This is a genomic window from Tautonia sociabilis, from assembly GCF_003977685.1.
Lineage (GTDB): Bacteria > Planctomycetota > Planctomycetia > Isosphaerales > Isosphaeraceae > Tautonia > Tautonia sociabilis.
Genome location: NZ_RYZH01000051.1, coordinates 1 through 45,671, shown reverse-complemented (window position 1 = coordinate 45,671; position 45,671 = coordinate 1). Strand labels below are relative to the sequence as shown.

Genomic DNA, 45,671 nt, shown 5'->3' with positions numbered 1-45,671 from the left:
GGCAAGAAGGCGATCGTGGCGGTGGCGCGTCGGCTGCTGGGGGTGATGGTCGCCCTGCTGCGGACGATGACGCCGTACCGCCTGGCCGCGACCTGAGCCGAAGCCGAAGCCGAAGCCGAAGCCGAAGGGACGATCCATCACCAAGAGCCGGAGACCTGTCGAGCCACCGCCCGGTGGGCGTGACGACCTGAGGGATGACCCCGGAGCGAACCCCGGCGGCGGCCCCGCCGCTGACCGCCGAGACATTGAGTGGCGGCGTCCCTCGGAATCCTCTTTCCTGGCGACGTCCGGCCTGGCCGGACGATCCCGCATAGATGGTTGAGCGTCCACGTCACGTCGGCCGAGCCTCGTGGAGAAGGATGCGGGCCGGGGCCTCCCCTCGGCCTGTGGCTCAGGGGAGGTGTGCCGGGGTGCACCGCCGCATCGCTGGTGGGCGTGGTCTGGGACGGGCAGGCCGACCGACGCCGACGGCGAGGGGGAGGTGCCGGGGCCCCGAGCCCACCGAACCTGCACCGGCAGCTTGACAGTCCCCCTCTCATAGATGGTGGGCGTGGTCTGGGACGGGCAGGCCGACCGACGCCGACGGCGAGGGGGAGGTGCCGGGGCCCCGAGCCCACCGAACCTGCACCGGCAGCTTGACAGTCCCCCTCTCATAGATGGGTTCGCTCCCCAAGACGAGGACGGAGGCGCGGACAGGATCCTGCGTGAATGCGTGAGTCGCGGATTGGTGTTTGCGTGGGCGCGTTTGTGGGTGGGTTGATTTTGGCCGTCTGGTCTTGCGTCCCGGGAGGTTGGATTCCGCTGCCGGCCCGGCTCCGAACCCGCTCGGGAGCGAGCGGGGAGGGACCCCGAGGGGAGGGACCGAGCGGCGCGACTCGCGGTTGCGGCCCGGACCGAGGTGGTCGGGTGGGTCGCTCCCCTCGGTTCCTGAGGTTGGGGACGGCGGGCTTCCAGACCACCGGGCGACGGGCCCCGACCGGGAGGCGATGCGATACGGGGGGGCTGCTCGAACCATCCTGATCGGATTCGGATGCCAAAGAGGAGGATGGGGCCCCTGGAGGACCGGCGAGGCGATCGGCAAGGGGGCTGGAGGGGACGACGGAAGCGATCTCCTCCTTCTGTAATGGTCGGGAGGAAGGCGATCGGCGGTGATGGGATCGGGGAACGAGGCATCCGGGGGTCGGACCGAGCGGAGATGGGCGGTCGGGAGCGAACCGAGGGGGGGCGCTCCGAGATCCGAGCGTTCCCGATGGGGGGGCGACCTCGACTCGGCCGCGGTCACCCCGATCACCGGTTGTCCGCCTTCCGAAGACGCCGGGACCATGCCACGATGTCTCATCCAGGTCCCAATCGGATCGTTACGGAAGGGGTTGGAGGGCGGATCGGGGGGGCGGGGCCGTGCCGAGGTCGATCATCCCACCGAGACGTTGGTTCGACCTTGGTCTCTGGGATCAGTCCCTGGCGCCGGGGGAGGGGTTCGGATCGACCAGGGCGCGGAGGTCGTCGCGGTCGAAGAGGGGGCCGAACTGGTCGTGATCCTAAAACGAGAACGAGGGGAGGAAATTGAGCGGGGGCAAGGCGGACGGTGCGAGCCGTCTCGCACGGTGGAGGAGTTCCGAGGGGTCACCTCGGATGGTGTCGATCTGGATTTCGAGTTCGATCTCGATTGCCGAGCGATGGCCCAGGTCCGGCAGGCTGAGGTCTAAGGCAGGGAAAACGCTTGCCCCGCATCCGGACGCCTCGCCGAGCAGTTCGCCCGGGAGGCCGGGGTCGCGTCGACCCCGGCCTCCCGGGCCGGAGGGCCCGTCCTCCAGGGAATCCGGCATTGGGCGTCCGGGATCGTCGGGGGACGGCGAAGGGAGCCGGCCAGGGCGGGGAGGCGCCCCGAGCGAGGCAGGATCACTCGATGGGCTTGATGCGGAGGTTGCGGAATCGGATCGGGCGGCCCTCAGACTGGAAGCCGATCGGACCGGATTGCGGATCGGCGCCGGCACCCTCGTCGATGAGGATGTCGTTGAGCACCGCCGTGACCCGGCCTCCTTGGCAGGTCACCTCCATCCGATTCCACTGCCCGACCGGCTGGATCGCCTCGGCCCGAGACTGGGAGATGGCCTGGCCCGGCCGCTCGCTCTGGATCGTGCCGCCAGCGACGCCCAGCAGGCGGCCGACGTCGGAGTTCTTCAGCTGCACCTCGACGCACTTCGGCCAGACCTTCGGCTCGCCCTGGATGTGGATCAGCAGACCGCTGTTGCCGGGGAACAAGGCGTCGTTCCGCAAGTCGTCGGGCCGCTCGTACATGAACTCGAACTGGAGCACGTAGTCCTCGAAGCTTTCCTTGGTGGCGAAGTAGCCGTGGGGATTGCCTGAGAGGGCGATCTCGCCATCCTCGGAGATGGTGATCGTCTCGGTGTTGATCCCGACAAGGTCGAACTGCGACGGGTCGGTTCCCTCGACCAGCGGCGTGAAGCCGTCGTCGTCCTGGGCGGGCTCGCTCGCGATCGCGGCCGGGGCGGGCGGCATGGGGAGCAGCAGGGCGGTCAGTACGGCGAGTCGTCTCATGATGAGTCTCCCTGGGGTGTCGTCGTGTCGGATTGGAGGGGATTGGGGGGGATCGGATTGGATCAGAAGGAATCGGATCAGAGGGGATCAGATCAGAGGGGATCAGATCAGAGCAGGTCAGAAGAAATCGGATCAGAGGGGATCAGATCAGAGCAGGTCAGAAGAAATCGGATCAGAGGGGATCAGATCAGAACAGGTCAGAAGGAATCGGATCAGAGGGGATCAGATCAGAGCAGGTCAGAAGGAATCGGATCAGAGGGGATCAGATCAGAACAGGTCAGAAGGAATCGGATCAGAGGGGATCAGATCAGAACAGGTCAGAAGGAATCGGATCAGAGGGGATCAGATCAGAGCAGGTCAGAAGAAATCGGATCAGAGGGGATCAGATCAGAACAGATAAGAGAAAATCAGATCAAAACAGGTCAGATCGGATCAGAACGGATCGGAACGGTCAGGGGGCGGGCGCAGGCTTCTGGGCGAGCAGGCCGACTCCCGACCGGGAGTCTACCCGCACCGGGGGGGCCGATCCAGGAGACGCCATCTGGGGAGGGGGGGTCCTGGCCGGAGGAACGGAGGGGCCGGTTCGGATTGAGGAGAGGGAGGAGGGAGCCGGGGCGAGTGCGCTACGGGGGAGGGACGCGGGAGTCTTCCTTGGGGGATCGGCCGATCGTCCCGGATCGGGAGGCCGCCGGGGTTGCCGACCGCCGGCCGAGTCGACTAACGTGGAGAGGTCAGACCTGTCGATCCACTCCCGACTCCTCGGTGCGCCCGTCTTGGGCCATCGGTCGTCCCCCGCGAATCCGAGGGAGCGATCGCCCATGGCCGAGTTCAGTTCGTCCGAATACGAGCTTGCCACCCCCTCTTCGGAGCAGGCCGGCCCAGGGCGCCCGCCGCTGCCGATTGATGACGAGGAGGCTCCGCCGCCGGTTCGCCGGCCCGGGCCTCCTTCGCCGCCGAAGCCGTTGCCGAGGATCTCCCGGTCGGCCCCCCTGACGACCGAGGAGGCGGAGGAGAACGCCAGGGCGGAGGCGGCTCCCTCCCGTCCGTCGCGCCGGGGACGCCGGCGGGGCCGGGGAGAGGATCGCCCCGAGTCGAAGGAGGGCGAGGGCGACGAAGGCCGGCTGCTCGTCGCCCCGACGCCGACGCTCGACACCGTGGAGACGCGCCACCGGATCCGGCTGGCGCTGGGGATCGCCGCGGGGCTGTCGGTGGTGCTGGCGATCATGATGATCGTGCGGGCCGTCGGCGGTGGTGGCGGCGGGGACGAGGAGGGGGTCTACGTCATCGACGCCTCCCAGATGTTCCCCCCGACCGCCCCGGTCGACGGCCGGGCCTTGGGGAACGCGGAGCAGGAACGCCTGGCGCAGGACCTTCTGGTCCGCTCCCGATCGGCCCTGACCCTGGACGTGGCCCGCTCCCAGCTCCAGCGGATCGTCGATCGCTACCCGAACTCGCGGACCGCCGTCGAGGCCCGAGCCGCGTTGGATCGGATCGCCCAGGGGCTCCCCCCCTTCCCCGACGTGCCGACGCTCGCCCCGTCCGGCCTGGTCGCCTCGGTCGAGGCGCCCTCTGCCGCCCCGGTCGGCGTCGGGGCGTCCGCCCCGGCCGACGCCGCCCGGCTCTCCCCTGCCGTGTCGGCGGCGGAGGCGGCGCCCGAGCCGGCGCCGCCTTCTGAGCCGGTGCTGCGGGTGCTCCCCCCGGGGTTCTCGCCGGCGGAGGACGCCGAGCAGCACGCCTCGGGCTGGCCAACCCGGATCGTCTGCGAGCGGGACGGCTCCACGATGGTCCTGGTGCCGGCCGGCTCCTACCTGATGGGGAGGGATGACGGCCTCCCGACCGAGCGCCCGGCTCACCGGGTCGGGCTGCCGTCGTTCTACATCGACGAGCACGAGGTGACGGTCGGGCAGTACCTCCGGTACCGGGAGGCGATGGCCCGACGCGGCGAGAGCCCGCTGCCGGCCCCCGAGGAGCTCTCCCGGCTCAGCCTGGGGGAAGCGCACCCGGTGGTGATGATCTCGGCCAGAGAGGCGCTTCGCTACGCCGAGTGGACGGGCAAGTCCCTCCCCACCGAAGCCCAGTGGGAGGCGGCGGCCCGGGGGCCCGAGGGCCTGATTCGCCCCTGGGGACCATCCGCCGCGCCCTGGGGAGACCGCCGCCCCAGGAGGTCGGTCGACCCGGTGGCGAGCTATCCCGAGGACCGCTCCCCCGTCGGCGCCTTCGACCTGGCCGCCAACGCCTGGGAATGGACCGCCGATTGGTTCGACGGCGACGTCTACGCCCCCCGGGCCGGCCGGGTGCTTTTCAACCCCGGCGGTCCCGCCCGGCCCACCTCCACTCCCGCTCGCCAGACCGTCCGAGGCTCGTCGGAGGATCACGATGTCACCCACCGAATCGGCCAGCGCACCGACACCCGCCTCCCGTATCTCGGGTTCCGCTGCGCGCTGAATGTGGACGGCATTCCCCTGCTCGGCGATCCCTCGCCCCCCGCCGCGGGCTCCCCCCCCGCGGCGAGGCCCGCCATCCCTCCCGCGAACCCGAACGCCCCGCCGCCGACCCGATCGAACGCGCTGGTGCCGTTCTGATCGCGGAGGGTTCAGATCACCCTCCCTCCAGAAGATCGCGGTGGGGGCGGTGTCGGGATCGGGAGGGAGGGGCGTTCTCAGTGAACTTCGTCGCGCCATTCGCCATTCCTGGGCGATTGCGTACGAACACCATTCACCGGCCCAGCACAAGGGCCCCGATTCAAAGCATGCAAGCGCCGACGATGGCGATGTCTTGAGGAACCATCGCCACCGTCGGGGAGAAACCCGGCCCCGGGCTCGGAGGGCCGAGGCCCCGGTTGACGCGGGCGAGCGGGGTCAGTGCTGGCCGGCCCGGGCCGGGGCCATCCGGCCGGAGGAGGGGGTGGGGAGGACGGCCCGGAGGTAGGTCAGGCCGACGACGCCCGCCACCATCGAAGCGGCCAGGATGCCGATCTTCGAGGCGTCGGTTCGCACCGGATCGTTGAAGGCCAGGTCGGTGATGAACAGCGCCACGGTGAACCCGATCGCTCCGAGCAGGCCGATCCCGAAGATCTGGCGGAAGTCGGTTCCCTCGGGCAGGGTCACCAGGCCGAGCCTCACGGCGATCCAGGCCATCAGCGTGGTCCCGATCGGCTTGCCGAGTATCAGGCCCAGGGCGACCCCCCAGAGGATCGGACTGCTGGCCGCGGCGGCCAGACTCTCGGCCGTCAGCGCCACACCGGCGTTGGCCAGGGCGAAGATCGGCAGCACCACGAAGGCCGACCACGGGTGGATCAGCCGGATCAGCCGGTCGAGGATCGACTCGGTCCCCTGGGTGAGCTTCTCGATCTTGCCCAGGGCGTAGCTGGCCGCCTCCTCGTCCCCCTGTCGCATGGCCTCGTTGAACTCGGCCTGCAAGTTGTCCAGGGCGATGGAGTACCGCTTCATGTCGAACCAGGGGGCGGACGGGGTCATCAGCCCAAGGACCACCCCGGCGATCGTCGCGTGCACCCCGGAGACGAGCAAGCAGGCCCAGACCAGGGCGCCAACGAAGATGTACGGCCCGACGTCGAGCACCCCGATCCGACGCATGCCGTACACCACGCCGACCAGCACCCCCGCCAGCCCCAGAGCCAGCAGAGAGAGCTGCTCGGTGTAGAACAGGGCGATGACGAGAATGGCGCCAATGTCGTCGACGATGGCGAAGGCCAGCAGCAGCACGCGAACCGAGTTCGGCACCCGGTCTCCCAGCAGGGCCAGCACGCCGACGGCGAAGGCGATGTCGGTCGCCATCGGCACTCCCCAGCCGTGGATCACCCCCCCGGGAGCGATGGCGTTGATCACGGTGTAGATGGCCGCCGGTAGGATCATCCCTCCCAGCGCGATCGCCGCCGGCAGCGCCGCTCGGCTGATGCCGGCCAGCTCGCCGAGGACCAGCTCGCGCTTGATCTCCAGGCCGACGACGAAGAAGAACAGGACCATCAGCGCGTCGTTGATCCAGTGGTGCAGCGTCATGCCGCGCTGGTGGCCGCCAGCATCGGGCGGATGCTCCTCGCCAGGAGCGACCCCGGCGTGCTCGGCCTCACCGGCGGGGGCCGGGGCCGAGGCGGCCGTCTCCTCGTCGGGGGGGGACTCCCCGGCGGCCATCTCGCCCGGCTCGGCGGTCTGCTCCGAGGGGGGGGCCAGTTCGAGGGGGCCGATGCGGATCTTGATCGGGGTGTGGAAGAGGCTGAAGTACGAGTCCCCCCAGGGCGAATTGGCCCAGATCAGGGCGAGCATGGCCGCGAGGAAGAGCACGGCGCCACCGGCCTCGGCGGTGTGGATGAACCGCAGGGCGCGAGTGCCCACCGAGCGTGCCAGCGGCGAATGCTCCGAATGAACGTCGATTTTGCCCAAGCTGCGCGGAGGTAAATGCATGCGACTGTCTCGATCGCTCCCCGGGCCGGCGCGGCGGGCAACGCCTCCGCATCGCGCCAGGGAGGGATGGCGACAGCGGCGGGCGGCCGCGCGGGCTCCCCTGTAGGGAAGGCTCCGAAGGACCAGGCGTCCCCCCGGGAGGCCCTCGTCCTCCAGGGGCGGGGCGCGGCCGCCCGGCCTCGCCCCGATCACCTCGCGATTATTTCAATTCCTCCCCGGATCGCCAAGGGGGACCGCGATCCCTCCCCGATCATTGTTGACACGACCTTTTCCCCGGTCGTACAATCCCCGGCCTGACACCGAGAGGCTCGGAGGGGACCGCATGGCCCGCGCCGGGTTGCAGCACGAGTTGAAGAAGCGAGAGCCGTTCGCCGTCCCCGAGCAGGAGGCGATGCTCAACCTGATGCGGACGGCCGACGTGTTGCAGTTGGAGTTCGTCCGCCTCTTCCGTCGCCACGGGCTGAGCCCGGCCCAATACAACATCCTTCGGATCCTTCGGGGGGAAGGGGGCGAGGGGCTGCCGAGCCTGGAGATCGCCTCCCGGATGATTACCTCGGTGCCCGACATCACCCGGCTGGTCGACCGCCTGGAGGCGGCCGGCCTGGTGACTCGGGATCGCTCGGCCCGGGATCGCCGGGTGGTGCGGGTCCGCGTCACCTCCTGCGGCCTGGAGCGCCTCCGGACGCTCGACGAGCCGGTGCTGACGCTGCACCGCCGGCTGCTCGGCCACCTGGAATCCGGTGAGCTGCGCAGCCTGAACGAGCTGCTGGTCAAGGCCCGCCATCCCCCCGAGAGGGACACTCCCGCTCCCTCCTCTTCCGGGCCGACCGGATCCAGGCACGCCGCCCGGGTCGGGATCGGGCCCGAGATCGTGTCCGAGTCCGAGTCCGAGTCCGCTACCCTCACCCGTCCCGATCCTCCCCTGGGAGCTCAATCCCCATGAACGTGATCGCCCGATGGTCCGCGATGCTCGCCCTGGCCGTCCTGATGATCGCCGGCTGCTCCGACCCGACCGCCGACGTCACCGCCGCCAAGGTCGGCGAGGCCCAGCCCGTTGCCGACTCCGACCCCGTGGCGGCCTTGAGCGTGACCGAGTTCGAGGCCGATGCCGACGCCAACGCCAACGCCGAGCCCGATCTCCAGGGAGCCGCCGAGCCGGAGTCGGAGCCGGCCGTCGCTGCCGAGGGCGGCGAGTCGGTTCTCTTCGACGGCTCGAACTCGTCGATCGGCTTCTTCGGCTCGAAGCTCGTCGGCGGCGGGCACGACGGCGGCTTCAAGACCTTTTCCGGGCGGTTCGTGCTGAACCCCGAGGGGGAGGTGGTCTCGGTGTCGGCGACCATCGATATGAACTCCCTCTGGTCGGACAACGACCAGCTGACCGGGCACCTCAAGAATGAGGATTTCTTCGAGGTGAACACCTATCCCGAGTCCGAGTTCGTCTCCACGTCCATCACCCCGGCCTCGGCCGGCGCCGAGGGGGCGACGCACGAGGTGACCGGGAACCTGACAATGCATGGCGTCACCAAGTCGGTCACCTTCCCGGCGACGGTGGCCGTGACCGACTCGGCCGTGACGCTCGACTCCGAGTTCAAGATCGACCGCACGATCTGGGGCATCGTCTACGGCGCCGACTCGGATGTCCGCGACCGGATCATCAACAAGGACGTCGTCATCCGCCTCGACATCGACGCCCCTCGCGGCTCCTCGGCCGCCGAGTGACCCCTCCTCCCGACGATCGGGGAGATGAGCCGGACGCCGCTCCGGATCCCGATCCCGATTCGGGAGGGGACTGGATGACTCGGCTTGCATGACGCTCGGAGCGAGAGGGTTCCAGGTCGCCGGGGTCGAGGAGACCCCGGCACCGGGAGTCTGACCTCCCGAGGTCGAATTGTCCTGGCGCGGGGGCTCGAGGGCTCGTCGAGCCCTTCCGCCTCCGTCGTCCGGCCGACGGTGAGTTCCCTCGCGGTCGGGAGGCCTCCGATCAGGGAGGCCAGGCGGATCGAGGTCTGCGACGGCCCCAAGCCGATCGCTGGGGGCGGCATCGCCCCGAGATCGGTCAAGGGACGTGGTGGGGGGCCGATCGGCGGGTGGCCTGGCGGACCTCGTCACCGGGGCTGACACTCCTCCCTGGGGAGAGGGAGCATGGTGGGGTCGGGCTCCGTCCCGACCGTGTTCTGAATTCCGGGGCGGTCAGGATGCCGGCCCGGACGTAAGCAGCGAATCCTGCCGGATCGTCCACCGACGGGGGGGCTCGCCCTCCTCGCCGGGGGCGATCACCGAGGCGGTGTAGCCGTCGCCGGTTGTCTCGAGCTGAGGGGAGGTCCACCCGGCCGGGTCGATCCCCAGCTCCTCGAACGACTCGGCGAATCGGCCATGCTCCCGGTGATACGACTTCTGGGCCTCATACACCCGGTGCAGGAAGTCTCGGGCCGGCCGGGCGGGGTCGGGCTGGAAGGCGACGGTGCCGGGAGGGGCGGTCGAGAACTGGACGTCTCCCCAGCGCTCGGGGCGATGCATGTCGATCACCCCCTGCGGCGACCAGACCCAGTTGTCTTCCCTTCGGTCCGGCACCTTCTGGTAGGTTCCATCGACGACCCGGTGCAGCCATTCCACCCGGGAGAAGTTCACCCGCCAGCGGTCGCCGTCCCGGGGGGGGCAGGGCATCGCGGTGAACTCGGAGAGCACGGACCAGGGCATGGCGATCTCGACCGACCAGCCGTCGTCCTCGTCCGAGGAGTCGTTGAGCGTCCCCCGGACGTGCACGGCGGTCTTCAGGCCGGGGATCTCCCACTCATTCAGCGCCGGGCCGCCGTCGCGGTAGGGCTTCACCAGGCGGAGATCCCAGCCGGTGTTCAGGGCGTTGATCTCGAACTCGTAGTACTGGTGGTTGTCGCCGTCGGGGTCGATGAAGACCTCGAAGTCGTTGTCCCGGAAGATGACCGAGTCGTGCTCGGTGAGCGTGCCCCAGACGTGGGGCTCCTCCAGGTCGGCGGCGATGTAGAAGAAGCGGTCGTCCCAGGCCATCTTCGCCCGGGTCTGGAACCGGGGGAGGGGCTTCACGTCCCCCTCGATATCGACGAACGTCTCGGTCCAGGGGATGCCCTCCCAGCCGGGATCGTCCAGGAGGCCGTCGATCGTGATTGGCCCCGGCGCCCGGGAGGCGACGTATCCCCGGGGCTCGGGAACGGGGGGCGGGTCGTCGGCCGGCGAGGCCGGCAAGAGCAGAGCCAGCATCGGCAAGGTCAGCATGGCGGTCGAACCTCCGAAATCGGGACGGATCCGGGGCGGGAGGGCTTCGGACGACTAGATTATCCGTCTCCTCCCGGGCGGACGACGCCCCACCGCCCGGGACCACCCGCTCGGCCCGCCACCCGGAGGCCGAGGCCTGCTCGGTGGCGATCGACTCCAGCGATCTCGAAGTCCTTCCCCTGCCCGACCGGCACCGGAGCCGAGTCAGGGGGACGCTCCGGCGGGGGCCGAATCGGGGTTGGCCGCTTCGATCGCGTCGCGGAGCCGGTTGATTTCCGCTCGGAGCCTGGCGTTTTCCTGTTGGAGCGCCTCGATGGAGTCGGGGAGGGCCGCTTCGTTGCCAGCCTGCTCGCCGCGTTCGGCGGCCCTCGGTCGGTCGTCCGCGCTGGCCAGGGCGGAGGCCCGTCTCGCCTCTTCCAGCGCTTGCTGCGCCCGGACGTGTTTGGCCAGCGCCTGCTGTCGCTCCAGGACGACCAGACGCCGTTGTTGCACGGCGAGGAGGATGCTCCCGCCCGAGAGGCCGGCCAGAAGCAGCAGGAGCAGCGACCACCCGATGCCGGAGCCATCCGATCCGCCCGGCCGGTTCGCGGGGTCGTAACGCGACGACATGGATCGATCCTCCAGGGGAGCGACGGGGTTCGAGGTCTCGGGTCGATCCTCTCCGATCGGGGGGGAGGTCGCCAGTGAAAATGAGAGAAAAGGTTCGCGCGTCGTGCTCGGAGTCGCAGGCGGCGAGGGGAGCGGACCGCGAAGCTCGAGACTCCCGAGTGAGCGCTCCCCTCCCCCTCTGCCGGGCCGACGGCTATGCTGGCAGCGGACGATCGCCCGAGTCCAAGTCCGAGCCCGAGCCTCTCTCACCGAAGACGAAGACGACATGCCGATGGACGCGACCACCCCCGCCCGATCGAAGCCCGAGTACCGCCTGGACCGCAGCCACGCCGAGTTTGTCCGGGCGGGGAAGGTGATTCCCGGCGGCGTGAACAGCCCGGCCCGGGCGTTTGGCGCCGTGGGAGGCGAGCCGCCGTTCCTGGATCGGGCCGAGGGGGCGTACCTCTACGACATCGACGGCCACCAGTACATCGACTACATCGGCTCCTGGGGCCCGATGATCCTGGGCCACTGCCGCCCCGAGGTGAATGCGGCGGTGGCCGAGGCGCTGGCGAAGTCGCCCAGCTTCGGCGCTCCGACGGTGCGAGAGGCGGAGATCGCCGAGGAGGTGGCCGCCGCGGTGCCGTCGATCGAGATGGTGCGCTTCGTCTCGTCGGGGACCGAGGCGGCGATGTCGGCCGTCCGGCTGGCGAGAGGGGTCACCGGGAGAGACAAGATCATCAAGATGATCGGCCATTACCATGGGCACGTGGACGCGCTGCTCGTCTCGGCCGGCTCAGCGGTGGCGACCCTCGGCCACCCGAACAGCCCCGGCGTGACGCCGGGGGCGGCGGCCGACACGATCCTCGTGCCGTTCAACGACGCCTCGGCCGTCGCCTCCGCGTTCGAGCGCTACCCGGGACAAGTCGCCGCCGTCTTGCTGGAGCCGGTCGCCGGCAACATGGGCTGCGTTCCCCCGAGGCCGGGCTATCTGGAACGGCTCCGAGAGCTGACCACCAAGCACGGCGCCCTGCTCTTCTTCGACGAGGTGATGACCGGCTTCCGCCTCTCCTACGGCGGCGCGCAGGAGTACTTCGGCGTCACCCCCGACGTGACCTGCCTAGGCAAGATCATCGGCGGCGGCCTGCCGGCGGCGGCCTACGGAGCGTCGAAGGAGATCATGAGCCGGATCTCCCCGGTCGGTCCGATCTTCCAGGCCGGCACCCTGTCGGGAAATCCGCTGGCGATGGCGGCGGGCCTGACCACGCTCCGCTTGCTCAAGCGAGAAAACCCGTATCCCGCGCTCGATCGGCTCGCCGAGCGGCTGGAGGACGGCCTCCGCCGGGCCGCCACCGACGCCAGAGTGCCGCACTGCGTCCAGCGCGTGGGCAGCATGATCACGATCTTCTTCGCCGAGGGGCCCATCCACGACTTCGACGACGCCAAGCGATCCGACACCGCCCTCTTCGGCCGGTTCTTCTGGGAGCTGCTCGCCCGGGGCGTCTACTTCCCGTGCAGCCAGTTTGAAGCCGCCTTCCTCTCCTCGGCGCACACCGAGGCCGACATCGACCACACCGTTCAGGCCGCCCGAGAGGCCCTCCTCGCCGCTCGGGGATGACCCAGGCCCAGGGATCGGAGCCGACCTCGGTGGACGCGGGGCGGTCTGGTTGACCGCCCGACGCGACGCGGCGTACACTGGAGACGCTTGCTGGCGAATAAATGTCGTAAGTGCGTTAAAGGATGTGAGATCGATGCTGACAGCGACCCTCGTTTCGCTCGTGGTCGCGTCCTCGGCGACCGTCCAAGACTCCTCCGCTCGGGAACAGGTCCTGCGGGAGTATCGCGACATCGCGACGCTCATTTCGATGGACCACGCCCAGGGCGAGTCGGTTCGGCTCCTGCTAAAGCGAGTGGCCGGCAAACGAGCCGGACAACTGATCGACCTGGACCCGAAGCACCCCTACATCCGATCAACCGCCCAGGCGGCGGTCGCGGTCTGCGAGGTCTACGGCGTGGCCTGGCACAGCATGAACGACTCGACCCAGGCCCTGATGGGGGAGGGAATGCTGCTGGGTATGAAGGCGATGCTGGGTAGCCAGGACTCGATTGATCGCGGACTGGATGACTTCAGTACCGCCTTCCGGACCCACCGGCGGATCGCCAACGCTTCGGTCAAGCTGTTCTGGGAGGCGAAGGTTCAGCACAACGAGGCCTGGGAGCTCCTCCAGCCGATCGCCGATCGCCTCGCGGGCCCGGAGGTTGACGGTATGCCGATCGCCCCGGGCTTGCTGTATTTGAGCCGGAAGATCAACGGTGCGATCACCAAACAGCTCGGGGAGCTGCGGCTCACCAACCAGACGAACCACACGCTTACCAATGTGACGGTTTGCTTCGATAGCAGCCAGAACGCCTTCCGGGAGAACGAGGCCGAGCCTCACTGGTTCTTCGTCGACCAATGGTCGCCGGGAGAGTCGATCCGGCTGCCGCTGCTGCTGGTCTCCAACCTGACCTCGGTGGCCGTTCCCGAGCCCATTCCCGCGGCCGCCAATCTCCAGGTTTGGTGCGACCAGTTTCGGTGGCAGGGGAGGAACCTTCGCCTGTTCGAGACCGTCCCCAAGATGCTCCGCAAGTCGCCCCGGGTGATGCTCTATCGATATTCCACCGCCGAGGGCGAGTCCGACGCCCCGGAGTTGCCCGGCGCCCCGGAACTGGTGCCCGGGGAGCTGCGCCGGGAGGTCGATCGGCTGATCGCCCTGACCTCCAAGGGGAAGCGCTACGAGGGCCTCGTCACCGAACCCGACGGTCGCGAGATGAAGCTCGCGATTGATTTCATCTCCTTCGACGACCAGCCCAACCACCGAGCGGCCCGGATCACCTTTTTCGTTCGCCACGACCGGAAGCAGATCAAGGTGCTCAACGGCCGCCTCTCGGTCTCTCGGAACGAGGACGGCTCCGAGGTGGACTCCCTCCGACTGGTCGAGGCCAAGCGAGGAGGTCTCCAGGCGGAGCTCGAGCTGGTCTTCTCCGAAGACGGCGCCATTAGCGGCTTCGGGACCGTGCTGGGCTACGGACCTCGCGAATGCGAGGTGGAGCTCGAGCCCGCGAGCCGCTGAGCGACCGATCCGAGGTCGCGTCCGGGCCCGGCTCCTCCGGCGTTTGAACCGCGAGGGAGCCGGGCCGCGCCCCGCCCGCTCGGCTCCTCGCGACCATGCCTCCCGTCCCGATGCCGGAAGGCCCGGTCGGGGCGATCTCGGCGTTCGGGTTGCCCCCCGGACGATCGGGATCAGGTTTCGTCCCGGCCGATCCACCGGGGCACTTCGGGGGCCTGGTACGCGTCCATCGCGTCGATCAGCGCTCCGGGATCCCGGCCGACGAGCAGCATGGCGCGGTGGTGCTCCCGGAGGAACCCCTGCTCCAGCAGGCGGTCGAGGAACGCCAGCAGCGCAGCGTAGAAGCCAGCCACATCGAGCAGGCCGAAGGGCTTGCCGTGCAGGCCGAGCACGGCCCAGGTCCAGGTCTCGAAGAACTCCTCCATCGTGCCGACTCCACCGGGCAAGGCGAGGAAGCCGTCGGAGAGGTCGGCCATGAGTGCCTTGCGCTCGTGCATCGACTCCACGACGTGCAGCTCGGTCAAGGCCCCGTGGCCGACTTCTCGCTCCATCAGGGTCCTGGGGATCACTCCCACGACCCGGCCTCCCGCGGCCAGGGCGGAGTCGGCGACCACTCCCATCAATCCCACGTGGCCGCCGCCGTAGACGAGCGTCCGGCCGGACTCGGCGATCAGGAGGCCGACGGCCCGGGCGGCGTCGGCGAAGGCGGGGTCGGCCCCGTGACTGGAGCCGCAATAGACGCAGACGGACTGCACGGGATCCTCCGATCCGACGAAGCGGGCGCGATCGCGATGCGAACCGATCGATCCTACGGCCACCCCCCTCGGGAATGCCACCCCGCTAGGCATGCCCGTCTGACGGGGATAGGATCGGGGGGCGTCTCCGAGTCGAGCGATCGGTCGATCGCAGCGATCCCCCCCGCCGGAGGTCCGATCATGAGCACGCTCGCATCCGTCGCCCTCGTCGCCTCGGCGCTGGTCGTCGCCGGGCCGCAGCAGGTCGCCGAGACGATCCCGGCCGTCGGCCCGACCGGCCCGATGACTCACGTGGCCACCGGTCTTGTCTTCACCGAGGGCCCCGCGTCCGACGCGGACGGCAACCTCTACTTCTCCGACGTCCGCGGCAACACCATTTACAAGATCGCCCTCGACGGCACCCTCTCGAAGTTCCTGGAGGACTCCCAGGGCTGCAACGGCCTGATGGTCGACCCCGCCGGGAAGATCATCGCCTGCCAGGGGGGAGCGAAGCGGGTCATCGCGATCGACCCGGACAGCAAGGAGATCACCGTGCTGGCCGACTCCTTCGAGGGCCAGCCCTTCGACCGCCCGAATGACCTCGTCCTTGACCGAGCCGGCGGCGTCTACTTCACCGACCCCGGCCCGGGGGCGGTCTACTACATCGACGCCGAGCGGAACGTCTCCCGTATCCTCTCCGACCTGCCCCGGCCCAACGGCGTGCTCCTTTCCCCCAGCGGCAAGACGCTCTACGTCCTGCCCTCGGGCGCTCCCGACGTGCTGTCGTACCCGATCGAGTCGCCCGGCAAGCCGGGGGCGAAGCTCGTGCTCTGCCAACTCCGCCAGGCGGCCGGTGCCCCCCCTCGAGGCGGCGACGGCCTCACCGTTGACAGCCGAGGGGTCCTCTACCTGACCCAGCCGGCCCTCAGCTCCATCCAGGTCGTCGCGCCGAACGGGAACACCCTGGGCTTCATCCGGGTGCCCGAGGCCCCCTCGAATTGCGCCTTCGGTGGCCCCGACGGCACGACCCTGTTCATCACCGCCCGCACCTCCGTCTACTCCGTGCCGATGGAAGCCAAGGGCCACATCCTCGCCACCGCCGCTGACGCCGAGTGAGCCCCCCGATGGAGCTGTTCCCCCCCTTCGAGGAGACGATCGCCGGCGCCCTGGCCTCCATCCGGTCCGGGCGCCGGTCCTGCCGCGAGGTCCTCGAATCCTGCCTCGATCGCATCGACGCCCGCGAGGCCGACGTCCGCGCCTGGGCCTTCCTCGACCGCGACGGCGCCCGCTCCCAGGCCGACCGCCTCGACGCCGACCTCCGCGCCGGCCGTCCGATCGGACCGCTCGGCGGGATACCGATCGGCGTGAAGGACATCATCGATGTGAAGGGGCTCCCCTCGGCCCATGGCCGACCCGGCTGGGAGGGAACGATCTCCCAGGATGACGCCGCGATGGTCCGGATGCTCAGGAACCGGGGAGCGGTCATCCTCGGCAAGACCGTGTCGACCCCGTATGCCTGGATCGACCCGCCGCCGACCCGGAACCCCTGGGACCTTGGCCGCACCCCCGGGGGATCGTCGAGCGGTTCGGCCGCGGCGGTGGCCGAGGGGATGTGCCTCGGGGCGCTCGGCTCGCAGACGGGAGGATCGATCACCCGGCCAGCCTCCTTCTGCGGAGTCTGCGGATTCAAGCCGGCATTCGGGCGGATGCCTGGGGATGGGATTCTTCCCCTCTCCCCAAGTCTCGACCACCCGGGGCCCATCGCCCGCACCGTCGGGGATCTCGCCCTGATGGCCGACGTCCCCCTCGCCCCAAAGGCGGGACCGACGCGGATCGGCCGCCTCCGGGGATTCTTCGAAGAGCGGTCCGAGCCCGCCATGCTCGACGCGATGGAGCACGCCACCGCGGCGCTGATCCAGGCCGGGATCCGAGTCGTCGAGGCCCCCCTGCCCGACCATTTCCCGGAATTCGCCCGGCACCATTTCGCCATCATGTCGGCTGAGGCCGCCACCTTCCACCGCCGGGACTTCGAGTCGGATCCCGCCCGCTTCCCGACCCGGATGACGGCGCTGATCGAGGCCGGGCTCCGCGTCTCCGCCGTCGAGTACCTCGAGGCGAAGCGGTTCCAGGACGCCTTCCGCCACGAGTTCGACGCGATCTTCAACGAGGTCGACGCCCTGCTGACGCCGGCCGCCCTCGGGCCCGCACCGACTCCCGAGACGACCGGCGACCCCGCATTCAACTCCCCCTGGAGCCTCGCCGGTCTGCCGACGATCACCCACCCGATCGGGCTCGATCCCGAGGGGCTGCCGCTGGGGCTCCAGCTCGTCGGCGCAGCGCCGCCCGACCTCGGCGCCTCCCTGTTCGGCCTCGCCCTTCGCACCGAGCGCGCCATCCGGCTTGCCGCGGGGGCACCGGAACTCCCGCCCCCCGGACAGACCTGAGCGGACGGAGGATCCGATCGATGCCGATCCGATCGTTCTTAATTCTCACCATCATCTCATTGATTGGCCCAACGCCCGGCTCGATCGCCGACGAGGTCGCCGGGCTGGACATTCCCGATGGGTTCGCCGTCTCCGAGTTCGCTGGCAGCGACCTGGCGAATGACATCCAGTGCCTGACGATCGACCCGGACGGCCGGGTCGTCGTCTCCGGGAGAGGCTACATCATTATCCTCGTCGACGATGACGGCGACGGCCGCGCCGACCGCTCCGAGCCCTTCGCCGACGCGCCCAAGGACGGGGCGATGGGCCTGCTCTGGGAGGGCGACTCGCTGTTCGTCGTGGGCGACGGCGGCCTGCACCGATACCGGGACGCCGACGGGGACGACCGGGCCGACGGACCTCCCGAGTTGATCCGGGCCGTCAAGACCGGCGGCGAGCACGACGCCCACGCCGTGCGCCGAGGGCCGGACGGCTGGCTCTACCTGATCCTCGGCAACTTCGCCGGCGTCGATGCGAGCTTCGCCAGCCTGCCGACCTCGCCCATCGCCGAGCCGGTCGCCGGCTGCCTCGTCCGGTTCTCGCCCGACTTCTCCGGCTCGGAGATCGTGGCCGACGGCTTCCGCAACGCGTACGACTTCGACTTCGGCCCCGATGGAGAAATCTTCACCTACGATTCCGACAACGAACGCTGTGTCTCCCTCCCCTGGTACGAGCCGACCCGCCTTTACCACGTGGTCCCCGGCGGCCACCACGGCTGGCTTGCCCCCCAGCGGACCGAGACCTGGCGCCTTCCTCCCGAGGTCGAGGACGTGGTTCCCCCCGTCTCCGCCGTCGACCGGGGCTCGCCCACCGGAGTCGTCTGCTACCGGCACGATGCCTTCCCCCCTCGCTATCGCGGCGGCCTCTTCTTCCTTGACTGGACCTTCGGCCGCGTCTACTTCGCTCGGCCGGAACGGTCGGGGGCGTCCTTCATCGCCGAGCCGGAGGTCTTTCTGGAGGCGAGCGGCACGGAGGGCTTTGCCTGGACCGACGTGGAGGTGCACCCAAAATCGGGGGAGCTGTACCTGTCGATCGGAGGCCGAGGGACGCGGGGGGCGGTGTATCGGGTGCGGTTCGAGGGGGATGCCGGAGCTTCGGCCGCTCGAGACGCCCCGGAGACGGGAGACAGGCCGTCGCAAGACTCCGCTCCTCCCCCGACTCCTCCGCGTCTCCTCACCACCGATCGCGATCCGATCCTCCCCCCCGGCGCCGTTCCGGAGCGTGTGGGGACCGACCGGCTTCTTGCCGCCGCTTCCTCCGATGATTCCTTGCAGCGTCTCCGAGCCCTCGTCGAGCTGAAGCGTCGGCATGAGGCCATCGCCCCCGAGACGCTCATCGAGGCGATCCGATCCAACTGGGACCACGCCGACCGTCTGGTCCGATCCGCCTCGGCCGACCTGATCGCAGTCCTTTCCCCCGACCAGCGTTCCCCGCTCGCCGATGACGCCACCACCCCTGTCCGCCGGGCGACCCTGGGTTTCGGCATCGCGGCCGAGGATCCGGAGGCCGCCCTGGACCTTGCCTCCCGGGTGCTCGCGGACCCGGAGGCGGGGCCCGGCCCACGGCTGGCTGCGATCCGGCTGGTGCAGGTCGCCCTCGGCGGCCAGCCCGACCTGGCGCTGGAGGGGACCGTCTGGGAGGGCTATTCCCCGCGATTCCGGCCCCCGGCGCTCGGCGTCACCGCGATCGTCGACAAGATCGGTAACCATCTCGTGAAGATGTCTTCGGTTAACGATTCCGCGCTCGACCGAGAGCGGTCGCGAACACTGGCGGTGATCGAGTCGGCCGACCCGGATGCTCTCCTCCAGATTTCGTCTCGGCTCACGGCCGCGTCGGACCCGGTTGACGACCTTCATCACCTGATTGTCCTCGGCCGCCTGCGAGGCCCGAGGCCGCCCGAGGTTACGTCTCGCGTTGCCGATGCCCTGCTCGCCCTTGATCGCAAGCTCGACGCCCGAGCCGCCCGACGCGACCGCAACTGGCCGCTCCGCGTCTCGGAGCTGTGCCGGGGGCTGGGCGTCCGAGATGCCGCCCTCGCCTCGGCCGTGCTCGCGCACCCCGAGTTCGGCCGACCCGACCACGCCCTGCTTGCCCTCGCTCTCCGCCTTGACCCCGCCGCCGCGGCCGACCGCATGCTCGATCGGGCCGGGGCCGATCCGGACTACTCCTGGACCCCGGACGTCGTCGCGATGGTCGGCGCCCGGCCGTCGGTTCGGGCGATCAACGCGCTCCGGGCCCTCTGGGGATCGGCCGGACTCGATGATGCCATCCTCCCGGTCCTCGCCCGAGACCCGAGCCCCGAGGACCGCCCGAAGTTTGTCTCGGGGCTCCGGTCGGCGCAGCCGTCGACCGTCTCGGCGGCCCTCGCCGCCCTCGACGCGATTGGGCCGAGCGACGACCCCGCCGAGTGGCTCGCCCTCATTCTTGCGCTGCGTCGCTCCGCGGAGCCGGGTCAGCAGCGGGCGATCGCCGATCTGCTCTCCCGCTCGACCCGCCAGGCGATCGGCCCCGATGCGAACGCCTGGGCCTCCTGGTTCGCCTCGGCGGATCCCGACCGCGCCGCCGCGCTCTCCGGAGGCGACGGCGTGGATGCGGCCGCCTGGGCCCGGCGGCTGGCGGGGATCGACTGGTCGCTCGGCGACGCTGGGCGAGGGCTGGACGTCTTCCGGCGCGCCCAGTGCGCCTCCTGCCATTCGGGCAACCGGGCGGTCGGTCCCGACCTCGCCGGGGTGGCCGGGCGGTTCTCTCGAGAGGACCTGTTCACCGCGATCATCCAGCCCTCCCGAGACGTGGCCGACCGCTATCGATCGGCCCTGGTCGCCACTGACGACGGACAGATTCATCAGGGAATCATCATTTATGACGCCGTGGACCGCCTCATTCTCCAGGCCGGCGCCACCGAGACGATCCAGCTTCATCCGGATTCCATCGAGCGGCGCCAGCCGTTGGACCAGTCGCTCATGCCCGCCGGATTGCTCGACGAGCTGACCGATCGCGACATTGCCGACCTCGACGCCTACCTTCGCTCGCTCGGCTCAGCCTCCGCTCGTTGAGGCGATGGTCGATGCGATTGCCGGCGGGTTGCGCAGGGTTTGGAGCACGACGCAGTAGCGCTCCGTCAGCGAGAGCAGCCGGGCGAGCTGTTCCTCGGTCGCGTCGGCGTCCAGCTCGAACCGGAGGCGGAGGCTCAGGAATCCCACGGGGGCGGCCTTGTCCACCCCCAGCGTGCCTCGGGCATCCCAGTCTCCCTCGGCGATCACGGATCCGCCCCGGATCGGAATGCCCATCGCGGTTGCCACGGCGAGGAGCGTCACGCCCGAGCAGGCGGCGAGCGCCTGGAGCATCATCGCTCCCGAGCAGGCGGCGTTGCCGTCGCCACCGGTGGCCGGGTGCAGCCCGGCCGCGATGGGGCCCGCCGGCGTGGCGAGGCGGCAGGTGATCCCCTCGACGTCCAGTTCGCCTCGGGCAGCCAGCGTCACGCGAGCGGACTCGGGCTCCTCGCGGTATCGGGCCTTGATTGGCGCCTGAGCGGCTCGGAGTTGTTCGGCGTTCATGACCTCCCCCCGTCGTGGTCGGCGGTTGCGAGCCGGGTTGGAACCATCATCGGCTCGATCGGCATCCGGTCAATGGGGACGGCTCGTGCCCTTGGTGACGGCTCGCGCCGAGGCCGAGCCCGCGCTTCCCGCTTCCGCCAATCCCGGGCGGACGCTACAGTGTTAAACAATGAATGATCCGGAGCCACGCGCCATGGCGTGGTCGACGCCGCCCGATCGTCGCCGGGCCGGTCGACCCGCACCGCCCGGTTGGAGGTCGCCCGATGGACCGCTCCATCCCGTTGCTCGCCCGACGCTCGGTTGGAGGTCCGGCGTCGCTGGTCCCGGCGATCGTCGTCCTGGGGCTCGCCTGGGCGGGCTCGACCGCCACGGGGGGGGAGGCGGTCGACTATGAGGCGAAGATCAAGCCCCTGCTTCGCGACCGGTGCTTCGCTTGCCACGGCGCCCTGAAGCAACAGGCGGGGCTGAGGCTCGACACCGTCGCGTTGATGCTCGAGGGGGGCGATTCCGGCCCGGCGGTCGAGCCCGGGGAATCCGAGTTCAGCCCCCTGATCGAGCGCGTTTCCTCGGCCGAGCCGAGCCTGCGGATGCCCCCCGAGGGAGAGCCGCTTGACGACGAGCAGATCGCCCTGCTCCGCTCCTGGATCGACGGGGGCGCCGCCGCTCCCGAAGGTGAGGAGCCCGAACCCGACCCCCGAGATCACTGGGCCTTCCGCCCCCCGACCCGCCCCCCCGTGCCCGACGCCGGCCTCGGCTGGGCCCGGGATCCCATCGACGCCTTCCTCGCCGCCGAGCACGAGCGGCTTGGCCTCGATCGCTCGCCCGAGGCGCCGCCGCACGTCCTGCTCCGCCGCGTCTACCTTGACCTGATCGGCCTGCCTCCTTCGCGAGAGGACCTGCTCGCCTTTCTCGACGACCCGTCCGACGCCCATTATGAACGCATTGTCGACCGCCTGCTCGCCGACCCCCGCCACGGCGAGCGCTGGGCCCGGCACTGGATGGACGTTTGGCGCTACAGCGATTGGTACGGCCGCCGCTCGGTGCCCGACGTGCTGAACAGCTACGCCATGATCTGGCGGTGGCGCGACTGGATCGTTCGCTCCCTCAACGCCGACGCCGGCTACGACCACATCGTCCGCATGATGCTCGCCGCCGACGAGCTGGCTCCCGACGATCCCGAACAGCTGGTCGCCACCGGTTATCTTGTCCGCAACTTTTACCGATGGAATTATAACTCGTGGATGAAAGATTCCGTCGAGCATACGGGCAAGGCGTTCCTCGGCCTGACGATCAACTGCGCCCATTGTCACGACCACAAATATGACCCGATCTCCCACGAGGACTACTTCGCCTTTCGCGCCTTCTTCGAGCCGATCGAGATCCGCCACGACCGCGTTCCCGGCGAGCCCGACCCCGGCCCGTATCCGACCTACGACTACGGGAAGTCCTATGGCCCGATCACGTCGGGCATGGTCCGCATCTTCGACAAGACGCTCGACGCCGAAACGTTTCTCTATACTCGAGGCGAGTCCCGCAACGTCGTCCCCGGCCGCCCGCCGATTCCTCCCGGCCCCCCTCGCTTCCTGGCCGGCGACGAGTTCGCCATCGAGCCGGTCGAGCTTCCCCCGGAATCCGCCTACCCCGGACTGAAGGCATTCATCCGCCTCGAGGAGACGGAGGCGTGCGAATCGGCGTTGGCCGAGGCCCGAGCCACTCTCGACGCGAGCCGGGAACGGTTCGAGTCGATGGGGCCCGAGGCGTCGGATGTCGATCGAGAACGAGCGACGATCCGTCTCCGCGTTGATGAGATGAAGGCCGCCGCCGCTTTGGCGGCGCTGGAGTCGCTGCGCGCCCGGATCGCCGCCGACGACGCCCGGTTCGGCCGAGGTGGCGACGACCCCGATGCCGCCGCCCGACTCGCCTCGGCAGCCGAGCGCGAGGCCGCCGCCGCTCGGGCCCGGCTCGAACTCGCTTCCGCCGAGCTGGCCGACTTCGAGGCCAGGCACCAGGCCGAGCCCGACGCCGACGCGGTCGCCAAGGCCGAGCAGCGGCTCTCGGCCGCCCGATCGGCGCTGGATGCCGCTGAGCAGGCGACCTCCGAGGACTCCGCCGACTATACCCCGCTCTCCCCCTCGTATCCCGACCGGAGCACGGGCCGGCGCTCCGCCCTCGCCGGATGGATCACCCGCCGAGGGAACCCGCTCACGGCCCGGGTGGCGGTCAACCACCTCTGGGGCTGGCACTTCGGCGAGCCTTTGGTCGCTACCCCGCACGACCTCGGCCGCAACGGAGCCCGGCCGACCCATCCGGAGCTGCTCGACTGGCTCGCCGTCGAGCTGATGGAGCCGTCGTCCCCCGGCGTCCCGCCCTGGTCGATGAAGCACCTGCACCGCCGGATCGTCCTCAGCGCCGCCTACCGCATGGCCTCGACGTCGAGCGAATCGGCCAGCGCGAATCGATCCATCGACCCCGAGAATCGCTTGCTCTGGCGCTTCCGCCCTTCCCGGATGGAGGCCGAGGTGGTCCGAGACAGCCTCCTCGCTGTTGGAGGCGTGCTCGATGAGGCGATCGGCGGTCCCGAGATCGACCAATCGGAGGGGCTCACCACCCACCGTCGCAGCCTCTACTTCGCCCATCACGGCGAGGCGTCGATGCCCTTCCTCGAACTCTTCGACGCTCCCGACCCCGGCGAGTGCTACCGCCGGACGACCTCCGTCGTGCCTCAGCAGTCGCTCGCCCTGTCGAACAATCCGCTCGCGATCGAGATGGCTCGCTCGATCACCTCGTCCCTCTCGGCCGAGCTGGGAGCAACCCCCGACGACGGCGCGTTCATGACCGCCGCCTTCGAACGGGTCCTCTGCCGGCCCCCCTCCCGGGAGGAACTCGCCGCTGGCGCCCGTTTCCTCGCCAGGATGACGAACATCCTGCGGGGGGCCTCGATCCCGGAACCCGACACCCGGGCTCGCGAGGACTTCGTCCACGCGCTGCTGAATCACAACGACTTCGTGACGATTCGATGACTGACCGAATCGGATCGAGCATCCCGGAGGGCCCCTTCCAATGATCGCACGCCCCCTCCCCCCCGCTGGCCCTCCTTGCGGTCGGGTCCGCCGCCGGACGTTTCTGGCCGACATCGGCTTCGGGATCACCGGCCTCGCCCTCGGCGCGATGCTCCACCGAGACGGCGTCGTCCGCGCCGCCGCTCTCGACACCGGCGCCGCCGCCCCCGATCCCGGACCCCACTTTCCCCCCCGGGCGAAGAACGTCATCTGGATCTTTCTCTCCGGCGGCGTCAGCCACTTGGAGACGTGGGACCCCAAGCCCGCCCTGAACCGCTACGCCGGCAAGACGTATGCCGAGACGCCGTTCGAGAACCCGTTCGAGAATCCCCTGTTCCGTGAGCGTTCCCGAGCGGTTGTCGGCGCCGACCGGACCCACGCGCAGATCTTCCCCCTGCAGGTCGGCTTCCGGAAGCGCGGCGAGTGCGGAGTCGAGATCTCCGACTGGTGGCCCGAGCTGGCGTCGTGCGCCGACGACATCGCCTTCGTCCGCTCGATGTACACCACCGATAACGACCATGCCGCCGAGTTCCAGTTTCACAGCGGCCGGCACAAGCTCGACCCGAGGGAGCCGACCATCGGCTCCTGGATCCACTACGGCCTCGGCTCGCTCAACGAGAACCTGCCACAATTTGTCTTCCTGGGAAAATATAAGGATACGCGCGTCCGAGAGAACTTCGACGCCCTCTACCTCGGACCGGAGCATGATGGCATCGAGCTCTCTCTCGACCCCGGCGCCCCCCTGCCCTTCGGTTCCCGGCCCGACGGGATGCTCGCTGAGGAGCAGCGCGCGCAGTTCGAGTTCATTCGGGACCTAAACGCGCTCTCCGGGGTTGAGTACCCGGACGACGAGCAGCTACGAGCCCGCATCAAGGCATATGAACTGGCCTACCGAATGCAGGCCTCCGTTCCCGAGGCCCTCGACCTCGGCGCCGAGTCGGCCGAGACGGAGCGGCTGTACGGCATTGATCGCGAGGAAACCGCCATCTACGGCCGTCGCCTGCTCGCCGCCCGTCGCCTGGCCGAGCGCGGGGTCCGGTTCACGCTCGTCTATCTGAGCGACTACGGCGAGTGGGACTCGCACACCCAGCTCCGCGACCTGCACGCCCGATCCTGCGCCCGAGTCGATCGGCCGATCGCCGGCTTGCTGAAGGACCTGAAGCGGCGCGGCATGGATCAGGAAACGGTTGTCGTTTGCTGCACCGAGTTCGGCCGCACCCCCGGCCTGGAGATGCGCGATACCCTGGCCAATCCCACCGGCCGAGACCACCACCCGCATGCCTTCACCGTCTGGCTCGCCGGTGCCGGCGTGAAGAAGGGGGTTGTGCACGGCAAGACCGACGAGCTGGGCTTCCACGTCGTCGAGCACCCCCACTACGTCACCGACATCCACGCCACTCTGCTGCACCTGCTGGGGCTCGACCCGAAGCGGCTGGACATCCCCGGCCGGAAGCGGCTGGAGATCGACCACGGCCGGCCGATCGCCGAGATCCTGGCCTGACCCTGGGCGCGTCGATCGGGTCGCCGACAGCTCGACGTCATCGAGGGCGTCTCCCGGAATCTTGGAGCTTATTGGTAGTCGATCATGTGTGGATCGGGGAGGCCGCGGTCGAGTTGATGCTGGGGTTCGGGAGGACCCCGCAACCAGCGACCGACGCCACCTCGGCCGTCCCGATCCGGCGGCCAGGCAGCCAGGATCCCCGGGGTCATCGTCCCGTCTGGCGTGCCGATCCGGCGGCCGAGGTCTTCCCGAGGCTTGCCCCGACGCCTCGCATCGGTTCAAGTAGCGATCGCATCGCGACCGTTCCCGGTCCTTCCCCGCCAGGGGCCGGGCCCGAACCCGATCGCATCCGGGGGACGCATCACCATGACGCGACTGGCCCTTCTCGCCGCCGTCCTGTCGATCGCAACGCCTCCCTCCCTCGCCGTCGCCCAGGAGGAGCGGCCGGAGCGAGCCCGGCCCTCGACGACCCCCGAGGGGATCGAGACGGGCTGGCACGGTGAGGGGACCCGAGGAGCCGTTGTGGCGGGGGGGGGGGAGGCGGTCGAGGCCGGCATGGAGATCCTCCAGGCTGGCGGCAACGCGATCGACGCCGCCGTGGCCGTGCTGCTGGCGCTGGGAGTGACCGACGCACCGTCATACTGCCTTGGCGGTGAGGTGCCGATCCTCGTCTACGACGCCGACCGCAAGGTCGTCGAAGCGATCGTCGGCCAGGGGGCCGCCCCCCGCCTGGCGACCCGGGAGTACTTTGAGGAGAAGGGAGGCATTCCGCGGGAGGGAATCGAGGCCGCCGCCGTTCCCGCGGCGATCGACGCCTGCCTGACCGCCCTGGGACGCTCGGGCACGATGCGGTTCGCCGAGGTCGTGGCCCCCACGCTCCGCATCCTCGACCGAGGGCAGTACCCCTGGCACACCGACCTGGCGCGGACCCTCCGCCGGCTCGCCGAGGCCGAGGCGTCGGCCAACGATCGTCTCCGCGGCCTCCGCCTGGCCGCCGATTACTTCTACCGGGGGCCGATCGCCCACCGGATCGACTCCTGGTCGCGAGCGAACGGAGGTTTGCTCCGAGCTGTCGACCTGGCGACCCACGTCACCCGGGTCGAGGAGCCGGTCTCGGCTGACTACCGAGGCTACCGAGTGCTGAAGCCGGGGCCGGTCACCCAGGGACCGGCGCTGCTCCAGGCCCTCAGGCTCCTTGACGGGTACGACCTCGCCCCCCTCGGCCCGGAGGATCCGAAGGCGATCCACGTCCAGGTTGAGGCCCTGAAGCTCGCCCTGGCCGACCGCGACGAGTATTACGCCGATCCCCTCTTCGAGCAGGTGCCGCTCGAGACCCTGCTCTCCGAGTCGTACACCGACGCCCGACGCACCCTGATCGACCCCGAGCGTGCCTCGATTGAGCGCCGGCCCGGCGACCCCTCCTCGGGCTCGGCCCTGCTCGACCCCGACCGCTCGGCCGTCCGGGTCGCCGAGGGGGGGCCGTCGATCGACACGACAACCTGCCTGGTGGCCGACGCCGAGGGGAACGTCGTCGCCGCCACGCCGAGCGGCTGGTCGGGCGTCCTGGCCGGCGACACGGGCATCTGGCTCGGCTCCCGGCTCCAGAGCTTCAACACGTGGGAGGGCCACCCGAACGCGATCGAGCCCGGCAAGCGGCCCCGGATCACCCTGACGCCGACGATCGTGATGAAGGACGAGCGGCCTGTCATCGCCGTCAGCGTCGCTGGCGGCGATGCGCAGGATCAATCAACCTTGCAAATGCTCACCAGCCTGATCGACTTTGGCCGATCCCCCGCCGAGGCCGTCACCGCCCCCCGCTTCAACTCGGAGCACTACGTCGGCTCCTTCGGCCAGCGGCCGCCGCAGCTCGGTGAGCTGCGGTTGAGCACGGAGTACCCCGACGAGGTGGCCTCGGCCCTCGAAACGCTCGGGCACTCCGTTGTGCGGGTCCGCCAGCCCGTCTCCTCGAACCCGACGGTGCTCCGCATCGACCCCGCCTCCGGCCGGATCGAGGCCGCGGGCGATCCCGTCTCCCGACGCCACGCCGCCGCCTACTGACCGACGAGGGGAACGTCTTGCCATGACCACCGTATCCCGACTTCCGATTGCGCTCGCCCTCGTCGCCTGTCTGCTCCCGACCGGCCTCGCCGCTGATCAGGATGAGGGGCCCTACGACCTGATCATCCGGGGCGGCCGGGTCGTCGACGGCACCGGCAACCCCTGGCGGTTCGCCGATGTCGCCATCCGGGGCGACCGCGTCGCCGTTGTCGGCCGGATTCCCGACGACACCCCGTCGGCCCGGACGATTGACGCGACCGGGCTGGTCGTGGCTCCGGGATTCATCGACATCCACTCGCATTCCGACCGCGTGCTGTTCGAGTCCGGCGCCGCCGAGTCGAAGATCCGCCAGGGGGTCACCACCGACATCCTCGGCGAGCACACCTCCGGCGGCCCGAATGTCGAGCCGGTCGAGGAGACGATCGCCGGCGAGCCGGTCCGGATCGCCTCGATGGGGGACTATCTCTCCGCCGTCGAGCGCTCGGGCATCGCCATAAACGTCGCGTCCTACGCCGGCCTTGGCAACATCTGGGGAGGCGTGATGGGGGCCTCGTTCGACCGCCCCACCGAGTCGCAGTTCCAGGCGATGGAGGAGCTGCTCGACCGGGCGATGGCCGATGGGGCCCTCGGGCTCTCGACGATGATCATGCACCCGCAGTCTCTGGGGGTCACGGTCGACGACCTCGCCCGGCTCTGCGGCGTGGTGGCCCGGCACGGCGGCATCTACTCGTCCCACATCCGCACCGAGGGGGAGGGCGTGATGGAGGCGATCGCCGAGGCGATCGCCGTCGGTGAGCTGGCCGGCGTGCCGGTGGAGATCATCCACCTGAAGATCGCCGACCAGTCCCTCTGGGGCCGCATGGACGAGATCGTCGCCACCATCGACGCGGCCCGAGCCCGAGGGGTCGACGTCCAGGCGAACGTTTACCCTTACACCCGGGGAAACAACGACCTCGTCAGCATCATCCCCCCCTGGGCCCACGAGGGAGGCCGGGACGCCCTGCTCTCCCGACTGGCCGACCCCGAAGCCCGAGAGCGGATGAAGGTCGATATCCTGGCCGGTCTCCCCGGCTGGTACAACCACTACCTCGCCGTCGGCGGTGACTGGTCCCGCATGCTCATCTCGGCCAAATTGACGCCCGAGCACAAGCGATTCGAGGGGAAAACGATGGACGTTGTCCTTGCCGGCCTCGCCGCCGGCCAGGACCCCTCCCCGGACCCCCTGGACCTGATGTTCGACTTCCTCCGGGCCGAAGGGGGGTCAATCGGCACCATCTACGCCCACCACACCGAGGAAGATATGAACCTCGCCCTGGTACAACCCTGGTGCTCGATCGGCTCCGACGGCTCGGCCCTCGCCATCGATGGCCCGCTTCGCCGAGGCCACCCGCATCCGAGGAACTTCGGCACCTTCCCCCGCGTGCTCGGGCATTACGTCCGTGAGCGACAGTTGCTCGGCCTGGAGGAAGCGATCCGCAAGATGACCTCGCAGAACGCCGCCAAGGCCGGTCTGCTCGACCGCGGCCTCCTCCGGCCTGGCGCTTTCGCCGACGTGACGGTGTTCGATCCTGAGACGGTGATCGACCGATCCACGTACCTCGAACCGTTCCAGTACTCCGAGGGGATTACGCATGTTGTCGTTAACGGCACACTCGTGCTTGACGACGGCCGATCGACCGGAGCCCGTCCCGGCCGGGCGCTCCGCCGCGAACGTTGATCCGGCGGCGAGCACTCGCCAAGGGGGAGGTCGGCCATGAGGCGATCGGTTTCGCTCCGCTTGCTGGTCATCGCGGGGGCATGGCTCGCTCCTCCTCTGGCCCGATCGGCCGAGGGGGACGACGCCCCCCGGCTCTCGATCGAGGACGTCTTCCCCCCCGATCCGATCCAGACGCACGCGCCGTCGATCGTCGAGTGCCGCGATGGCGGTCTGCTCGCCTCCTGGTACGGCGACCGCGAGGGGTCTGAGGACGATTCGGCGATCTTCGGCGCCCGCCGGGCCCCGGGGGCCGACCGCTGGACCGAGCCCTTCCTCCTGGCAGACACCCCCGGCTTCCCGGACGGGAACACGAGCATGGCGGTCGCCCCGGACGGCCGGCTCTGGCTCTTCTGGCCAACCATCATCGGCGGCTCCTGGGAGTCGTGCCTGCTGAATGTCCGGGTCTCGAGCGACTTCGACGGGTCCGGCCCCCCGAGCTGGGAACGCGAGGGCGTTCTCTTGCTCCGACCGGCTGACTTTCGGGACGAGGCCCTGGCCCTGCTCGGCGACCGCGACCTGCGACCCCCCCGAGGGGCGATCGTCGGTCCCGGCGGGCAGCGGGAGAAGCTGGCCGATCCGCTCTACCAGCGCCTTGGCTGGGCCAACCGCTGCAAGCCGACCTTCCTGCCCGGCGGTCGGATCGTCCTCCCGCTCTATTCCGACACCTTCTCGATCTCGATCATGGCGATCAGCGACGACGGCGGCGCCTCCTGGCGCGCCAGCCGGCCGCTGCTGGGATTCGGCAACATCCAGCCGACCGTTCTCCGCCGCGATGACGGCTCGCTCGTCGCCTACATGCGGGAGAATGGTCCAATCGACCGCATCCGGGTCGCCGAGTCACAAGACGGTGGCGAGACCTGGGGCCCGATCGGCGAGACGGAACTGCCCAACCCGGGGAGCGGGATCGACGCCGTCCGCCTCGCCAGCGGCCGCTGGCTGCTGGTTTACAACGACGACGCCACCTCCCGAGCCCGCCTGGCCGTTTCCGTCTCCGACGACGAGGGCCGCTCCTGGTCGCCCCCCCGCTTCCTGGAGCGGCACGAGGCCGGGCGCTATCAGTATCCGGCCGTCATCCAGGCCCGGGACGGGACCATCCACGTCATCTATAGCTGCTTTATCGCCGCCGAGCCTGGCGACCCCGGATTCGACCCGGAAGCCCGGAACCAGTTCATCGCCAGGACGATCCGGCATGCGTCCTTTCCCGAGTCCTGGGCCTTGACGCGCGACTGAGCCCCGGCATGCGGGCCTCCTCCTCCGATCCGCGAATGGGGCGAGCTGGTGCATCTTCGCTCGATTTCCGGGTCCGCTCCGATATAATGTCAACTCACCCGCTTCTCCGGGCCGCCCGGACGTGCCGCCGATCGCTCGAGCCGACCATCTCCCCCACCGGACCCGGAGCCGCCCAAGAGCACCTCTCATGCCGCTGACCCTGGTGATCGATGACGACCGCTCCGTGCAACACCTGGTGACTCAGGCGCTCAAGCCGCTGAAGGTCGACGTCCTCAGCGCGGCCACCGCCGAGGAGGGGCTCGACCAGATCCGGGAGCGCTCGCCCGACGTCGTCCTGCTCGACATCATGCTCCCGGAGACATCCGGTCTGGAACTCTACCGCCGGGTCTTCGACCTCGACCCCAAGCTGCCGGTCATCTTCATCACCAGCGTCTCCTCCGGCCAGACGGCGATCGAGGCCATCAAGCTCGGCGCCTACGACTACATTCACAAGCCGCTGGACGTCGAGCAGCTCCGCGAGAAGGTCAACCAGGCCGTCGAGATCCGACGCCTGATGCACGACCCCGTCGTCCTGCCCCACGCCGGTACCGAGCCGACCGAGGGGGATCTGCTCGTCGGCAACAGCCCGCAGATGATGGAGGTCTACAAGGCGATCGGCCGAGTCGCTCCGCAGGACGTCACCGTTCTGATCCGTGGTGAGAGCGGCACCGGCAAGGAACTGGTCGCCCGAGCCATCTACCAGCACAGCCGTCGCGCCCACGGCCCGTTCCTCGCCATCAACTGCGCCGCCATCCCCGAGGGGCTGCTCGAGTCGGAGCTGTTCGGCCACGAGAAGGGAGCCTTCAGCGGCGCGGTTACTACGCGCATTGGCAAGTTCGAGCAATGCGACGGCGGCACCATCTTCCTCGACGAGATCGGGGACATGACGCCGGTGCTCCAGTCCAAGGTTCTCCGCCTGCTCCAGGAGAAGCAGTTCGAGCGCGTTGGCGGCAACAAGACCATCAAGGTTGACGTCCGGATCATCGCCGCCACGCACCGCGACCTGGAGAAGATGCCCGAGGAGAAGTTCCGCTCCGACCTGTACTACCGCCTCAACGGCTTCGTCATCACCCTCCCCCCTGTCCGGGACCGGGGAGACGACTTGCTGGTGCTCATCGACCACTTCCTCCGTCGCTTCAACCGAGAACTGGGCAAGCAGGTCCAGGGGCTCTCGGGAGACGCCCTGAAGCGGATGATGCGCTACGGCTGGCCAGGCAACGTCCGGGAATTGCAGAGCGTGCTCCGCCAGGCGATGCTCCAGTCCACCGGCCCGGTCCTCATCACCGACTTCCTCCCCGCCGATGTGCGATCCGGCCGAGGCCGGGACGCTGTTTCCCCGGGCGAGGGCTCCGTCGGCACCGACCTCGACCACTTCATCCGGGACCGGCTCGCGGCCGACTCCAAGGACCTCTACGCCGAGGCGATCGAATTCCTCGAAGGGGTCCTCCTCCGCCGCGTTCTCAGCGCCACCGGAGGCAACCAGTCCCGGGCGGCGGAGATCCTGGGGATCGCCCGAGGCAGCCTCCGCAACAAGATCCGGGCCCTCGGCATCACCATCGACCGCGTCGTCTCCGGCGACTCCGACGACGACACCGACTGACGCCCCCCCTGCTCGCACCAAGCCCGGTCCTCCCCGATCCTTCTGGAAGATCGCGCCCGACCCCCCGCCCCTGGAATTCGTATCCCCAAATAACGGCGATTACGGTCTGATGGCCCGGAGCTCGCCCGGTGGCCTCGCCGCCCGGCCCCGGGCATCGCACCGATCGGAAGGAGGCGCCCGGGGCCGACCGGGGCGCGGTGCCCATGTCGCAGACCATCGCCATCGACCCCGCCCCTCGGCCTTCCCCGGCCCCCGGCTCGATCATTAGGCGACACCTGCCCCCCCCCGCCGCGCTGGGCCTCGCCTCCGGACTGCTGCTGGCGATGGCCTACGAGCCCGTCGCCGCCTGGTGGCTCGCCTGGGTCGCCCTCGTCCCGCTGCTCCTGCTGGTGAGGTCGCGGAGGTCCGCGGCGGCTGTCTCTACCGGAGCCTGGCTGGGGGGTCTGACCTTCTGGCTGATCTCGGTGGAGTGGGTCCGGTCCTCGGACGAATCCGCCTGGCCCGGCTGGCTGGCGCTGGCGATCGTCCTGTCCTGCTGGTGGCCGGTCGCCCTCGGGCTGATGCGGGTGATGGTCCGTCGCCTTGGCATCCCGTTGATGATCGCCGCCCCGGCCGCCTGGATCGGCGTCGAGTACGTCCGAGGGCTCTATCCGCTCAACGGCTTTCCCTGGTTTTTCCTCGGGCACAGCACGTACCGATTGCTCCCGCTCATCCAGGTGGCCGACCTCGCCGGCGCCTGGGCCCTCGGCGTGCTGGTGATGCTGGTCAACGCCTGGATCGTCGGCCTGATCGAGGAGCCAAGAACGGTCCCCTTCCCCGACGGCCCCCGCATCGCGCGATCCCAGGTCATCCGGGCCGCCGTGGTGGTCGGCGCGATAGGCGCCTGCCTGGGTTACGGCGTCGTCCGGCTCGCGACTTCGGAATTTCAGGACGGCCCGAGGATCGCGCTGATCCAGTCCGATATCCCCCAGATCTTCGGCGGCGGGCCTGACTCCCTCGAGGTGCTCGCCACGTTCCGCCGCCTGGTCGACGACGCCCTGAGCGACCGCCCCGACCTGGTCGTCTGGCCCGAGACGATGTTCCCGTACGGCTGGGTCGACGTCTCCCCCGGGCTTCCTGACGACGAGTTCGACCGCCAGGCCCGCATTCTCCTTCCCAACGCCAACCCTGCCCGCCTGGCCGAGTTCGGCGCCGAGGTGCGTTCCCTGCTTCACGACTGGACCAACCAGGCCGGCGTGCCGATGATCGTCGGCATCACGTCCTACGTCTTCCGCCCCGAGGGGGCCACCCGGCATAACACCGCGCTGCTGCTGGAACCCGGCACCGAGGCGGTCCAGATGTCCCACAAGCTGCACCTCGTCCCCTTTGGCGAGTACGTGCCGCTGGTCGAGACGATTCCCTGGGTCCTCGCCCTCACTCCCTTCGACGCCGACCACATGCCCTCGCTCGACCCCGGCCCCGGTCCGGGCTCGCTCCGCCTCGACGGCTGGCGGTTCGCCTCCGCCATCTGCTTCGAGGACAGCGTCCCCCACGTCACTCGGCTTCTGGCGGGCTCCTCAGACGGCGACGCCCCCGACATCCTCCTGAACCTCTCCAACGACGGCTGGTTCCGGGGCACCGCCGCTCACCAACTCCACCTGGCCAACAGCGTGCTCCGCGCCGTCGAGCTGCGCGTCCCCGTTGCCCGAGCCGTGAACACCGGCATCTCCGCCGTGATCGACGGCAATGGCGTCGTTCGATCCTCCCTCCCCCCTCCCCACCGCGGCGACTCCGCCCATGCCGCCGAGGGGGTCCTCACGGCCACCATCCCCCTCGACCCCCGCACCAGCCTCTACGCCCGATTCGGCGACTGGCTCCCGCTCGGATGCCTCGCGCTCACCCTCGGCTGTCTTCCCGTCGCCGCCGGCCGGTCGCTCCGAGCCCGACTCCGGGCCGGCTGACGCCGGGTTGGGCCCCTCGTGCCTCTTCAGAGCAGAGGCCGTGGTCAGTCGCCGGAGCCGGCCAGATCGGATTCAAGAGCGAGGCGAATGGCGGTGCGGAGGCCCGGATCGCGCTCGGGGTCGCCGAAGGGGACGGGCTCGAAGAGGGTGTCGGGGTCGTCGGAAGGGGGGCGGGCGGTCGTGGTGACCTCGACGTCGGGGGAGACGCCCAGCTCGCTGTAAGGGTGGTCCTGGGGGGAGTAGAACTTGGCGGTGGTGAGCTTCAGGGCGGCGTCGGCCGAGCGGAGGGGGTAGATGCTCTGGACCGAGCCCTTGCCAAAGCTGCGCCGGCCGACGACGAGGGCGCGGCGGTGTTCCTTCAACGCGCCGGCGAGGATTTCGCTCGCGCTGGCGCTATCGCCGTCGATCAGGACGGTCAGCGGCATGCGCCAGGGGGCCGAGGGGGAGGCGAGGTAGTCGAACGTTTGGCCGGGGGCTCGGCCCCGGGTGGCGACGATGCGGCCACGGTCGAGGAAGCGATCGGCCAGCTCCACGGCGACATTCAGCAGGCCGCCGGGATTGCCGCGAAGGTCGAGCACGAGATGACGCATTCCTCGGGAGCGGAGGGAAGAGACGGCGGCGTCCATCTCGTCGATGGTGGTCTTCTGGAAGCTGACCAGGCGGATGTAGCCGATGCCGCCCTGGAGTAGTCGGGAGGACTCCACGCTCTTGACCTCGACCGGACGGCGGACGAGGAGGACGGCGCGGGAGTGGCCGTCGAGGCCGAGCACGGTGAGCGTGACCGAGGAGCCTTCCTCGCCCTGGAGGGTCGCGGCGGCGGCGTCCAGGCCAAGGCCGGCGAGCGGTCGGCCGTCGACGGAGACGATCACTTCCCCTGGCCTGAGGCCGGATTCGGCCGCAGGACCGCCAGGGATGACGCTCACCAGAGTCAGGCCTCGGTCGCAGGATTTCAACTCGACGCCGATGCCAACAAAGTTGCCGTCAATCTCGGCGTAAAGGTCGGCAAGCTTGTCGGGGGAGAGGCAACCGGAGTACTCATCCAGCGCATCGCACGCACCGTAAACGAATTCGAGGGCGATGGCCGATCCGGGGAGATCCAGGGCGCGGTCGGCAAGATCGCAGGCGAGCTCCACCGTGGCGCGGGCCTCGAGGCGGGAGGAGGCGGACACGCGCTGGCGCTGGGAGCGGTAGGCGTCTCGGAGCCATCGGATGCGGTCGGCCCACTCCGGGGCGGTGACCTGATGGGCGCTGAGGAAGATGGGGTCGCGGAGGGCGACCTCCAGGTTGTCGAATCCGTGCCGGAGCAGGGGTTCAAGGCGGATGGGCTCGACGTAGCCGGCCTCGATGCGCTCGACCAGCTCATCGAAGAGATCCAGGGCGTCGGTGAGGGGGAGGCGGAGCAGGACCTCTCGGAAGCTGCGGTCCTCGTAGCGGCGACCGAGCCGGTAGTGGGTCTCACAGAGGCGGAGACGGTGGCGCAGCTCGGTGCGGCTGGGCCAACGCTCGAGGGCCCGTTGGTAGACCTCGATGGCGGCGGACCACTCCCGGCCGCGTTCGAGCTCCAGGGCGCGAGCGAGGGCGTCGTCGGGAGTCTCGAGGTCGGCCAGGGCGGCCGGGGAGCGTCCCCCCGAGACGCCCTGGAGGGCGATCGCCGAGGAGGCGTGGAGGCCGATCGCCGGATTCGAGACCGGGTTGGGGGCTGAATTCGGGGCCGGGATCGCTGCCAGAGCGGAGGCGATCAGGGCTCCGACGGACGTCCGGATCAGGGCGAGCATCGACCACGATCCTCCCGCTGAGGAGCGGAGCGGGGAGGATCGGGGGCCTCGGGGATGGGGGTCACCGGATCGGGCCGGGCCGCTCGACGACTCGGAGAGGTCGGGAGGGGTCGGGGATCGGGGACCGTTGCCATCGCCTTGGCCTCCGTGATCCGTCCGCGCACCGATCCTTGGCTGCACGTCAAGAGAAGTGATTCAATCGATCAATCGGGGGGGTCAACGCTTCAAGTGATGTGGTCGCGGAACGGAGCACGGAGCATGCCGATGGCCTTCCTCGGGCCGGTCGGGCGTCCCTCCGCTCGACGATCCGATGCAACCGGGGCGATCACTCGGGGAGTCACGCCCGTCACGACGTAATCTATCATACCGACCCGGCCCGGGTCGCGAGCATCGGGCGGACAGGAGGACCTCGCCGTCGGTAGCTCCGGAAGAACCAGCAGGACTGTCAGGGAAGTCGTCGGAATTGCTGGAGATCGCCGCCGGGGAGGAGCCACGAGGGGAGAGAGAGGACCAAGGTCTTGGAATTGTGACACGAACGAACCGTATTGGCGAAGCCTGGTGTGACGCTCGATCCTCGGCGCAAGAGTCCGTCGTCGGCCCTCCGCGAAGGGGGACGGAAGGCGGTCTGCTCGGATTATCGATGGGAGGGGGCCTGGTGGCTCGGATTGAGCGGCACGCCCGCGGTTCGGACGCCTCCCGAACGGGGAGCCTCGATGCCAGCCGCCGAGCGGGGCGTTCCCGCCTCCGCTTTCCCGGAATCGGGAGCAAGAACCGCTGAGCAGGGGAGTCACGGGTGATGAGCCGCGGAGGGGGTGTTCCGGTCAGGAGGCGAGCTCGGAGAGGGAGTCGGAGGAGCTGAGGAACGATCGGAGTTTTTGAAAGGCGCGGGTCTTTTCATTGCTGACGGTCTTCGGGGCGACTCCCCAGCGGTCGGCGATCTCGGCGGGGGTTTCCCCGGCAAGGGTGGCTCGGATCAGTTCGGCCTCTCGGGGGGTGAGGGCGAGGTCGATCGCCTCGTCGAGGTCCTCACAGGCGTCTCGGTCGCGAGACTCGGAAGGGGGAGCGTCGAGCCCGTCGTCGAGGGAGCGGAGCGTTCGCTCACGCTGGGCGCGCTTCTTCGTGGCGTCGATGGCGCGGAAGAAGGTGGCTCCCTCCTCGCGGTCCCGGGAGAAGACTTCTCGGATGCCGAGGATCCCGACGGCGGCCATTAGCCCATCGAAGCCGGGGCGGCCAAGCTGTTTGAGCAGAGTGAGATAGACGGCCTGGGTGCAGTCATCAAATTTCTGCGGGGGAAGCCCGGCGCGGGCCCAGGAGCGGGAGAGGTAGCGGTCGAGCTGGGAGAGGCCGCCCCGGATCGCCTCGGCGTCGGCCGGGGCCTCGGCGAGTGCGGCGGAGGAGCCGGACTCGGACTCTGGAAGGGGGAAGAACTCGGAGCGGAGGGCCTGATCGAGGGCGGCGTCCCAGGCGGCGGAGTCGATCGGGGAGCCGATCGCGTGGGTGGCCTCCGCATCGAGGACCGGATCGGGCAGCACGCCGTGTTCGGCGGGAATGGCGAGCGGGGCTGTGACCAGGCCGCTGAAGAGGCGCATGGCCTCCAGGCCTTCGACACCAGGCCGGTAGGACCGCCTCGGCTTCTTCAGGTCCTCGTCGCTCACCGGACCTATCCTCCGTCGTGATCGAGTTCGACGGCCGTCGCTCCGCATCAGGACGGCCACCCGTCGCCGCCGATCTCCTCCGCCGCCCCGTATCCTATCGAACATGGCGTACCGGATAAGACCAATAATCCCGACATCAGGGATCGGAGAGGTCCTGCCGGTCTTAATGCATGCATTTGATCGTACGGTGCCGATCCGATCGCGTCAAGGATCGGGAGAGCGGGGGGACCGCGGTGTCTCCCAGATGGAATCTAAGCGATGGGGACGTCGGGTGTGGGGGAATTCCCGGGTCCTGGCGGTCGAAGCGAGGGGAAGCCCCCCCGGAGCCGCCCGACCACTGGAGGGAAGGGCGGAGGCAACCGGGGGGGCTGACGGCTCAGGACTGCTGGAGACGGTCACGGAGCTGTTGAAGTCGCTGCGCGGTGCGTTGCCGGGCGGCATCAAGCGCCGAGGCGGTCGGAGAGGTGGCCGGAGGGTCCTGCTCGCCGGGGAGGTTGAACGTGGGCACGCTGGTGCGCGGAGTGGATGGATTCAGAATGATCTTCCCGGATGCCCGGGGAGGGGGGGTGGGGACGGGGACGAGGCGATTGTTCACGAACCGGAAGAACTGGCCGATCGGGGGCTCTCCCTGGCCATCATGGGCGTTGGAACCTCGGCTGGGGAAGCGGTTGGGCTCGCCAGCGAAGGCCAGGTCGTTGCCGTCGCTGGGGAGGAAGCGAACCTGTCCGAGGCGGCCGATCAGCTCGTCGCGGGCGGCTCCTCCCCGGAGGGTGTTCCGGCCGAACCATCCGTGGAGCCGGGAGGGGAGGTCGCCGGCGTTGATCTTGTTGATGCCCCCGAGCCCTCCGTCGAGGGTGGCCAGTAGCGGGACCTCAGGGGAGATGGTGATGGTGTCGCTGGCCTTGGTGCCGTAGACGACCACCCGCTCCAGGTCGGAGGCCAGCGGGCGGAACTGGTCGATCTGGCCGTTGACGGACACCGTGATGCGCCCATCGACCAGGGTCACCATCACGGTGTTCGGGTCGGGCCGATGGAGGCGGCCGGGTTCAGGGGTGACGAGCAGAACACTGCCCACCTGGCGGACGGCTCCGGTGTCGACGGCGCCGGTGACGTTGAAGGTGACGGTGGCCGGCTCGCTCTCGAGGTTGGGCTCGGGGGGGCCCACGTCTCGGACTCGGAAGCTGAGGGAGTCGTTGCCGATGAAGTTGGTCGGCGGAGTGTAGGTGAGGGTGCCGGTATTCGGATCGAAGTTGGTGACCGTGCCGCGTGTCTGGGAGGTATCAAGAATGTAGGTGAGCGTTTGGCCGGACTCTGGGTTGCCGGTCTGTCCGGTCAGCTGCACGGCGACCGGGGTGTTGGCCTGGACCGTGACCTGCTGGGGGGTCGCGGTCGGGGGGACGTTCCTCATCTCCCCGCTGGAGACCGACACCCGGACCGTGGCCTCGGCGCTGGTGGAGTTCGGTGTGGGGGGGCCGACGTCGGTGACGGTATAGGTGAACAGGTCCTCGCCGGCGAAGTTGGTGTTGGGGGTGTAGGTCAGGGTCCCCGCGTTCGCGTCGAAGTTGCTGATCTGGCCGTTGACGGGGGGGCCGGTGAGCTGGTAGGTGAGCGTCTGTCCCGAGTCGGGGTTGTTGGTATCGCCGGCCAACTGGATGGTCACGGGCTGATTCTGGGTGGCTGCGACGTTGAGGGAGGTGGCCGTCGGTCGGTTGTTGTTGGTGACGGTGAGCGTGAGCTTCTGGGTGTCGAAGTTGCTGACCGCGTCGAGGCTGCCGGCGCGGTTGACCTGGTCGCGGACACCGACGAGGAGATTGATCGTCCCCTCGAAGCCGGAGTTCGGGGTGACGGTGACGAGGCCGGTCGCCTGGTCGACGGTGGCGGTGGCATTCTGGACCGGCGCGAAGGTGCCGTCGGAGGCGGTTCCCCCCCCGACGGCGTAGGTGAGCTGGTCGCCGGGGTTGGTGCTGGTGGCGTTGAGCGGAAACTGGACCGGGGTGCCGGGGGTGGTGAACTGGTTGGGGATCGGCCCGAGGAAGGGACGCTGGTTCTCGGAGTTCGCGACCACGTTGACCTGGAACGTCTCGGTATCGGTCGAGGCGCCTCCCGAGGCGGGGTCGGTGGCGGTGACGGTGATGGTGGCCGTCTGGCCGGCCTGGGCCGCGGTGGTGTCGATCAGCAGGGTGCCGTCGGGGTTCCCTCGACTGACCCGAGTGCCGGTGATCAGGATGGGGGAGACGGGGGCGTCGAGGTTGTTTCGGGTCACCTGCGTCATCTGCTGAAGGACGTCCTCTCCCTCAACAAGCTGGCCGAAGATGGTGTGGTTGAAGTCGAGGAAGGTGGGCATCCCGGTGGTGACGAAGAACTGGGAGCTATTGGTGTCGTCGCCGGCGTTGGCCATGGCGAGCTGCCCCATGCCGGTGAAGACCAGCGGGGCTCGAAACTCGTCGGCGAAGGGGAACCCGGGCTGATTGATCTCTCCCGTGCCGTTGCCGTTGGGGGAGCCGCCCTGAACGATGAACTCATTTCCGGGGAATCCGGTGGCGACCCGATGGAAATTCTTCGAGGGCAGGTTGGTGAAGTTCGGGTCGGGGTTCGTGGTGGGAGAGGTGTAGAAGCCCTGGTTCACCAGCGCGAGGATGCGGCGGACGGTGATCGGCGTCAGCTCTTCGAAGAGCTGGAAGGTGAGGGTGCCGGAGAAGGCCGGGTCGCCGGGGCCGCTGGAGGCGTGGGAGACATCGATCGACAGGAACGGTCCGTTGATGACCGAGACGCCGATGCTGGGATTGTTCGAGGAGGCGGAGAACACCTGGTTATCGGACCCGCCCTGGAGCGGGATGACTCTCCCCAAGTCAGCCGGAACACTGACGTTGGCGATCGGGTCGAGCGAAGCGACCAGCAACTGCCGGGGCTCGAGACCCTCCAGCCGAGGGCGATGGGCCCGACGCCGATCGAAGGCCGCCTCGCCGGCCCCGAGCCACCGTCGGATCGAACCGCCTCGCTTGCGATCCCGCATCGGACTCCTCCCGACTTTCGGCCATTCCCCAGGCGCTGGCTCGCCGTCGGCGCCGCCGCGCGATCGATTCAGTCCTTCCAATCGGCGAAACCGCCCCGGCGACTTGAGGCAAGCGGGGGCGAAAATCGATATGAAACCCACCGGCCGAGAAGGACGGCGCATCGGCTCCAGGGGCGCGGATCACGTCGTCCCCGGCATCGAATCCCATCCCGACCCGGCCATGACTTGACCTCGGAGACGCCGGCCCCCACGCACCGTGGTCGTCTCGCAAGGAAGAAGGATGAGCGGGCACGGCCGACGACTCGGGCGAGCGGTCGGCGCCGGGAACGGGTGTGTCGGGAGGATTGGCCCCAGGCTCAGCGGAAGGCTGATCCCCGATGCCGGAATGGGGCACGGGGAGGGGGATGTTGGAAGGAGAGGCGGGAGAGATCGATTGATTGAGTGGGGTTGAACCGCAACGGGGGGCGGGACCTCGGGGCTCATGAGGAGCCGGGAGAGGTCCCGCCCCCCGGAGGAGGACGGGCTGTCGGCGAGAACTCGGTGGCGGGAGGGGGATTACCGCCCGCCGTCCTTCGGCATGGCGAACTGGGTGACGGTGAGGCCGTCGTCCTCCATCACGCTGTAGCTGCCGCCCTGGGTGAGGTACTTGGCGAAGACGGAGAACTCGGGGATCTTCTCGATGTCGATCAGGTCGGAGAGGTCGGGCATCTGCGCGGCGGCCTCGCCGGCGCCGGCGGCGCCGGCCTGGAGGGCCTGCTGGAACTGGCCGCTCTTGAAGGCGTTGTAGACCGCTCGAGCCTGCTCCTCGGGGCGGTTAAAGGTGAAGGTGGACACCTTGGCGGGGTACTTGGCGGCGACCTTGAGGAACTGGGGGTCGTCGGCGAGGGTGCTGCCGCCGCCGCGGAGGATCTGCTCCAGCAGGGTGGGCTCGCTGGTGGCGAAGAGGTAGCCCTTGGCGATGGCGATGCTCACCTCGCCATCCAGTTGCATCGCAGGGGCGCCGGGGGCGGCGGGGAGCTCGGGCAGCTCGATGTCGAAGATGGTGGTGCCCTGGAAGTCCCGCTTCTCGGGGGTGAGGCCGGAGATGGCGAAGATCTTGTTCAGCGTGGTCTGGAAGGCCTGCTCGTCCTCCAGGGCGATGGCCAGGAGGGCATCCTGAGCATCGATGTCGAGCGCGTCGCCATCGCCGGAGTAAACCGAGATGATGGAGATGCGGTCGCCGAGGGGGCCGAAGAGATCCTGCTGGAAGCGGATGGTCTCACCGCCGGGGCCTTGCAGGCCGCGCTCGACATTCTCCAGGGCGCCGGGCAGGAACATGTTGACCAGGTCGCCGAGGGCCGCGTAGGCGGCGTCGAGGTCCCAGCTGATGGTCTGGTAGCTGGCGACGGTGGCGGGGACCCAGGGTTCGGGGGTGGGGGAGATGGTCGGCATCTGGAAGAGGCGGAGGATGCCGTTGCGCTGGCCGGGGGCGTAGAGGAAGGTTCGGGAGACCGAGTCGTAGTCGCCGGAGGCGAAGTCGACGGTGCCGCCGACGGCCTTGAGCTGGTTGACACCGAGGGTCTGGAGCAGGGCCTCGGCCTGGCCGGCCTCGCCCCCCTGTTCGGCGGCGGCCTGGACGAGCATCTGGATGGCCTGCTGAATGTCGATGTACCAGGAGACCTGGCTGTCGGTGCCGAGCTTCTCGCCGATGGCGGCGTAACTCGGGTTGGCGGCGAGGGAATCCTCGCGGCCGTCGGCGTTGGCGAGGAGGTCCTTCACCGCTTCGACGCCGACCCCGATGATGTAGACGCTCCCTTCGCTGGTCCAGACCAGCGGGGGGCTATCCTCGGCCGGGGGCTGAATGATGTGCAGGGTCTTGCCCTGGAACTCCTCGGTGCGGGCCTGCCCGTCAGCCTCTTGCTCGAGCTGTTCGGTGCCCTTGGCCATGATCTCGGCCATCTGCTCGGACTTGTCGCCGGCGTCGGCGACGAGCAGGGCGGCGATCGGGATCTCGTTCTCGCTGCGGGTGACGGCGAGCCAGGCGGGGCCCTGGGGAGTCTCGAGCAGCTCCTTGAGCGTCACGCCGATCCGCTGCTTGAGCTGCGTGTTGAGGTCCTCGAATTTGGCGCTGATGTCGTCCAGTAGCGGCTGCATGGCCGGGTCTTCCAGCAGGCGGCCGAACTGGCTGTTGCCGAGGGCCTCGCGCAGGTCGCTGGTGCTCTTGACCTTGACGACCGCCAGGGTGGAGCCCGGCAGGGCATCCTCGCCGGGGACCTGGGCCGAAGTTGGGGCGGCCGCCAGAATCAGGCCGAACAGGGTCAGTCCGGCGAGCACCCGAATCGGGGATCGCATCGGGCTAGTCTCCTTCCCGTGTCAGGGTAATCGGTCGGGGTCGGGGTCGGGGCCCGGCGGGTCTCGGCCGGAGGAGGATTCAGACTCGGATCCGGCCGAGCCGTGCCGGAGCGGGCCTCGATCGGGGTCGGCCCGCGTCCGGCGGGCGTTCGGGCCGGGTTCTTATCGCAACTCTTGTACCAGGAACGGACAGAATCAGGGCCCGGGAGCGGCGTCTGATCCGGCCGAGGCGACCGCCAGGGGAGGCGCCTCGGGGCGTCGTCGACGCGGGGGATCGAGGTAGCGGTAGCCGCTGTTGGGGTTGTCCTTATCGTAGGCGAAGGCGTCTCGGTTGCGGAGGAAATCCTTGACGTAGGAGATCGGGATGGCGAACCCGAGGTTGTCTCCGGCGGACGCTTTCATGTTGGTCACCCCGATCACCTCCCCGCGCAGGTTGAACAGTGGACCTCCAGAGTTACCCGGGTTGATGGCCGCGTCGGTCTGGAGGTACACCAGGCCCTCGAAGTTCCGGTTCAGCGTGCTGAGGATCCCCTGGGAGACGCTCCGCTCCAGGCCTAGGGGGTTGCCCACGGCGAAGGCGCCGTCGCCGGCATCGAGGTCTTCCGTCGTACCCAGCACGACGGGCTCGGGTTTCAGGCCCTCCTGCGGAGGGAGTTTTAACAAGGCGAGGTCGAGGAACGGGTTGACGGCGATGATCTGCACGTCCTCGACCTTGCGGCGGCGCCATCCGCTCGAGGTCTTCTGGTAGAGGATGGCGGAGATGCGCGTCTCTCCCTCGATGACGTGCGCGTTGGTGACAACGAAGCCGTCCCGGTTGATGATGAAGCCGGAGCCGAGCCCGGAGGGGGTCTCGATCGAGACGACCGCTTCGCCGAAGGTGTTGACCAGCTCGTTGACCGGCTTCGGAGGGAGCGATCCGGTGCGGTAGAAGCCGTCGGCCGGGCCGGGGTCGGCGAGGGGAGTGGCGGCGGTGCTGGTGGGAGCCGGCGCCTCGTCGGGGGCGCCGCGGCGGACGATCCGGTCCAGGGGGACTCGGATGACGTCGTGGCCAATGTCGATGAACAGGGCGTCCGGTTTCTCGGCGAGGACGCGCCCGACGACTTGGTATCCGTCCTTCAGGACGACGCGCTCGGTACGGGCGTCGCTGCCGTCGGGGCCAGCAGCGAGGGCGATGCCGGGACCGAGGCCGAGCAGAGCGGCCAGCGCCGGGAGGGCCGCCCGAGGACCATTCCGTGAGAGGCGTCTTCGCATGTGATCCTTCCTGATGCGAACGTCCCGCCATTGTAGTGGCGGCCGGTCGCGATTCAAGCCTCCGGCCCCCCGAGCGCCGGGACCGGCCCCGGCTCCCCTTCGGGCTCGGCCAGCAGGGCGTCAAAGCCGGGGGTCGAGGCGACTTCCGGGGCATCGGCGCCGTCGGGGATGGAGACGAACAGAGCCTCGGCCCCTTCGATCTGCTCGATCAGGTGCAGGCCTCGATCGGGGCCGAGGACCGAGGCGGCGGTGGCGAGGCTGTCGGAGGTGGTGCCATCGGGCGCCACCACGGTCACGCTGCTCCGGCTGGTCAGGCCGAGTCCAGTCCGGGGGTCGACGATGTGGGAGTAGCGAACGCCGTCGATCTCGACGAAGCGCTCGGCGTCTCCGGAGGTGGAGACGGCCTGATTCGCCAGGAGCACGTAGCGTTCGGGGGGGCCGGAGGGGTCGAGCGGGGCGATGCCGACGAGCCAGCCGGAGCGACCGGGGGGAGGGTCGCCGACGACGATATCGCCGGCTCCGGCGACGAGGGCCCGGGTGATGCCGGCCTCGCGGAGAACCTTCAGCGCGGCGTCGCTGGCATAGCCCTTGGCGATGCCGCCGACGTCCAGCCGCATCCCCTCGGAGGCGAGCCGGGCGGTGCGGGCGTCGGGGTCGAGTTCGAGGCGTCGCCAGTCGACCCGGGAGCGGGCCTGGTCGAGTTGCTCGGGGGAGGGCAATTCGCGGTTGCGCCGGGCGCGCCGCCAGAGCTTGACGACGGGGTTGATCGTCGCGTCGAAGGCGCCGTCCGAGCGCTCGGAGAGCTCTCGGGAGCGGCGGAGGACCTCGAAGAGATCCGCGCTGACGGGGATGGGAGGCCCGCCGGCGCGGTCGCCGAGGCGGGAAAGCTCGCTGTCGACGCGGTAGTCGCTGAGGGTGGCGTCGAGCTGGGCGATGCGGTCGAAGGCGGATCGGGCGGCGGCGCTGGCGGGGGCGGGGCCGGTGCAGTAAACTACGAGTTTGAACGCGCTGCCCATGTGGGTCTCGAGGAACTCGAAGCGTTCGAGTTCCTCCGGCTCATCACGATCGGCCCCGAGCGAGACGGCCGGGGCCGTCACCGTTGTCAGGACCAGCGCCAGCCACCAAACATCCATCGGTCGACCTCCCCCGGGGCGTCCCTCCGTCTCCCCCGGCCCGCCTTGGGCCGGTGCGCCCCGGCTTCTCCCGTACCGCGATGCAACCCATTCCAGCCGAAGTCTTCCCGCCCGTCCGAGGAGCGTTTCCGACGATGACATTCTCGCTGTCGCACGGCAGGACCGGGGCCGCCCTCCTCGCTTGCGCCCTGCTGGCCGCCGCGGCCCCGAGCCGGGGCCAGGAGGCCAGCGCTCCCGAGGAGATGAAGCCCTATACCGAGACGATACCCGGGACCGACCTCTCCTTCGAGATGGTTCCCATCCCCGGCGGCACCTTCCTCATGGGCAGCCCCGAGGACGAGCCCGACCGCCTGGAGCACGAGGGACCGCAGCACCCCGTCACCGTCGGACCGTTCTGGATGGGCAAGCACGAGGTCACCTGGGACGAGTACGACGAGTTCGCCTTCCAGTTCGATCTGAAGCGCAAGCAACGCGAGGGGGTTAAGGCGGACGACCAGCCCGAGGGGGAGGCTCTGTCGCAAAGAGAGCCGAAATGGGGGTGGGCCCGGTTGACAGTTTCGATGGAAGGGGAGGCACCTTCGTGGTGGACTGGGTCACAGCGACAATCGCCAGCACCCCGAAGGGCCCCCCCGATG

The 45,671-nt window shown here is 69.4% G+C and carries 28 protein-coding genes; 16 read left to right on the top strand and 12 right to left on the bottom strand.

The genetic code is table 11. The annotated features are described in order from the left end of the window. Window positions 1–1,899: 1,899 nt before the first annotated feature. Window positions 1,900–2,559 carry a 3-keto-disaccharide hydrolase gene (locus TsocGM_RS20795; protein ID WP_233579071.1) on the bottom strand — a complete coding sequence of 220 codons (660 nt, stop codon included), beginning with the start codon at window positions 2,557–2,559 and terminating at the stop codon, window positions 1,900–1,902. 818 nt (window positions 2,560–3,377) lie between these two features. On the opposite strand from TsocGM_RS20795, the gene TsocGM_RS20790 reads away from it, so the two are divergent. After that, complete coding sequence (locus tag TsocGM_RS20790; RefSeq protein ID WP_126727387.1) at window positions 3,378–5,141, top strand: SUMF1/EgtB/PvdO family nonheme iron enzyme; 1,764 nt, start codon at window positions 3,378–3,380, stop codon at window positions 5,139–5,141. A gap of 276 nt (window positions 5,142–5,417) precedes the next feature. Here the strand turns inward: TsocGM_RS20790 and nhaA are convergent, their stop codons facing one another. Continuing rightward, complete coding sequence (gene nhaA / locus TsocGM_RS26225) at window positions 5,418–6,977, bottom strand: Na+/H+ antiporter NhaA (RefSeq protein ID WP_158633673.1); 1,560 nt, start codon at window positions 6,975–6,977, stop codon at window positions 5,418–5,420. 322 nt (window positions 6,978–7,299) lie between these two features. Here nhaA and TsocGM_RS20780 point away from each other — a divergent pair, with 322 nt between their 5' ends. Together TsocGM_RS20780 and TsocGM_RS20775 are read left to right on the top strand one after the other, a co-directional pair. Continuing rightward, window positions 7,300–7,920, top strand: a complete 621-nt coding sequence (locus TsocGM_RS20780; RefSeq protein ID WP_126727386.1) for a MarR family winged helix-turn-helix transcriptional regulator — start codon at window positions 7,300–7,302, stop codon at window positions 7,918–7,920. Next, window positions 7,917–8,696, top strand: a complete 780-nt coding sequence (locus tag TsocGM_RS20775) for a YceI family protein (RefSeq protein ID WP_126727385.1) — start codon at window positions 7,917–7,919, stop codon at window positions 8,694–8,696. Before TsocGM_RS20780 ends, TsocGM_RS20775 begins: the two co-directional genes overlap by 4 nt. Window positions 8,697–9,167: 471 nt before the next feature. On the opposite strand, the gene TsocGM_RS20770 is transcribed toward TsocGM_RS20775, so the two are convergent. Beyond that, window positions 9,168–10,226, bottom strand: coding sequence for a sugar-binding protein (locus TsocGM_RS20770; protein ID WP_126727384.1), 1,059 nt, complete (start codon window positions 10,224–10,226; stop codon window positions 9,168–9,170). A gap of 204 nt (window positions 10,227–10,430) precedes the next feature. Continuing rightward, window positions 10,431–10,835, bottom strand: coding sequence for a hypothetical protein (locus tag TsocGM_RS20765; RefSeq protein WP_126727383.1), 405 nt, complete (start codon window positions 10,833–10,835; stop codon window positions 10,431–10,433). 271 nt (window positions 10,836–11,106) lie between these two features. Between TsocGM_RS20765 and hemL the strand changes: the two genes are divergently transcribed. Both hemL and TsocGM_RS20755 read left to right on the top strand, forming a co-directional pair. Then, window positions 11,107–12,432 (top strand): glutamate-1-semialdehyde 2,1-aminomutase, encoded by a 1,326-nt coding sequence (gene hemL, locus TsocGM_RS20760; protein WP_126727389.1) that lies wholly within the window; start codon window positions 11,107–11,109, stop codon window positions 12,430–12,432. Between the two features lie 133 nt (window positions 12,433–12,565). Next, complete coding sequence (locus TsocGM_RS20755) at window positions 12,566–13,927, top strand: hypothetical protein (RefSeq protein ID WP_126727382.1); 1,362 nt, start codon at window positions 12,566–12,568, stop codon at window positions 13,925–13,927. Window positions 13,928–14,097: 170 nt separating this feature from the next. Here TsocGM_RS20755 and TsocGM_RS20750 read toward each other — a convergent pair whose 3' ends face one another. Continuing rightward, on the bottom strand, window positions 14,098–14,679 hold the full coding sequence (locus tag TsocGM_RS20750; RefSeq protein ID WP_233579069.1) for an LOG family protein: 582 nt from the start codon (window positions 14,677–14,679) through the stop codon (window positions 14,098–14,100). A gap of 180 nt (window positions 14,680–14,859) precedes the next feature. Here TsocGM_RS20750 and TsocGM_RS20745 point away from each other — a divergent pair, with 180 nt between their 5' ends. From TsocGM_RS20745 to TsocGM_RS20735, 3 genes are read left to right on the top strand one after another with little or no spacing between them, the layout of a single operon-like run. Continuing rightward, complete coding sequence (locus TsocGM_RS20745) at window positions 14,860–15,774, top strand: SMP-30/gluconolactonase/LRE family protein (protein ID WP_158633672.1); 915 nt, start codon at window positions 14,860–14,862, stop codon at window positions 15,772–15,774. An 8-nt stretch (window positions 15,775–15,782) separates the two neighbouring features. Next, a complete protein-coding gene (locus TsocGM_RS20740; protein ID WP_126727379.1) occupies window positions 15,783–17,102 on the top strand; it encodes an amidase in 1,320 nt (439 codons plus the stop codon). A 20-nt stretch (window positions 17,103–17,122) separates the two neighbouring features. Continuing rightward, complete coding sequence (locus tag TsocGM_RS20735) at window positions 17,123–20,194, top strand: DUF7133 domain-containing protein (RefSeq protein ID WP_126727378.1); 3,072 nt, start codon at window positions 17,123–17,125, stop codon at window positions 20,192–20,194. Here TsocGM_RS20735 and TsocGM_RS20730 read toward each other — a convergent pair. After that, window positions 20,177–20,695, bottom strand: coding sequence for an OsmC family protein (locus TsocGM_RS20730; protein ID WP_126727377.1), 519 nt, complete (start codon window positions 20,693–20,695; stop codon window positions 20,177–20,179). The two genes, TsocGM_RS20735 and TsocGM_RS20730, sit on opposite strands and share 18 nt — an antisense overlap. A 263-nt stretch (window positions 20,696–20,958) precedes the next feature. Between TsocGM_RS20730 and TsocGM_RS20725 the strand changes: the two genes are divergently transcribed. The 7 genes from TsocGM_RS20725 (at window position 20,959) to lnt (ending at window position 33,878) form a co-directional block, all read left to right on the top strand. After that, entirely contained in the window at window positions 20,959–23,715 is a 2,757-nt protein-coding gene (locus tag TsocGM_RS20725; protein ID WP_126727376.1) for a PSD1 and planctomycete cytochrome C domain-containing protein, read from the top strand. A gap of 40 nt (window positions 23,716–23,755) precedes the next feature. Beyond that, window positions 23,756–25,255, top strand: coding sequence for a DUF1501 domain-containing protein (locus TsocGM_RS20720; protein ID WP_126727375.1), 1,500 nt, complete (start codon window positions 23,756–23,758; stop codon window positions 25,253–25,255). A 366-nt stretch (window positions 25,256–25,621) separates the two neighbouring features. Continuing rightward, on the top strand, window positions 25,622–27,313 hold the full coding sequence (locus TsocGM_RS20715; RefSeq protein WP_126727374.1) for a gamma-glutamyltransferase family protein: 1,692 nt from the start codon (window positions 25,622–25,624) through the stop codon (window positions 27,311–27,313). Window positions 27,314–27,335: 22 nt separating this feature from the next. Beyond that, window positions 27,336–29,030: an N-acyl-D-amino-acid deacylase family protein gene (locus tag TsocGM_RS20710; protein WP_126727373.1), complete on the top strand. Its 1,695-nt coding sequence runs from the start codon at window positions 27,336–27,338 to the stop codon at window positions 29,028–29,030. Between the two features lie 36 nt (window positions 29,031–29,066). Beyond that, window positions 29,067–30,299: a sialidase family protein gene (locus TsocGM_RS20705; RefSeq protein ID WP_126727372.1), complete on the top strand. Its 1,233-nt coding sequence runs from the start codon at window positions 29,067–29,069 to the stop codon at window positions 30,297–30,299. Between the two features lie 187 nt (window positions 30,300–30,486). After that, window positions 30,487–31,938 (top strand): sigma-54-dependent transcriptional regulator, encoded by a 1,452-nt coding sequence (locus TsocGM_RS20700; RefSeq protein ID WP_126727371.1) that lies wholly within the window; start codon window positions 30,487–30,489, stop codon window positions 31,936–31,938. Window positions 31,939–32,141: 203 nt separating this feature from the next. Then, entirely contained in the window at window positions 32,142–33,878 is a 1,737-nt protein-coding gene (gene lnt / locus TsocGM_RS20695) for an apolipoprotein N-acyltransferase (protein WP_126727370.1), read from the top strand. Between the two features lie 44 nt (window positions 33,879–33,922). On the opposite strand, the gene TsocGM_RS20690 is transcribed toward lnt, so the two are convergent. From TsocGM_RS20690 to TsocGM_RS20665, 6 genes are all read right to left on the bottom strand, one after another. After that, window positions 33,923–35,653, bottom strand: coding sequence for a S41 family peptidase (locus TsocGM_RS20690; protein WP_126727369.1), 1,731 nt, complete (start codon window positions 35,651–35,653; stop codon window positions 33,923–33,925). A gap of 821 nt (window positions 35,654–36,474) precedes the next feature. After that, a complete protein-coding gene (locus TsocGM_RS20685) occupies window positions 36,475–37,308 on the bottom strand; it encodes a LuxR C-terminal-related transcriptional regulator (protein WP_233579067.1) in 834 nt (277 codons plus the stop codon). Between the two features lie 376 nt (window positions 37,309–37,684). Further along, on the bottom strand, window positions 37,685–40,321 hold the full coding sequence (locus tag TsocGM_RS27710) for a peptidylprolyl isomerase (RefSeq protein ID WP_158633671.1): 2,637 nt from the start codon (window positions 40,319–40,321) through the stop codon (window positions 37,685–37,687). A 555-nt stretch (window positions 40,322–40,876) separates the two neighbouring features. After that, window positions 40,877–42,652 (bottom strand): hypothetical protein, encoded by a 1,776-nt coding sequence (locus TsocGM_RS20675; RefSeq protein ID WP_126727367.1) that lies wholly within the window; start codon window positions 42,650–42,652, stop codon window positions 40,877–40,879. Between the two features lie 195 nt (window positions 42,653–42,847). Next, on the bottom strand, window positions 42,848–43,903 hold the full coding sequence (locus tag TsocGM_RS20670) for a S1C family serine protease (RefSeq protein ID WP_126727366.1): 1,056 nt from the start codon (window positions 43,901–43,903) through the stop codon (window positions 42,848–42,850). Window positions 43,904–43,956: 53 nt separating this feature from the next. Then, window positions 43,957–45,036 carry an FAD:protein FMN transferase gene (locus TsocGM_RS20665; protein WP_158633670.1) on the bottom strand — a complete coding sequence of 360 codons (1,080 nt, stop codon included), beginning with the start codon at window positions 45,034–45,036 and terminating at the stop codon, window positions 43,957–43,959. A 134-nt stretch (window positions 45,037–45,170) separates the two neighbouring features. Between TsocGM_RS20665 and TsocGM_RS20660 the strand changes: the two genes are divergently transcribed. After that, the coding region (locus tag TsocGM_RS20660) for a formylglycine-generating enzyme family protein (RefSeq protein WP_148114886.1) at window positions 45,171–45,671 on the top strand (501 nt) is incomplete at its 3' end.

Bases quoted from the DNA above. Each gene is read 5' to 3' on its own strand.
- TsocGM_RS20665 (WP_158633670.1), bottom strand. From the start codon at position 45,036: ATGGATGTTTGGTGGCTGGCGCTGGTCCTGACAACGGTGACGGCCCCG.
- nhaA (WP_158633673.1), bottom strand. From the start codon at position 6,977: ATGCATTTACCTCCGCGCAGCTTGGGCAAAATCGACGTTCATTCGGAG.
- TsocGM_RS20700 (WP_126727371.1), top strand. From the start codon at position 30,487: ATGCCGCTGACCCTGGTGATCGATGACGACCGCTCCGTGCAACACCTG.
- TsocGM_RS20765 (WP_126727383.1), bottom strand. From the start codon at position 10,835: ATGTCGTCGCGTTACGACCCCGCGAACCGGCCGGGCGGATCGGATGGC.
- TsocGM_RS20710 (WP_126727373.1), top strand. From the start codon at position 27,336: ATGACCACCGTATCCCGACTTCCGATTGCGCTCGCCCTCGTCGCCTGT.
- TsocGM_RS20720 (WP_126727375.1), top strand. From the start codon at position 23,756: ATGATCGCACGCCCCCTCCCCCCCGCTGGCCCTCCTTGCGGTCGGGTC.
- TsocGM_RS20690 (WP_126727369.1), bottom strand. From the start codon at position 35,653: ATGCTCGCCCTGATCCGGACGTCCGTCGGAGCCCTGATCGCCTCCGCT.
- TsocGM_RS20705 (WP_126727372.1), top strand. From the start codon at position 29,067: ATGAGGCGATCGGTTTCGCTCCGCTTGCTGGTCATCGCGGGGGCATGG.
- TsocGM_RS20745 (WP_158633672.1), top strand. From the start codon at position 14,860: ATGAGCACGCTCGCATCCGTCGCCCTCGTCGCCTCGGCGCTGGTCGTC.
- TsocGM_RS20675 (WP_126727367.1), bottom strand. From the start codon at position 42,652: ATGCGATCCCCGATTCGGGTGCTCGCCGGACTGACCCTGTTCGGCCTG.
- TsocGM_RS20730 (WP_126727377.1), bottom strand. From the start codon at position 20,695: ATGAACGCCGAACAACTCCGAGCCGCTCAGGCGCCAATCAAGGCCCGA.
- TsocGM_RS20670 (WP_126727366.1), bottom strand. From the start codon at position 43,903: ATGCGAAGACGCCTCTCACGGAATGGTCCTCGGGCGGCCCTCCCGGCG.
- TsocGM_RS20740 (WP_126727379.1), top strand. From the start codon at position 15,783: ATGGAGCTGTTCCCCCCCTTCGAGGAGACGATCGCCGGCGCCCTGGCC.
- TsocGM_RS20770 (WP_126727384.1), bottom strand. From the start codon at position 10,226: ATGCTGACCTTGCCGATGCTGGCTCTGCTCTTGCCGGCCTCGCCGGCC.
- lnt (WP_126727370.1), top strand. From the start codon at position 32,142: ATGTCGCAGACCATCGCCATCGACCCCGCCCCTCGGCCTTCCCCGGCC.
- TsocGM_RS20725 (WP_126727376.1), top strand. From the start codon at position 20,959: ATGGACCGCTCCATCCCGTTGCTCGCCCGACGCTCGGTTGGAGGTCCG.
- TsocGM_RS20790 (WP_126727387.1), top strand. From the start codon at position 3,378: ATGGCCGAGTTCAGTTCGTCCGAATACGAGCTTGCCACCCCCTCTTCG.
- TsocGM_RS27710 (WP_158633671.1), bottom strand. From the start codon at position 40,321: ATGCGGGATCGCAAGCGAGGCGGTTCGATCCGACGGTGGCTCGGGGCC.
- TsocGM_RS20775 (WP_126727385.1), top strand. From the start codon at position 7,917: ATGAACGTGATCGCCCGATGGTCCGCGATGCTCGCCCTGGCCGTCCTG.
- TsocGM_RS20795 (WP_233579071.1), bottom strand. From the start codon at position 2,559: ATGAGACGACTCGCCGTACTGACCGCCCTGCTGCTCCCCATGCCGCCC.
- TsocGM_RS20780 (WP_126727386.1), top strand. From the start codon at position 7,300: ATGGCCCGCGCCGGGTTGCAGCACGAGTTGAAGAAGCGAGAGCCGTTC.
- TsocGM_RS20735 (WP_126727378.1), top strand. From the start codon at position 17,123: ATGCCGATCCGATCGTTCTTAATTCTCACCATCATCTCATTGATTGGC.
- TsocGM_RS20715 (WP_126727374.1), top strand. From the start codon at position 25,622: ATGACGCGACTGGCCCTTCTCGCCGCCGTCCTGTCGATCGCAACGCCT.
- hemL (WP_126727389.1), top strand. From the start codon at position 11,107: ATGGACGCGACCACCCCCGCCCGATCGAAGCCCGAGTACCGCCTGGAC.
- TsocGM_RS20755 (WP_126727382.1), top strand. From the start codon at position 12,566: ATGCTGACAGCGACCCTCGTTTCGCTCGTGGTCGCGTCCTCGGCGACC.